Source organism: Paraburkholderia sp. TE9906 (assembly GCF_056279605.1).
In genome coordinates, this window is record NZ_JBWCCT010000016.1 from 1 (window position 1) to 56,412 (window position 56,412).

The window sequence follows — 56,412 nt, forward strand, 5'->3', positions numbered from 1 at the left end:
CGCGTTGAAATACCGCTCGCCACGAGCGTTTCGCCGCGCGATGGATTCAGCAACCTTAGTGTGACGCTGTGTCCGGAATTACAGGGTCAACTCCATGGACGATCATATGCCATACATACAAGACGACCCGAACTTCAAAAAGCAATTCTCGATCCGCCGTAGTAAGCTACTCGCAGGAATTAATCTAGGTACAACCACCGGTGTTGAGATCGGTGGCGCTCTGTCGGCCATTCGTACGGCGTGAAGATGGACCGATTATTTACGTAGACTACACCGACACTGATTCGTTAAGCCAACGTTACGCCAACGATCCAATGGTTGACATCACCAGAATCGTTGATGTTGATGCGATCTGGGGAGAAAACACGCTCATCGATGCCGTCAAGGGCCAATGTGTTGACTACGTTGTTGCGTCCCACGTTGTTGAGCATGTACCTGACCTGGTCGCCTGGTTACGCGAGATCGCGTCCATTCTCCACCCGACTGGCGAACTTCGCCTTATCGTCCCCGACAAACGATTCACGTTCGACTATTTCAGGCGCGAAAGCAGTCTTTCAGATGTCCTGCTTAGCCATGTCATCGGGGCGCGGATTCCACAGCCGCATTCGATTCTTGATTTCGCGTTAAATGCCGCAGATGTCGACACCGCAACGGCCTGGCGAAGGAAAATTCGCATCGGAGAGACGCGACGTGGGCATACCCTTGAAGGTGCACTGACACTAGCCAAGGATGCTATCGAGCGCGGCATTTATCATGATGTCCACTGTTGGACCTTTACGCCTGCGTCGTTTGCGTTGATCCTCAGGGATCTCGCGAGCGCCGGCCTTATAGATTTTGCATGTGAAGGCTTTTACGACACCGAATATAACGATTCCGAGTTCTTCGTGAGGCTACGCCGTTCCAATAACAAAGATTACATTCTCCAGAGCTGGACGAGAATGCATGACGTAGCCTGGAAGGCGAGGCCATTGTGGCGCCTGAAACGTAAGCTAATAGCCAGCCATAGGAAGCAACGACCTCCAGAGCTTTTTGCGATGCACGGTCCGCGCATTCCCAACGAAGCCAGCGAGCTTGATCCTGTTGTGCCTATTGCGTTGCCGCCAGACTTTCGCGCAGAACAATATCTCCAGGCAAATCCAGACGTTAGGGCCGCTGGGTCAGATCCCGCGCAGCACTATCTGATTTGCGGCTGGAAAGAAGGCAGGAAAATCAAGCTGCCGGATCAGGCAATTGAGATCGAGTGAATTCGGCAAGGGAACGGCAATAGCTTTTCCAGTGTGAATCATCCTCGATGTTTCCCAGGTTCGCGAATGCTGCTCGATCTTGGCGGAGCGCGCGACCGATGCAGACGTGGTTGAGCACGCCCGGGCACTTTTTGCACACGCGGATGACAAGGTCGCAGAGTGGACTACAGAAGAAAATTGGACCGCATGAAACCGTTGCGCTGACGATTCTATGGCACAGCGCAAACTTTAGTCGGGCGCAAAGGCTTATGGGAAGGGTGGCGGAGAGACGGGGATTCGAACCCCGGATAGGTTATTAACCTATACACGCTTTCCAGGCGTGCGACTTAAACCGCTCATCCATCTCTCCGGCGGGGAGCCGAATTATAGCAAACTTCGCGCCGTGTGCCACACCCATGCGAAAACCCGCTCAAGGATGCCGGATATAGTCCACCAGCGCGATCGTATAGGCATCCGGTTTGCGGTCGATCAGACTCACGCCGATCGCCACCAGGAACCCCGCCGGCACGCCGAACACGCCCGAGCTGATCGGCTCGATGCCGAACCAGCGCGCGCCCGTGAAGCCCGTCATCTGCGTGAAGAACGGATAGGTCGAGACGATGTAATAGATGCACACCACGAGCCCCGCCACCATGCCGGCCACCGCGCCGAGCCGCGTCGTGCGCTTCCAGAACACGCCGAGCACCAGCACCGGAAACAGACTCGACGCCGCCAGCGAAAACGCCGCGCCCACCAGAAACAGAATGTTCCCCGTGTTCAGCGACGCCACATACGACGCGAACAGCGCCACCCCCAGCAGCAGAATCTTCGAGATCGTCACACGCCGCTGGCTCGACGCACCCGGATCGACCATGTGGTAGTACACGTCATGCGACAACGCGTTGGCGATCGTCAGCAGCAAACCGTCCGCAGTCGACAGTGCCGCGGCCAGCGCGCCGGCCGCGATCAAACCCGACATCACATACGGTAGCCCCGCGATCTCCGGCGCGGCGAGCACCACCATATCCGGCTGCATCTGGATCTCGCTCCACCGCACGATGCCGTCGCCGTTCGTATCGGCGAGGCTGATCAGGCTCGGCTCAACCTTGCGCCATTGCATCAGCCATTGCGGCAGATCGGCAAAGTGATGGCCGACCAGGTTGCTCAGCATCTCGTACTTGATCAGCACCGCGAGGACCGGCACCGTCAGATAGAACAGCGCGACGAAAAACAGCGTCCAGCCGACCGAGCGCCGCGCGGACGCCACCGAAGTCGTCGTGTTATAGCGCGTCAGGATATGCGGCAGGCTCGCCGTGCCGAGCGACAGACACAGCAGCAGCGAAAGAAAATTGCGTTCGTGGATGCGCCGGTCCGCGTCGTTGACGGCGGGAAACGGCTCGTGCATCGGCACCGGCGCGGCCGCGCGCATCAGCAGTTCGTCGCGATGCCGGGTCCAGACGATCTGCGCGGCGGCGGCGTCGCGCGGGAACTGTTCGAGCGCCCTTTCGCGCTCCTTGATATCGCGCAGCGGCCCGTTGTGGCGGCGCAGGTCGGCGACTTCCTGCGTGAGCCGCTGCTTCTCGTCGACGAACGAGTGCGGCAACGCGTCGAGGCGTATCTGCATCAGCGTCGCGCGGCGTCGATAATCGTCTCGCACGGTCTGTTCGAGCGGCTCGTCGCGCACCTGCTGCTCGAGGCGCTCCATGCGCTCCATCAAACGGCCATAACTGACTTGCGGCACCCAGCCGAGGCCGTCCTTATGCGCGATCATCGACACGGGAATCAGGATCGCCGCGATCAGGATGATGTACTGCGCGACCTGCGTCCACGTGACGGCGCGCATGCCGCCAAGAAACGAACACACCAGGATGCCCGCGAGTCCGCAGAAAATGCCGATGGCGAAATCCACGCCGATAAAACGCGTCGCGATCAGTCCGACGCCCTGGATCTGCGCGACCAGATAGACGAACGAGCACAGGATCGCGGCCAGTGCGGCGAGCCCGCGCACCGCGTTGCTCGAAAAGCGCGTGCCGAGAAAATCGGGAATCGTGTAGCGCGCGAGCTTGCGCACGTAGGGCGCAAGGAGGAACGCGACAAGGCAATAGCCGCCGGTCCAGCCCATCAGATACGCGAGACCGTCGTATCCGGTTGCATAGATCGACCCCGCCAGACCGATGAACGACGCGGCCGACAACCAGTCGGCTGCGGTCGCCATGCCGTTGAACGCGGACGGCACGCGCCGCCCCGCCACGTAGTATTCGACCAGATCGGACGTACGCGAGAGCACGCCGATCACCGCGTACACCGCAATCGGCACGAACAGGAACACATAGCCGATCCATACACCCGGGCCGGTGTTGCGCTCGATGCGCCACATCACGTAGATAAACAGCAGGAACCCGAGCGTATACAGCGCGTAGGAGCGGATTAGCCGATGCGTGAGTTTCATCGGCTCAGCGTCCGCGCCCGGTTGACGCGTTGGCATCGGCATTCGTGCTTGCGCTGGCTGCGGCGCTTGCGCTTGCGCTTGCATTCGCATCCGCATCCGCATCCGCATCGAACGCACGTTGCAGGCGGCGGTCGGCACGCTGCATCAGCACGATATACACGACGATGAGCGCAAGGTAGACGAGGATCGCGCCCTGTGCGCCGAAATAGAACGGCAGACTGAAACCGCCGATGCGCACATGCGCCAACGCGGGTGCGATCAGCGGCAGCACGAACGACACGATGAAGCCGATGGTCATGAGCGTCGCGATCAGCGCGAGATTGAAGCGCCAGTACTTCTGATGCGCTCGCGCCATCGCCGCCGAAACCGCAGGCGGTTCGGGCGCGGGATGAAGCGTAGCGTGAGAGGAGTGGTGCGGCGCGGCCATGCGCCTATTTAACAAAAAGCCACCGGGCAGGCAATCGGGATTGTCCGCGCGGTGGCATCGACGGTGTGGCCCAAGTGGTCTAAGCAGACGACCAGTGATCGCCGTTTGCGTCAGATCAAGCGCGTATCGTTCGGCACGCGCTTGTCACGGGCACAGACTAACCGCCGCTCAGAGCGACTCCCCGAGCTGATCGAGAATCGCCGGGTTCTCCAGGGTGGACACGTCCTGAGTGATGGCCTCGCCCTTCGCGAGCGAGCGCAGCAGGCGGCGCATGATCTTGCCCGAACGCGTCTTCGGCAGGTTTTCGCCGAAGCGGATGTCCTTCGGCTTCGCAATCGGACCGATCTCCTTGCCGACCCAGTTGCGCAGTTCGTTGGCGAGCATCACGGCCGCCTCGCCTTGCGGACGTGCGCCCTTGAGCACGACGAACGCACACACGGCCTCGCCCGTGGTCGCATCGGGCCGGCCCACCACCGCGGCCTCGGCCACGAGCGGATTCGACACCAGCGCCGACTCGATCTCCATCGTCCCGAGCCGGTGACCCGACACGTTGAGCACGTCGTCGATGCGGCCCATGATCGTGAAGTAGCCGGTCTCCTTGTCGCGCACCGCGCCGTCGCCGGCGAGATACAGCGTGCCGCCGAGTTCTTCGGGGAAGTAGCTCTTCTTATAGCGGTCCGGGTCGCCCCAGACGTTGCGCAGCATCGACGGCCACGGACGCTTCACCACCAAAATGCCGCCCTGCCCGTTCGGCACGTCCTGCCCGGTTTCGTCGACGACCGCCGCCATGATGCCCGGCAGCGGCAGCGTGCACGAACCCGGCACGAGCGGCGTGGCGCCCGGCAGCGGCGTGATCATGTGGCCGCCGGTTTCGGTTTGCCACCACGTATCGACGATCGGGCAACGGCCGCCACCAACGTTCTCGTGATACCACACCCATGCTTCCGGATTGATCGGCTCGCCGACCGTGCCGATGATGCGCAGCGTCGACAGGTCGTAGCTCTTCGGATGCACTTTCGCGTCGGCTTCGGCGGCCTTGATCAGCGAGCGGATCGCGGTCGGCGCGGTGTAGAACAGCGTGACCTTGTGCTTCGCGATCATGTCCCAGAAGCGCCCGGCGTTCGGATAGGTCGGCACGCCTTCGAACACGACCTGGGTGCCGCCAAGCGTCAGCGGGCCATACGCAATGTAGCTATGGCCGGTGATCCAGCCGATGTCGGCGGTGCACCAGAACACGTCGGTGGGCTTCCAGTCGAAGGTCCACTTCAGGGTCTGCGCGGCCCACAGCAGATAGCCGCCGGTGCTGTGCTGCACGCCCTTCGGCTTGCCGGTCGAACCGGACGTGTAGAGGATGAAAAGCGGATGCTCGGCGCCGACCCACTCGGGCGCGCATTGATCCGACTCGGCTTGCGCGAGTTCATGCATCCACAGGTCGCGGCCTTCGTTCCACGCGACCTTACCGCCGGTGCGCCGATACACGATCACGCTCGTGACCGCTTCGCAGCCGCCCATCGCGAGGGCTTCGTCGGCGATGTTTTTCAGCGGCAAGGCCTTGCCGCCGCGCATCTGTTCGTCGGAAGTGATGAGCGCGACCGCACCCACGTCCACCAGCCGCTCGTTGAGCGACTTCGACGAGAAGCCGCCGAACACCACCGAATGCGTCGCACCGATGCGAGCGCAAGCCTGCATCGCGACGACACCTTCGATCGACATCGGCATGTAGATCACCACGCGGTCGCCCTTCTTCACGCCGCGCTTCTTCAGTGCGTTCGCAAAGCGCGACACGCGTTGCAGCAGATCCTGATAGGTGACGTTGGTGACGGTGCCGTCGTCGGCTTCGAAGACGATCGCAACGCGCCCGCCATGGCCGGCTTCGACATGACGGTCGAGGCTGTTATACGAGGCGTTCAGCTGACCGTCTTCGAACCACGTGTAGAACGGCGCCTTCGATTCGTCGAGCACCTTGGTGAAGGGGGTGTTCCAGCTCAGCGTCTCGCGAGCGAGGCGCCCCCAGAAGCCTTCGTAATCGCGTTCCGCTTCGGCGGCCAGCGCCCGGTACGCATCCATGCCGGAAATGGTCGCGCCTGCCGCTGCTTCAGCGGAGGGCGGGAAAACACGGCGTTCCTGAAGAACCGATTCAATCGCAGACATCGACAACCCCTTGGTGAAGATGAAACGTAAATCCTGTACCGGCGCGCCCGTGGCGCGCCATGTCCTGTCGGCGCCGACCTCGATGACCGACGCGCGCTGTCTCCAACCCTCGCGCAGCGAAACGCCGGGCGCCGCGCCGCGGCCTGTTCGCCTGCACAGTCTATCCATGCGGCGCTGCAGCATGGATACGTGCAGGAACTCGCCGCTCTCATGCCCAAAACATAAGCGTTGCAACTTACCAGCCACTTACGCGAGCCGCATCGGCTTGCCAGCGAAAACCCTTAGCCGCCGGGCAGACACGCGGCACGCCTGTGCAACGTGCCGCGTACGGCCTGAACCGTGACGCACACGACGTACAAGCGGCGCAGTCGACACTACGCAAGTCCAGGCGCGCATGCTACGCGTTACGCCACGTTTATGTATTCGAACTCGCATACGATGTGCACTTCGCACGCGTTGCGACGTCGGGCATCCGCCCTCATGTCTGCCCGTGTGCCTTTACGCTGATTCTCACGGCCTCTTACAATGCTAACTGAACTAGCCGCCCGGACTCCAGCTTGAATCGCTACGCCCTTCTTCTCATCACCTCGATGCTGCTGGTCGGCAGCAATGTCGGAATCGGTAAATCGATCGTCGAGTTCGTCCCCGTCCCGCTGTTCGCGCTGCTGCGCTTCGTGATCGCGATGGCGGTGCTCTGGCCGCTCCTGCGTGTGGCGAAACTGCGCCGCGTCAAACGCGACGAATGGGTCAACCTGTTTCTGCAGGCGCTGTTCGGCACCTTCGGATTTACGTTGCTGATGCTCAACGGCGTGCAGCGCACCAGCGCCGTGGCGGCCGGCGTCATCACCAGCACGATCCCCGCGGTCGTCGCGTTGCTGTCGTGGCTGATCCTCAAGGAGCGGCCGAACGGCCGGGCGCTGGCGTCGATCGCGTTGGCGATCGTCGGCGTCGTCGTGATTAATCTCGCGCACATTGGCCAGAACGCGGCCGGCGAGACCTCGTTCGTCGGCAATCTGATGGTGCTCGGCGCGGTGTGCTGCGAATCGCTCTACATCATCCTGTCGCGGCGTCTCACCCAAACGCTCGCGCCGATCGACATCTGCGCGTACACGCACCTGTTCGGCCTGCTGCTGATGCTGCCGCTCGGCGCCGGCGCGCTCGTGCACTTCGACTATCAGGCGGTGCCGCTCAGCATCTGGACGCTGGTGCTGTGGTACGGACTGTCAGCCAGCATCTTCTCGTTCTGGCTGTGGATGAAGGGCATCCGTCATGTGCCGGGCAGTCTCGCGGGCGTGTTCAGCGCGGTGCTGCCGGTGGCCGCGGCGATCTACGGCATCACGTTTCTCGGCGAACGGCCCACGCTCGCGCACGGCTTCGCGCTCGCCTGCGTGGTCGCGGGCATCGGACTCGCGAGCCTGAAAACGAGGCGGGTGCCGCCGGTGGCGTCCTGAGCACGCCGCCCGGCCAAGATGTGGCTCAGGCGGTTCACGGGGCCCGCCCTGCCCGCCGCGCCGCAGCAAATTCACCCGACGCTGTACAATAGCGCGCCTGACGCAAGCTTACCCGGCGCTCTCACGCCGTGCACCGAGCCGTCTGCGCATGGTTTGCGTGTCCGATCCGCGTGCGTCATTGCACACCGGTCCGCGCATGTGGTCCGTGTTCCGTCACCCGCGTTTCATCTGATTCTTGCCTATGTCTGCTCCGCGACCCGACTCCGCCCGTCAGCGCCGCCCGATGCGTCCGCTGCCCGTCATCATCTTCATGAGCCGCTGGCTGCAGGTGCCGCTCTACCTGGGCCTGATCATCGCGCAGGCTGTCTACGTCGTGCTGTTCCTCAAGGAAGTCTGGCATCTGGTCACGGCGTCGATGACGCTCGACGAAACCAACATCATGCTGGTCGTGCTCGGCCTGATCGACGTGGTGATGATCTCGAACCTGCTGATCATGGTGATCATCGGCGGGTATGAAACCTTCGTCTCGCGCCTCGGCGTAGAGGGTCATCCGGACGAACCGGAATGGCTCGACCACGTGAACGCCGGTGTGCTCAAAGTCAAATTGTCGATGGCGCTGATCAGCATCTCGTCGATCCATCTGCTGAAGACCTTCATCAGTCCCGACCAGAACACGACCCACACGATCATGTGGCAGGTCATCATCCACGTGGCGTTCCTCGTGTCCGCGCTGGTGATGGCGCTGGTCGACCGCCTCACCACGCATACGCATCCCAGGCATTTCGAAGAACCCGCGGCGCTGCATGCCGTGGCTTCCGCAAAAGGTTCCACTCCCCTGAAGGCGCACGACTGACCGCACAGTGCTGCGATCGGAAAACAAGCGCCGTTGTCCCCACTGAGCCAAGCCATGACCGTCATCAAACAGGAAGATCTGATTCAGAGCATTGCTGATTCGCTTCAGTACATCAGCTATTACCATCCGCTCGACTACATCCAGGCCTTGGGCCGCGCTTACGAGCTCGAACAGAGCCCGGCGGCGAAGGACGCCATCGCGCAGATTCTCACCAACAGCCGCATGTGCGCGGAAGGCAAGCGCCCGATCTGCCAGGACACCGGCATCGTCACGGTGTTCGTGAAGGTCGGCATGGACGTGCGTTGGGACGGCGCAACGATGGGCGTCACCGAGATGATCAACGAAGGCGTGCGCCGTGGTTATCTGAACCCGGACAACGTGCTGCGCGCGTCGATCGTGAGCCCGCCCGAAGGCGCGCGCAAGAACACGAAGGACAACACGCCGGCCGTGATCCATTACGAGATCGTGCCGGGCAACACCGTCGACGTGCAGGTCGCGGCCAAGGGCGGCGGCTCGGAAAACAAGTCGAAGTTCGCGATGCTCAATCCGTCGGATTCGATCGTCGACTGGATTCTCAAGACCGTGCCGACCATGGGCGCGGGCTGGTGTCCGCCGGGCATGCTCGGCATCGGCATCGGCGGCACCGCTGAAAAAGCGATGGTGATGGCCAAGGAATCGCTGATGGACCCGATCGACATTCAGGACGTGATCGCACGCGGCCCGAAGGACTGGATCGAGGAACTGCGCGTGGAACTCCATGAGAAGGTCAATGCGCTCGGTATCGGCGCGCAGGGTCTCGGCGGTCTCGCCACCGTGCTCGACGTGAAGATCATGGCCGCGCCGACGCACGCCGCGTCCAAGCCGATCGCGATCATCCCGAACTGCGCGGCCACGCGTCACGCACACTTCACGCTCGACGGCTCGGGCGTCGCGAAGCTCGAAGCGCCGTCGCTCGACGCATGGCCGAAAGTCCAGTGGGAACCGAACACGGAAACCAGTAAGCGTGTCGACCTGAACACACTGACACCGGAAGAAGTTGCCGCCTGGAAGCCGGGCCAGACGCTGCTGCTGTCGGGCAAGATGTTGACGGGGCGCGACGCCGCGCACAAGCGCATCGCCGACATGCTGGCGAAGGGCGAAAAGCTGCCGGTCGACTTCACGAACCGCGTAATCTACTACGTCGGCCCGGTCGATCCGGTGCGCGACGAAGCAGTCGGCCCGGCAGGCCCGACCACCGCCACGCGGATGGACAAGTTCACCGAAACGATGCTCTCGCAAACGGGCCTCATTTCGATGATCGGCAAGGCCGAGCGCGGACCGGTTGCGATCGAGGCGATCAAGAAGCACAAGGCCGCGTATCTGATGGCCGTGGGCGGCGCCGCGTATCTCGTGTCGAAAGCGATTCGCAGCGCGAAGGTGCTCGCGTTCGAAGACCTCGGCATGGAAGCGATCTACGAGTTCGACGTGCAGGACATGCCGGTGACGGTCGCCGTCGATTCGAACGGCACGTCGGTACATCAGACCGGGCCGAAGGAATGGCAGGCGAAGATCGGCAAGATTCCGGTTGCGACGGTTTGATCGATACCAGGATCTACTGAAGAAAACGGAAACCGGGGCCTTGCGCCCCGGTTTTTTTATAACGAAATGAGAACAATAAGCAACACGCGAAAACCTTCGAAATCAGGCGCAAAACTGCATTTTTACCTTGGCTTTTCGGGCGTCGGCGTTTATCGTTCTGGAAAATTGAACCCCCATTAAAGGACACATCATGCAAGGCGATAAGAAGGTCATCGAATATCTCAACGCTCAGTTGAAAAACGAGCTGACCGCCATTAATCAGTACTTCCTGCATGCACGCATGTATCGTCACTGGGGTCTGGAAAAACTCGGCAAGCACGAATACGACGAGTCGATCGGTGAGATGAAGCATGCCGACTGGCTTATCGAACGCATTTTCATGCTCGACGGTCTGCCCAATCTGCAAGACCTGCACAAACTGCTGATCGGCGAGGAAACCAAAGAGATCCTCGAATGCGATCTGAAGCTCGAACAGATTTCGCAGAGCACCTGCAAGGAAGCCATCGTGTATTGCGAATCGGTCCGCGATTTCATCTCGCGCGAAATCTTCACGAAGATTCTCGACGACACGGAAGAACATATCGACTGGCTCGAAACCCAAATCGATCTGATCGACAAGGTCGGCATCCAGAATTACCAGCAAAGCGCAATGGGCACGGTCGAGTCCTGATCGATCCACGCTGAAAACAGTCCGCGCGACGCATGGACCAGGTCACTCACGACGGCATTCGCCATGACCGGTTCCGCGCGGGCGATATACTTGCGCACCTTCCCGTTTTTCCGAGCATCCCTTGACCGCCGCGCCATGCGCGCGCTCTTCGCCTATGCCTGCACAATCGCCGTCCCCGACCGTCCGGACATTCGCCTCGGGCGCCGCTTCGAGCGCGCCGGTGGGCATTTTCGATTCGGGCCTGGGCGGTTTGTCGGTGTTCAGGGCGGTCCGGGCGCAACTGCCTGACGAAGCCATCCTGTATGTCGCCGATTCGCTCTACGCACCGTATGGCGAGCGCGACGACGACTTCATCGCCGACCGCACGCTTGCGATCGGCGAATGGCTGGTCAAGCAAGGTGCGAAAGCGCTGGTTGTCGCCTGCAACACGGCGACCGCGCAATCAATCGCCCTGGTCCGCGAAAAGCTGCCCATTCCGCTGGTGGGCGTCGAGCCCGGCATCAAGCCGGCTGCGCTGCAGTCCAAAACCCGCGTGGCCGGCGTGCTCGCCACCCAGGTGACCTTGCGCAGCGCCCGCTTTCAGGGACTGATCGAGCGCTATGCCGCCGATTGCCGCTTCCTCTGCCAACCCGGCCACGGGCTCGTGCAAGCCGTCGAACGCTGCGACGTCGGCTCGGCCGAGGTGCGCACGCTGCTGCGCGGCTACCTTCAACCGATGCTCGATGCCGGCGCCGACACGCTGGTGCTCGGCTGCACCCACTACCCGTTTCTGGACGAGGCGATTCGCGACATCGTCGGCGATCGGCTCACGCTGATCGACACGAGCGTCGCCATTGCGCGTCAGTTGGAACGCGTACTGGACCAGCACGGCCTGCGCGACGCCACGCAAAACGCGGACGCGGCTCTGCCCCGTTTTTACTCGACCGGCGACGGCACCCATCAGCAGCAACTCGCGGCCACCCTCCTGCATATCGACGCGGCCGTCGAACAGGTACAGATTCCTTCGCGCCGCACGGCAGCGCCGGACTCCCAAGCCGCATAAAACCGCACGTCCGGCACATTGTGGCGCCCTCCAAGGGCGTTTTTGCCCACGTTTCGGGCATTTTCTGCCGTATCAGCCGAGAGACGTCCAACACCACTCCTTAGACGAAACCCTTCTAAGAGTCTGGTTTTGTTACAAAAAACCACGCAGGGCTCTTGCCAAACGGCCCAAACAAAATGATAATAATTCGCATTAACGTTAGCTATGACGTCCTGCCATGATTGTCTGTGTCTGCAAGTCCGTTTCTGACCGCACGATCCGTTCCTCGATCGCGAATGGCGTCGACTCGTTCGACGAGCTTCAGTTCGAGTTGGGCGTCGCTTCCTGCTGCGGCAAGTGCGAAGAGTCCGTGCGCGATGTCATGCTGCAAAGCGGCGTGTGCGCCAGCCGCTGCGGCGTCGGCATCGAGCTTCATCCGCAAGCTGTCCCGCTGACATTCTACGAACGCAAAGCCGCCTGAAGGCTGCTTTTGGGCACGCCGCGAGCCCTGCCAAGGGGCGCCCGGCGTCCCGCTGTTTCAAGCGCCGTTTCAAGCGCTGCATTACGCGTTATCCCACTGCCGTCAGCAAGCCAGTATCCGTCTTCGTACCAGCCAGCTACCCGCTCACCCATCGAAAGGAGTTCGAGATGGAATTGCTGATTGGTTTCGTGACTACTTTATTTATTTCGCTGCTGATCTTCCGAACATGACGATGTCTTGTCTGACGCGTTGCTCCACCAGCGCGCTGCCACGCTAACATGCAGGCCTCGCCTACTGTCCCGGCTGGCGCGAAGCCGGCTTCGTCCGCTCGTATGAACTCCCGTGCGTTGACTGCGACCGCCGTAGTGGCGGTAATTCACATCAGTTTGCTAGCGGTGATCATGACGCTGCGTCACGAGCCCGTGCAGCCCACGCTCGAATCGCACGTGATGACCGCGCAGTTGTTGCCGCCGGCGCCGCTCGCCGCGCCGGTCGCGATGGAATCCATCGCGCCGCCGCCGCCGAAGCCGGCGCCACCGGTTCATACGAAGCCCAAGGTCCAGCCGAAGCCGACTCCGACGCCCAAACCGACGCCGACGCCGTTGCCTCAGGCAGCCGCACCGTCACCGACCCCTGTCGCGGCGCCCGATCCGACGCCGCCCGCGCCCGCCGCGCCAGCGACGCCTCCAGCTGAGGCCGCGCCGGCAATCGGCCGTCAGACGATGGAGATCAGCGCGCCGAAGAACGTCTCACATCTCGACTGCAACATCGCCAGGCCCGAATACCCGTCGCTCTCGAAGCGGCGCGGCGAAACCGGCACCGCGTATGTGAAGTTCGTGGTCGGCCTGACGGGCAGGCTCGAGAACATCGAGTTGAAAAAGAGCAGCGGCTTCAGCCGCCTCGACGATGCCGCGCTCGCCGCCGTGCGCGCGAGCGCCTGCAAACCCTATCTTGAGAACGGCCAGCCGATTCGGGCCGCGTACACCCAGCCTTACGACTTCAATCTGAGCGATTGAAGCAGATTTTAAAAAAGGACTTGCAATGCAAAACTACGGATTGGCGCACGTGTGGGCGCAAGGGGATTTCGTGACGCGCGGCATCGCGCTCGCGCTGTTGATCATGTCGGTGATGTCGTGGAGCGTGATCGTCGTCAAAGGCTGGAATGTGATGCGCCTGAACCGCCTCACGAAGAATGCCGAAAAAGCCTTCTGGCATTCGGACGATCTCGCCGACGGCGTGAAGAAACTCGGCGCCGGCTCCTCGACGCCGCAGGACAACCCGTTCCTCGCGCTGGCGCTGTCGGGCCAGGAAGCGGCCGATCACCATCATCAAACGCAGCCGCATCTGCACGATCGCATGGACGTGTCGGACTGGATCACGCGCTGCCTCAAGGACACCATGGATGAAAGCGTCGCGCGCATGCAGAGCGGTCTCGCGATTCTCGCGTCGATCGGCAGCACGGCGCCGTTCGTCGGTCTGTTCGGCACCGTGTGGGGCATCTACCACGCGCTGCTGGCAATCGGTGCGAGCGGCCAGTCGTCGATCGACCAGGTCGCAGGCCCGGTCGGCGAAGCGCTGATCATGACCGCGTTCGGCCTGTTCGTGGCGATTCCCGCCGTGCTCGGCTACAACGCACTGACGCGCGCCAACAAGGGCATTGTCGCCAAGCTGAGCCGCTTTGCGCATGGCTTGCACGCGTTCTTCGTGACGGGCGCACGCCTGTCGTCGTCCAGGCGCGGCGACGGCCTGCGTCTCGCGACCCGCGCGAACTGATCGACGAGGCACTCCGATGGCAATGAGCCCCTTCGCCGGCGACGATGACGACGGCCTGATGAACGAGATCAACATGACGCCGCTCGTCGACGTGATGTTGGTTCTCCTGATTGTCTTCATGGTGACGATTCCTGTGATTCGTCACGCGGTCAAAATCGATCTGCCGCATGCAAGCAGTCAGAAAGAAGATACCAAGCCCGCGCAGGTGACGGTCGCGATCGACGCGGACGGCAACGTCCTGTGGAACGACCAGAAGGTCGACGAAGCAACGTTGAGCGCGAAAATTGCAGAGGCCGCGCAAGCGAGCCCGCAACCGGAACTGCATCTGGACGCGGACCGCAAGGTCCCGTACGAGAAAGTGGCGCAGGTGATGTCGGCGGCTCAGTCCGGCGGCCTCACGAAGATTGGTTTCGTGACGCAGCCCAAAGCCAAATAAGCCTGGCAAGTAACGCTGCTCTGGAACCCCGGCGCGTTACCCGACACCTGCCAAAAAACGCGCAAAAGCCCTTGAAACAGGGGACAAAAAGTAAAAGGCCTTCATCGTCAGATGAAGGCCTTTTTTTGTGCGCACTCGGCGCCTTCGGGCGGCGGGCTCATTTGCCATCGGTCGCAGATTGACGGCTTCCTGGGTCACCGCATGCGACAGCCGTGATCGACACGGACAGCGCGCTCAGCCCTATCAGGCTCGCTATGATAGCGGCCATGAGTTTCCGCATAAGAGACTCCTTAGCGAAGGGATTTCACTATAGGCCCGCGAGCGCGCGCATTCAAGCAAACGGCCATTGAAAGTACTCATGACAGCCCACGCTTAAATGCTAAAAGCGATGTCGCCACGCGCAACGCCCTATGACACGACCGCGAGCGATGCCTGCGCCGTGGCCGTCTCTTCGCGTACTGGGCACTCGCCCATGATGTGTTTGCCGTCGTCCGGATCGAGCATTTCGACCAGATAATCGACGAATGCGCGCACGGCCGGCACCATCCCCTGGCGCGACACGAATACGGCGTACAACTGAGGTGTCGGAAAGGTCCAGCCCGGCATCACCGGCGACAACTGTCCCGTGCGCAACGCGGCGCCATACATCATCTCCGGCAGCGCGGCGATGCCGACGCCGGCGAGTACCGCTTCACGAATCGTCATCAGATCGGCAGTCACGAGGCGCGGCTCATGTTCGTGCGCGTGTCGCGTGCCGTCGGGCGAGATCAGGTTATAGACGTGGCGGCCGTCGCCCGTCGGCACGTCGAGCGTTTCGAAGCGGTTCAGATCGGCGGGCGTGAGCGGCGGCGCATTCTGCTGCAGCAGGCTCGGCGCACCGACCAGCATCTGCTGCGTGCGCCACAAGGGCCGCACCACGATGTTGGCGTTTTCCGGCGGATCGGAGCGCACGCGCAGCGCGACGTCGATCGAGTCCTCGAACAGGTCGACCACGCGGTTCGTCACCCGCATCACCACTTTGACTTCGGGATAGCGATGCATGAATTCGGGCAGGATCGTCGACAGGATGGTCTGCGAGACCGTGACCGGTACGCTGACGCGCACGGTGCCGCGCGGCGACGAGCGCAGTTGCTGTACGACGTTGACCGCCGCCTGCGCCTCACTCAGCATTGCCTGACAGTGCTGATAGAACAGTTGACCGGCCTCGGTCAGCGCCAGCTTGCGCGTGGAACGTTGCAGCAGACGCACACCCAGCGACGCTTCGAGCTCCGTCAAACGGCGCGACAGGCGCGACTTCGAGATGCCCAGCACCCGCTCGGCGGCGGAAAAACCGCCATGTTCGACGACCTGCGAGAAATACATCAGGTCATTCAGGTTGTGTGAATCGATCTTCATCTCATCGTTCCAGTAATAGAACAATCCATTGCGCGACGGCGGCTGGCACCTCTTAAAACGGTCCCTATAATAGCGCCATGTTTCAAAAATGATGCTATTCCCCATTTTTCGAGGTGATATTGATGAGCACGACACGCACGATCGAACGCACGTTTCCCGCCGTTCGCACGACCGAAGGCGGCGGCTTTATCGTCCACCGCCCGTTTCCCACTCGTCTTTTGATGGACTTCGATCCGTTCCTGCTGCTCGATGAAATGGGTCCGATCGATTACGCTCCGGGCGAGGCCAAAGGCGCGCCCGATCATCCGCATCGCGGCTTTGAAACGGTCACTTACGTGCTGGAGGGGCAGTTCGGCCATAAGGATTCGGCGGGCCATTCGGGCACGCTGCATGCCGGCGACGTGCAATGGATGACCGCCGGCGCGGGCGTCGTGCACAGCGAGATGCCGGACCCGTCGTTCGTGCGCACGGGCGGCCGCGTGCACGGCCTGCAATTGTGGGTGAATCTGCCGCGTCGCGACAAGATGATCGCGCCGCGCTACCAGGAAATACCGTCGTCGAGTATTCCGGTGGCGACGTCCGCGGACGGCAAGGTGCGCGTCAAGGTAATCGCCGGTGAAGCGCTCGGCGTGAAGGCCGCCATCGAAACGCGCACGCCGATCCTGTATCAGCATTTCTCGCTGCAACCCGGCGCAACGATCCGGCAACCGGTGCCGGCCGATTATCGTGTGTTCGCGTATGGCTTGTCCGGCAAGGGCTTCTATGGCGAAGGTGAAGCGCGCCAGCTGATCGACGCGCAACAGATGGTCGTGTTCCAGAACGATGGCGACACCGTCACGCTGAGCGCCGGCGAAGAACCGCTGGAAGTCCTGCTGCTGGGCGGCGTGCCGTTGAAGGAGCCGGTGGTGCGCTACGGCCCGTTCGTGATGAATACCGAGGATGAGATCCGCCAGGCGGTCATCGACTATCAGGCCGGACGCATGGGCGAGATCACGCACTAACTCAACGGCGTTGGCGGCCGCAGCGACCACGTGGTGGCCATAGCGTGCCGCCGCATTAGCGACGAGCGCCGCGCCTCCGGCAACACGAGCGCGGCGCGCAAAGCCTCCGGCACGCCCCGCGCCGGTTTCATTCGACCCGCACACACCTCCCCCCAAGGCGCCAAGCCCGGTAATTTCGGTCACAATAGCGTTTCATGCCGCGCGCCACGGCGTTTCATCACAATGAGGCTCGGCGCGCGGCAATTTTCCGTCCCGTTCAGGAGCCGCACGCATGGCAGAGCCTACCGTCACCGCCCATATCGGTTCGACGAATTTCCAGGTCATTTTCGACGACGGCAAGCACACGTGGCTCGCCGACGAACCCGAGTCGCTCGGCGGCGGCGATCGTGGGCCGACGCCCGTTTCACTGCTGCTATCGAGCCTCGGCGCCTGCACGTCGATCACGCTGAAGATGTACGCTCAGCGCAAGGAGTGGCCGCTGACGGATGTGCGCGTGACCCTGTCGATCGAAACCGGCGACGCGGGCACGACCATCGACCGCAAGATCGTGCTCGAAGGCGATCTGTCCGACGAGCAGCGGGAACGGCTTTTGCAAATTGCCAATGCGTGCCCGGTCCACAAGATCCTCACGCATTCGATCACGATCCGCTCGGGTCTCGCCGTCGCGTAACGCGGTGGTGGTCCGAAAGGCGCGCCCGCACTGACAGGCCGCATGCAATCTGACGCAACGCAACGCTTTCATAGGAAGCTGTCGACTTGAATTTCGAACACCTTATCCAGATCAACGATCCGTTGAATCCCTTTGTCGACTCGATGACCCGCGAGCAGTTGTGGGAGGGACTCGTGCTACGCGCCGAGCAGCCGCAACTCTTCGTGATGGGGCTCGACAGTTGCACGATTCTGTCGCGCGCAGGCAATGTCCTCGAACGGGAATTGCACTACGGCCAGGCCACCGTGCGCGATCGCGTCACTCTGGAGGAGAGCCAGAGCGTGCGCTACGACATCCTGCCGACTGAAGACTACGTAGGCGGCTCGCTCACGATGACCATCGAACAGCCGGACGAACTGCAACTGTTCCTGCGCTTCGAGTACGCGACCACGCTGCCCGTCTCCACCGACCAGGACGCCGTGCAAACGCAGGAAATCGTGAAGTCGGCGTATCGGGAAAACGACATCGATACCGTACGTCTGATCCGTCAGTACGTGCAGGCCAAACAGGAACCCGGCTCGCTGCATTGAATTGCGCGCGGGCGGCCCTGCCCGCGCCGCCGCGTTTGCCTTGCGAGCCGCCCGCTGAAGGCGGCCTCGCGTCATTTTTCTCGCTGGTCATTCACACAGCTATCAGAACGTCAATCCGATGAATTTCTCTTTCTTGTAAATGGGAATAGTTATCATTTAGAATAAATCCATCGAATCGACAAACAAGCCAAAACGAATGACCGATCTCAACCGCCCTTCCACGCTCAGCCTGCGCCGCCCGGCGGCCGCGCTGACCAGCCGCCCGAAATCGTCGACGGCGAGCACGTCGGCCGCCCAGCCTGCTGCGGAGCGTGCAAATGGTTCGGGCGAGACATCGGAACGGGTCGTCCGCAGCGATGCATTGCTGCAGGGACATAGCCATATCAGCATCGTCCATAACGGCGAAACCTACCAGCTGCGTGCCACGCGCTTAGGCAAGCTGATCCTGACGAAGTAGGAACGAACAGAGGTAAGTACCGCGTATTGTGGGGACCACCTCCTCGAGAGGTGTTGGGCATTAGCCAGCCACGACGGCTTGCACGTGAGAACTAGACCCCTTCGTGCAGACACCAAGCCAGCCGTCGCAGCCAGCCAGGCCGCTTTTTTTGGTTCTCACCCAACGGGGATGCACGCAAACGCCGTGTATCGCTTAGCAGAAAACAAAAAAGCCGTGGGATGACGTTCATCCCACGGCTTTTTGTTGGTGCGGCGCCGGCGGTGTTTCCGCAAACGCGCCAGCCTGGAACCCGACGTTCCGGCTTACTTCGAAGCCCAGCCCCAGAACATCAGCCACCACGCGCTATCGACCACGGCCAGCGCCGCGACGAACCACAGCATCGCGAGGCCGCGCTGCACGAAGCGCTCGCTATAGCGGCGTGTGACGAGCCAGGCCAGCCATGCGCTCCACAGATTGGCGATCGCCAGAATCGTGATGCGCAGATCCGACGCCCACCACAACGACACATGTTCCGCGCGCAGCAGCGACAGTGTCGTCGCGGACAGCCCAAGGAACACGCCCGCGCCGGCGATCGGAATCAGCGCCTGCGTCAGATGATGCAGACGCACGGCGCTGAAGCGTCCGAGCATGCGCGTCGCGCCCGTCAGCAACAGCAGCAGCGCAGTGCCGTACACCAGCGCCGTCGCGAGGATGTAACCGATCACCATCGTGCCGTCGAGCCACGAAAACACGTCGTTCTGCTCGGGGTAATGCGTGAACAGGAACCACGGCGCGTTGGTGTCGAGCGGCCAGGTGATGTCGTGATCGACCAGCCACGTCGCGAAGAACATCTTCAGGTCGATGAACCAGCGCGAAGCGGTCCAGTGGAATGCGCCGATCGCGATACCGAGCAGGCCGTACAGGATCAGCGCGGTGTCCCACGGGTTCGCCTGCTTGTCGCCGAGCTGCACGACTTCCGACGACGGCGCGCGCCATGTCAACGCAATCGCGTCGCGGTGTCCGCTGCACCGGCCGCACATATGGCAGTCCGACGCGCCCTTCATGTTGCGCAGCGGCACGAGCGGAGCGCAGTTGATCGGAATCACGCGATGCCCATGCTCGCCGTTCTTGTACGAACGGCGCCATGCGTCTTCATCGACCTTGTAGTGGAACGGTGCGAGGCGCGCTAGAAGCGAAAAAACCCCGTTGACGGGGCACAGGTACTTGCACCAGACGCGCTTCTCCCGCCCGTATAGCAAGCCGATGATGATCGCCGCGAAGGTCGAGCCGCCGAGCACCAGCAGCACGGCCTTCGGATACTGGTACACGCTCACCATCTGACCGTAGATGGTGGTAATGCCGAATGCGACGAACGGCCAGCCGCCCCAGCGCATCCAGCGCGGAATGGCCCAGCCGCGGCCGAACTTGCTGGCGAATTCGGCGAGCGCGCCCTCCGGACACAGCACGCCGCACCAGACCCGGCCGAGCATCACCATCGACAGCAACACGAATGGCCACCAGATGCCCCAGAACACAAACTGCGCGGCAAGCGTCAGGTTGTTCCACAGGTGCGCGGTGTCGTCCGGCAGCGGCATCACCGCCGGCACGATGATCAGGAACGCGTAGACCGCCACCACGACCCACTGAATGCCACGGATCACTGCGCCGTGACGCTGCATCCATTGTCCGGCCGCTGCGAGGCGCCCCGGGCGGGTCATGACGGTACTCATGCCGCGCGTCCCGCGGTCTGCTGCGCCGGCTTGCGACTCGCCCGGCGCACCAGCAGATAGACGACCGCCCAGTACGCCGCATACGCCAGCAGATTCATCAGCGCCGGATGAGCGCGGTAGCCGGTCAGCGTCGCGACCAGCGAACCGAAGGTGCTCGAGTCGTCGAGGATCGCCGACGAATTCCACATCTGGTCGACGAGGGTCGGCAGGATTTCCTTGTCGATCAGCTTGTCGACGCCGGTCTGGAACAGACCCGCACCAAGGAATAGCAGCATGATTTCGGTGACGCGGAAAAAGAGCCGCCACGAGAAAATCTTGCCGCCCAGTTGCAGCAGGTAGAACGTCAGGAACGCGAGACCGAGGCCGATCACGACCGCGAGCATCTGGCTGCCGTCCACGTGGCCCGACTGGCCGAAGCCGAGGCCGTACAGGAAGATCACCGTTTCGCTGCCTTCACGCGCGATCGCCAGTGCGACCAGCAACGCGACGCCCCACCAGTTCGAATCGCGCTGACTCTTTTGCAGCGACTGTTCCATGTCGCGCTTCAAGGTCCGGCCGTGCTGCTTCATCCACAGCACCATCTGCACGATCAGCACGCAGGCGACCAGCACCATCGCGGTCTGGAAATAATCTTGCGCATCACCGGAGAGCACTTCGGTGAACCCCACTAGCGCTGCGCCGAGCGCGACCGCCGCGATCACACCGGCCGCGACGCCGCCCCACAGGTACGGCAAGCCGCGGCGCGCATCGTCGTCGCCGTTTTTCAACCACGCGTACAGGATGCCGACGACCAGCAAGGCCTCGACGCTTTCCCGCCACACGATGAACAGAATCTGACCCATCCAAGCTCTCCCTTCGATCCTTCTGCTGCTCACTGCCTGAAATGAATGCGGCACGCCCGAGAGTCGCGCGCCCGCACGCCAGGCCATTACTTCGCGACGATCACGCCCTGCGCCTGCTGGTGGAAATCGTCGAAAAACTTGTATTCGCCCGGCTCCAGCGGAGCAATCACGACGAACGAATCCGCGCCCGGCGCCAACACCTTCTCTTTACGCAACTGCACGCTTTCGAATTCGGCCGCGCCTTTACCGGTGTTGCGCACTTCGATCTTGATGCGCTGCCCCGCCGGCACTTCGATGCGCGCCGGGGTCAGCTTGCCGTCGTTCATTTCCAGCTTGAAGGTCGGCAGGTCGGCTGCGTGGGCCGCGCTCGCGAGCAACGCCGTAGCGGCGAGCAGCGCGATCTTTCGGTCAATTCTCATTAGCCTTTCCGGAAAACGCGGGGCGCGGATGTCGATCGTCGGCGCCCCGCCTGCTGCATTCACTGATTCGCCCAATCGTCGCCGCCTGGCCAGGCGTTCGAGCGCGGCTTGACGGCGTGACCGGCGGGTAATCCACCGCGATCGGCAGATCAGTAGCCACCCTTCTTGCCGATGCCGGCGAAGGTGAAGTCATATTCGAGCGTGAACGGCTTGAACCACGGACCCACCCCGGTTTCCTTGTCGACGTGGCGGCCGAAAGCCATGTGGCCGGTCTGCATCGGCGGTTCGACGATCAGCTTGAGGTGATACTTGCCCGGGCCTTGCAGCTTGACGTTGTCGCCATAGTGCGGACCATCGTTGGCGACCATCGCCATCATGTCGCCCTTCTGCGTCTGATTCGAACCGGCTTTCGTCAGCTCGTAGCGAAGTTGCAGATACGGCATCCAGTCGCCTTCGGCGAAACCGGTCGGGTTGTTCTTGACCGCGTGGATGTCCGCTTCAAGGTGGATGTCCGAATCCGACGCCTTGCGCATCATGCCTTCCGGTTCCATGGTGATCGGCTGCAGGTAAACCGCGCCGATTTCCATGCCGCCCTGGATCTGTTGCTTGCCGATCGGGTATTCCGCTGCCGTCGCCGACAAAGCGGCCACTGCGGCCACCACGGCTGCGCCGCCGCGCGCAAATGAAGAAATCCGCATTAAAACTCCTTGTTTTTATCAGACTGGAATCGAATCCATTGGAACAGCGCGTCGGCGTGCCTGATGCGACGGTCCCCGCCTTTGGGCAGGCGATCGACCGGGTGCAACTCGCATACAAGAACCTTAAATGCGAACCATTCTCAATATTAGGGGAGTCTATCATTGATCTCGAGGGAGAACAAATATCGACGCTCGCAAATCCTTGTCGCAACAGGGGCTTAAGGCTGCTTTAAGAAAGCGCGTATGGAGGACGGCGAGACGAGCTGGGAGGGGTGTGTCGCTGCAACTTGACGGGCGCGGCACGTTGCCGCGCCCCGGGGTGGAAAGAGGCCTTATTCGACGCCGGAGACGTGATCGCCGACATTCGCGCCGAACACACGCTGGCGCAGGAGCGCCAGCTGATCGCGAGTCTGCGCGGCCTTCTCGAACTCGAGGTTCCTGGCATGCTCCATCATCTGCTTTTCGAGACGCTTCAGTTCCTTGGCGAGCTGCTTCTCGGACATGTCCTCGAATTTCGCGCGCGTTTGCTGCTCCTTCAGTTCGGCGCGTGCGTCGTCGACGTTGTACACGCCGTCGATGATGTCGCGAATGCGCTTGACCACCCCGCGCGGCGTAATGCCGTTCGCGAGGTTGAAGGCAATCTGCTTGGCGCGCCGCCGCTCGGTTTCGTCGATCGCGCGGCGCATCGAGTCCGTCACTTTGTCCGCATACAGGATCGCCTTGCCGTTCACGTTACGCGCCGCCCGGCCGATGGTCTGGATCAGCGAGCGCTCGGCGCGCAGAAAGCCTTCCTTGTCCGCGTCGAGAATCGCGACGAGCGACACCTCCGGAATATCCAGCCCTTCGCGCAGCAGATTGATCCCCACCAGCACGTCGAAGGTGCCCAGCCGCAGATCGCGAATGATCTCGACCCGCTCGACCGTGTCGATGTCGCTATGTAGATAGCGCACCTTGACGCCGTGGTCGGCCAGAAATTCGGTCAACTGCTCGGCCATCCGCTTGGTCAGCACCGTGACCAGCACGCGGTCGCCGACCTTGACGCGCTCGTTGATCTCGCCGAGCACGTCGTCGACCTGGCTGCGCGCCGGACGCACCTCGATTTCCGGATCGACGAGGCCGGTCGGACGCACCAGCTGCTCGGCGACCTGTCCGGCCGTTTTCTTCTCGTAATCCGCCGGCGTGGCCGACACGAACACGACCTGGCGCATCTTGCGCTCGAACTCGTTAAACTTGAGCGGCCGGTTATCCAGCGCCGACGGCAGGCGGAAACCATAGTCGACCAGATTTTCCTTGCGCGCCCGGTCGCCGTTGTACATGCCGTTCAACTGGCCGATCAGCACGTGTGACTCGTCGAGCATCATGATCGCGTCCGGCGGCAGGTAATCGACCAGGGTCGGCGGCGGCTCGCCCGGCGCGGCGCCGGAGAAGTGCCGCGAGTAGTTCTCGATGCCCTTGCAGAAACCCAGTTCCTGCAACATTTCCAGGTCGAAGCGGGTGCGTTGTTCGAGCCGCTGCGCTTCGACGAGCTTGCCGTCGCTATAGAAGAATTCCAGCCGCTCGCGCAACTCGCTCTTGATCGTTTCGACCGCACGCACGACAGTGTCGCGCGGTGTCACGTAGTGCGACGACGGATACACAGTGAAGCGCGGAATCTTCTGCCGCACGCGGCCGGTGAGCGGATCGAACAGTTGCAGTGTTTCGATTTCGTCGTCGAACAATTCGATACGCACCGCCATTTCGGCGTGTTCGGCGGGGAAGATATCGATCGTGTCGCCGCGCACGCGGAACGAGCCGCGCTGGAAGTCGGCTTCGTTGCGGTTGTACTGCATCGCGATCAGCCGCGCGATGATGTCGCGCTGGCCGAGCTTGTCGCCCGTGCGCAGCGTCAGAATCATCCTGTGATATTCCGATGGATTGCCGATACCGTAAATCGCCGACACCGTGCCGACGATCACCACGTCGCGCCGCTCCATCAGGCTCTTGGTGGCCGACAGCCGCATCTGCTCGATGTGCTCGTTGATCGACGAGTCTTTCTCGATGAACAGGTCGCGCTGCGGCACGTACGCTTCAGGCTGGTAGTAGTCGTAGTACGAGACGAAGTACTCGACCGCATTGCGCGGAAAGAACTCGCGGAACTCCGAGTAAAGCTGCGCGGCGAGCGTCTTGTTCGGTGCAAACACGATCGCCGGGCGGCCGAGCCGCGCGATCGTGTTGGCCATCGTGAAGGTTTTGCCGGAGCCGGTCACGCCGAGCAGCGTCTGGAACGCGAGGCCGTCCTCGACACCTTCAACGAGCGTGTCGATCGCCGTGGGCTGGTCGCCGGCAGGCGGGTACGGCTGGTAGAGCTGAAACGGCGAGCCTTCGAACGTGACGAATTTGGATTCGTCGAGCGTATCTTCGGCTTCAGTCAGATGTTGTTCGGACATGGGGACGGCACCGGGCCTTGGGCAAAAGACCATTCTAACGGGTTGCGGGAAACGCGGATCGAGCGGGTCTGCGTAGGGTTCGGAAAGCTGCGGGCGGGATTGCGAGTGCTCGGGCGAATCTTATGTGACGACCCTTCACCTGAACGATTCGTGGCCTTCCGGTCACATGCGGGCAGCGGTTATGAAGCGCGTTCGCGCCGTGGGCCGATGCCCGCCTGGCAGCCCTCGCCGGGCGGCGCTCCGGCAGATCCGCCGATGTCACATGACGCCGGAGTGCCTGTTTTTCAAGCAAATAATTCCCTCCAGCGAGCCTGGTCGCCCGAAAAACGCGCGCGGATTCGTTACAATGCGAAGTTGCGCTCGCTTGCCGCCGTCCGCCGCCTGTCCGCGTTGTCCATCAGACGCCTCGGGTCGGGCCGTTCGCGCTCGGAGCCGCCCTCTTTTCACTACTGCTGCCCACCCATCATGTCTCTGTTCTCCGCCGTCGAACTTGCTCCCCGCGACCCGATTCTGGGCCTGAACGAAGCCTTCAACGCCGATACGCGTGCCACCAAGGTCAACCTTGGCGTGGGCGTGTACTTCAACGAAGAAGGCAAGATTCCGCTGCTGCGCGCCGTGCGCGAAGCCGAAAAGGCCCGCGTCGACGCGGCGCTGCCGCGCGGCTATCTGCCGATCGAAGGCATTGCGGCTTACGATGCGGCCGTGCAGAAGCTGCTGCTCGGCGACGACTCGTCGCTGATCGCGGCGGGCCGCGTCGTCACGGCGCAGGCATTGGGCGGCACGGGCGCGCTGAAGATCGGCGCGGACTTCCTGAAGCGCGTGAACCCGGCGGCCAAGGTCGCAATCAGCGATCCGAGCTGGGAAAATCACCGTGCGCTGTTCGAAGGCGCTGGTTTCGAAGTGGTGTCGTATCCGTACTATGACGCGCACACGCATGGCGTGAACTTCGAAGGCATGCTGAGCGCGCTGAACAGCTATGCCGCGGGCACCATCGTCGTGCTGCACGCCTGCTGCCACAACCCGACCGGCGTCGACCTGAGCGTCGATCAATGGAAGCAGGTGGTCGAAGTCGTGAAGGCGCGCAATCTGGTGCCGTTCCTCGACATCGCCTACCAGGGCTTCGGCGACAACATCGAAGCGGACGCCGCAGCCGTGCGTCTGTTCGCGGCCTCGGAACTGAACGTGTTCGTGTCGTCGTCGTTCTCGAAGTCGTTCTCGCTGTACGGCGAGCGTATCGGCGCACTGTCGATCATCACGTCAAGCAAGGAAGAGGCAGCACGCGTGCTGTCGCAACTGAAGCGCGTGATCCGCACGAACTACTCCAACCCGCCGACGCACGGCGGCTCGGTGGTGGCGGCAGTGCTCGCCTCGCCCGAACTGCGCGCCACGTGGGAAACGGAACTGGCTGAAATGCGCGACCGTATTCGCGCGATGCGCAACGGTCTGGTCGAACGCCTGAAGGCAAGCGGCGTGGATCGTGACTTCAGCTTCGTGAACGCACAGCGCGGCATGTTCTCGTACTCGGGTCTGACGGCGCCGCAAGTGGACCGTCTACGCGAAGAGTTCGGCATCTACGCGGTGAGCACGGGCCGCATCTGCGTGGCTGCACTGAACACGCGCAACCTCGACGCGGTGGCTAACGCAATTGCTCACGTGTTGAAGTAAAGCAAGCCGGAGCGCGGATCCTGGTCGCGCGCTCTGCTGGAACCGCTGAGAGAAACGGCGCCCTTTCTGAAAGGGCGCCGTTTTTTATTGCCCGAACGTTTCGTTGTAGTCCTGTCAGCGCGAATCACGATGGATATCGTGCGTGACGAAACCAGCGTCGTTATCCGGCATGTCGAGCCAGTCGGGATGCTCGAGCGAATGGCGAATGTCGTCCAGACCGCTTTGCCAGTGCTCGCGCATGGTCGAGAGGCCAAACTGGAAGTCCTTGTAGTGCCCCTCGTATTCCTTGTGCCGGTAGATGAGATGGATCACGTTGTAGCGCTTCGAACACGCGAGGTCTTCGGCCAGCTTGCACCACGGGTCGTCACGCTGCTCGGGCGGCACGCGCTCCAGCACCTCGCGCAGCACATGCCGGAAACGCTGCGAGCGCTGCAGCATGTCGGTCACGAGACGGGTACGGCTCGAATACTGGATGTCTTTCATGCGTCCCTGAACATCCGTGATGTTATCCGGCACTGGTCCGATCGCGCTCCACAGATCGACCTGGAACGCGAGCGTGTCGCGACGCGGCGTGGTCTGGATCACTTCGTAGAGCGGCGTGTTCGACATCAGGCCGCCGTCCCAGTAAAACTGGCCGTCGATTTCAACCGCCGCGAAGCCCGGCGGCAACGCGCCTGACGCCATGAAATGCTCGGGCCGCAGCGTGGTGTGCGTGTTGTCGAAGTACGCGAAATTGCCCGTGCCGCAATTGACCGCGCCCACCGACACGCGCATTTCACGCGAATTGATCCGGTCGAAATCGCAGAGCGCCTCGAGTGTGGCCTTCAGCGGTGCGGTGTCGTAGTAGCTGGCCATTTGCGGCGGCCCGGACACCGTGGGCAACGGCGGCGGAAACCGCGGCACGAAAAAGCCCTTTTGCCCTTCGACGAGCGCGCCTAGCGCCTGGCTCGCCGTAAAGGCCTTGCGCACCGCGTCGCTGGAGTTGAAGAGTGCATGCTCGATGAAAGCCGGCAATGGCGGCCCGAACGCCGGTTGGCAGATCGTTTCCCAGAACTGCAACAGCCGCTCGACCCGCTTCTCCCGCGGATTGCCGGCAATGATGGCCGTATTCAAGGCGCCAATCGAAATGCCCGCCAGCCAGTTGGGTTCGATGCCGGCTTCGTCGAGCCCCTGAAAGACACCCGCCTGATACGCGCCCAACGCACCGCCGCCCTGCAGCATCAGCGCGACGGTTTCGTAGTTGGGCAAATGGATGCGCCGGCCGGGGTGGGCGGCGGCGGCCGAACCGGCGCCGTCGCCCTCCCCGTCGCCGGGCGCACCCACGCGCGCCCGCTTGAGATTGCGTTGCGCCATGGGCGCCTCCTTATTGCATATACCAGCCGTGGCTCACAATGAAAGACTGGCCGGTCAGTGCCGCCGTCGGGAAGGTGGACAGGAACAGCACCGTCTGCGCGACGTCTTCCACCGTGGTAAAGATGCCGTCGACCGTGCCGCCCAGCATCACGCGCTTGACGACTTCTTCCTCGCTGATGCCGAGTTCCTTGGACTGCTCGGGAATCTGCTTGTCGACGAGCGGCGTGCGCACGAAACCCGGACACACCACATGCGAGCGCACGTTATGCTTCGCGCCTTCCTTGGCCAGCACGCGCGCGAGCCCCAGCAGCGCATGCTTGGCCGTCACATAGGCGGACTTCAGCGGCGACGCTTCATGCGAATGGACCGAACCCATGTAGATTACGATGCCGCCGCGATCGTCCTTGTACATGTGCTTGAGCGCGGCCTTTGTCGTGAGGAAGGCGCCGTCCACATGGATCGCCTGCATCTTCTTCCAGTCCGAGAACGAATAGTTTTCGATCGGATTGACGATCTGAATGCCGGCGTTGGAAATGAGAATGTCGATCGAGCCGAGTTCGGCCGCGATTTTGTCGATGCCCTGATTGACGGCCTCCTCGCTCGTGACATCCATCGCCACGCCGATTGCCTTACCACCGCTTTTCGTGATTTCTTCCGCAACGGCGTTGGCGCCGTCCTGGTTCAAATCGGCGATCGCGACCGCCGCGCCCGCCGCGGAAAGAGTCAGCGCGATCTGCTTGCCGATGCCGCTTGCCGCGCCGGTAACCACGGCGACCTTGCCGTTCAGATTCGTGTTCAGAGACGACATCCAGAACCTCCATGCAGTTGATGAGCAATGAGACCACAAGCCGCAAGCGGCATGCAGTCAGCCAAACGACATAGGCCGTTCGGCCGAATGCTGCATTGCGGCCAACGCTGCTATTGTGCATGAACCCTGTGAACGCCATAGGTAAAACGCACATCGCGCTTTATCTCTTTAAACTGGATGTTTTCGGCGCAATGCCGGCAGCATCACCCACAAGGAGACATGCATGAATTATCGACGTCTGGGCCGCTCTGGCCTGCAAGTCAGCGAATTGTCCATCGGCTCATGGGTCACTTACGGCAACCAGGTGGATCATCGCGCGGCGCGCGAATCGCTGGCGGCCGCCCGCGACGCGGGAGTCAACTTCTTCGATAACGCCGAGGTCTACGCGGGCGGCCAATCCGAGGAAATCATGGGCCAGGCGCTGAAGGAACTAGCGTGGCCGCGCGTGAGCTACGTGGTGTCCACGAAATTCTTCTGGGGGCTCACGGAAGCGCCGAACCAGTACCACACGCTGAACCGCAAATATCTGCTGAACGCGGTCGACGCGTCGCTCAAGCGCCTGCAACTCGACTATGTGGACCTGGTGTTCTGCCATCGTCCCGATCCGAACACGCCCGTCGAGGAAACCGTCTGGGCGATGAGCGACATGATCACGCGCGGCAAGGCGCTGTACTGGGGCACCTCCGAATGGAGCGCCGACGAAATCCGCGCCGCTTACGAGATTGCGGAGCGGCACCACCTGCACAAGCCGGTCATGGAGCAGCCGCAGTACAACCTGTTCCACCGCAAACGCGTCGAGCAGGAGTACAAGCGGCTTTACGAGGATATCGGCCTCGGCCTGACCACCTGGAGCCCGCTCGCGTCCGGCCTGCTCACCGGCAAATACCGCGACGGCGTACCGGCGGACAGCCGCGCGCAGTTGCAAGGCTATGACTGGCTGCGCAAGCAGGTCACCGATGCGGGCAAGAACAGCGTGGTCGGCAAGCTCGGCGCGGTGGCCGACGAGTTGGACTGCACGATCGGGCAACTCGCGATTGCCTGGATTCTGAAGAATCCGAACGTCAGCACGGTGATCACGGGCGCGTCGCGGGTCGAACAGATCGGCGAGAACATGAGGTCCGCCGAGGTGGCCGCACGAATCACGCCGGAGATCAGGCAGCGCATCGAGGAAATCGTCGGCGACGCCTACGACTGAACGGATTTTCGCCGGAGCGCGTGACGTGGCCCGGGCGGCAGCGGGGCCATGTCACGCGGAACTTACCCAAACCGCAGCGCGGCGTCGCGTACAATACGCGGCCGCGCTGCACACCGGCGCCGTTTGCCCGCTGTGCCGCCGCATTGCACCGCGCACCGCCGAATCCGCCCTGGACCGGCATGCCCTCTTTCAGCGTTTCCTCATCATGCTCAGCTACCGCCACGCCTTTCATGCAGGCAATCACGCCGACGTTCTGAAACACGCCGTCGTGTTGCAGCTATTGCGTTACCTCGGCCAGAAGGACAAAGCCTACTGGTACATCGACACGCATGCGGGCGCCGGCGTCTATTCGCTGAAGGAAGGCTATGCGACCAAAACCGGCGAATTCCAGACCGGCATCGCCAGACTGTGGGAGCGCAACGATCTGCCGCCGCTCTTCGCCGACTACGTCGAGGAAGTCAGCGCGCTCAATCCGGATGGCCAGTTGCGCTTCTATCCGGGCTCGCCGTACATCGCGTGGCGGCAGTTGCGCGAGCAGGACCGCATGCGTCTGTTCGAACTGCACACCACCGAAATCGACGTTCTGCGCCACAATTTCCGCGACGCGGGCCGCCGGGCGATGCTCTACGCGGGCGACGGCTTCGACGGCATTCTCGCGTTGCTGCCGCCTGCGCCGCGCCGCGCGCTGGTGCTGCTCGATCCGTCGTACGAGGACAAGCGCGACTACACGCGCACGCTGCGCTGTGTCGAAGAGAGCCTGAAGCGCTTTCCGACCGGCACCTATGCGGTCTGGTATCCGCAGGTGAAACGCCCGGAATCGCAGCGCTTTCCTGATCAGTTGAAGAAGCTGCAGGAGCGCAACTGGCTCCACGTCAGCTTGACGGTCAGCAATCCGCCCGAGGACGGCTTTGGACTTTTCGGCAGCGGCATGTTCATTCTGAACCCGCCGTATACGCTGGCGAAAATGCTGAAGGACCAGATGCCCTGGCTCGTCAAGGCGCTCGGCGAGGACAAGGCTGCCGGGTTCAAGGTCGAGTATCGCGGCGACTAAGCTTTGCCGCGGATGGCGTCCGGGCCATCAACGCGCACAGCCGGATTCCCGCTCACTTCAATTGCGCCGCTGCCTTGCGCGCGAAATCGTTCGTATAGGTAGCGTTCAGATCGATCTTCTTCGGATCCAACCGGTCATCGAACGAGGCCAGCGCACGCAGCGAGGTCGCCGGGCCGTCGGCCGGCATCAAGCCATCCGGCGAATACGCGTCGCGCACGTTGTGAAAGGCTTCGACATACAGTGCCGAGTCGTTGAGCAGATAAGCCGGGGGCACCATCTTCAGCAGATCGGCATCGCTCGCGGTCTGCAACCAGTGGTTGGCGCGCACGATCGCATTGGTGAGCGCCTGAGTCGTCTTCGGATTCTTCTGAATGAAGCTCTCGGATGCATAGAGCGTGGCCGCGGGCATCGTCCCGCCGAACACCTCTTGCGTGCCTTTCACGGTGCGCGTATCGACCAGCACCTTGATCGCCCCGCTACGCGTCAGCTTGGTCATCATCGGATCGACGTTCGAGAGCGCGTCGATCTGGCCGCCGCTGACCGCCGCCAGCACCGTGGCGCCGCTGCCCACTCCGATCGCTGAAATGTCGCTGCGTTGCACGCCGGCTTTGCGCAACGCCACGGTCAGCACGAGATCCGTCGACGAACCCGGCGCGCTCACGCCGACTTTCGCGCCCTTGAAGTCCGCCAGCGACTTGAGTTGATCAGCCTTCGACTTCACCACCGCGACGACGATCTGCGGGGCGCGGCCCATCAACACGAACGCCCGGTAGTGCTGCCCCTTTGCCTGCATGAACAGCGTGTGCTCGAACGCCCCCGCGCCCACGTCGGCGCTGCCGCCCACCACCGCCTCCAGGGCTTTCGATCCACCCGCGAAATTCTCGAGCGCGACGTCGAGCCCTTCGTCCTTGAAGTACCCCAATTGATGGGCGGCAAGTACCGGCAAATAGTAAAGGCCGGGCAAACCGCCGACGGCCATCGTCAGCGAGGGCATTTCAGGCGCGTCTTTGGCGAGCGCGACGCCCGGCGGCACGGCAAGTGCGAAGAGCGTTACGCAGGCGCTCGCGGCACGGCGGAGCCAGTGAGTGATCATTTGATGTCTCCTCGTTCTATTGCGTCCAAAGCATTGAAGCTGCGCGATACACATCGCCCGAGCCGCTAGCGAGACACTGCGAAACGATTGTCGTCGGAGCGTTTAGCGCACGCCATGCGCCCAAACCCCAATGCCGCGCCGCGCGCCATTCGCCGCGCATGCGCACGCCGGCGAGTTTGGCAAACGCGTGGATGCGCGAGAGCCCGGCAAAGCGTTTGCCGGGCGTGGAAACATCAACGGGATGGGACGCAAGCGCGGGAAGAAAACGCGCCGAAGACGCTTATTGCGGACGAGGCACCGGACGGGGCGGCGGCCGCGAGCCACCGCCCACAGGCAATTGAATATACGGTGCGACGATGATCGGTGTCGACGAATCCGGCGGCGCCAATTCGGCCGGCGTGGCGATTGGCTGCGCGCCAACGATCGGCTGCCACGACGTCGGTCCGGTGCGCATGACCGTGCCGCTCTGCCCGTCGTTGATGCCGCCCTGCGAGTCGAGGATGACTGGCCTGCGCGCGCTGTCCGGCGTGGCCACTGCGTTCGACACGGCGCAAACCGTCGTCAGCAAAGTCGCGGCGGCTACGGACAGGATGGACTGAAGCGAGCGGATAGAAGACATGGGCGGAGCGGTTTGGTTTGAGAATGCCGGATTGCGCTGAGCACGCTTTACCTTACCTCGGTGCCAGCCGCGAAGCTAGTCGTTATTCGCCACGCATAGTGCGCAAGCGCCTACCGCGAGAAAATTCTCGGGTCCAAATGTGACAAAGCCCCGAATCGACGGGGCTCAATGCTGTGCTGCGATCGCCGCGCAATAGGCGCCGGCGGGTCCAACTCGAAGCGGATGAAACTTACAGCGAATAGCCGCTGGTTTCGAGCGAACGGATACGCTGTTCGAGCTGAACGATATCCGACGACGATGCCAGGTAGGCTTCGCGGCGGTTGCGTTCGGCGGTTTCAAACCAGGTGCTCAGCTTTTCAAGAATGTATGCAAACATGATGTTCTCCAAGGATCAGATCGAATCCCCGGTGAAGTTGGACATCAGGGATTTCCCGTAAAAGGGTTAACCCGCATTATAGCCCTATGGTGCAACCGCGCTAGTGAAATGCCCGCATGATGTGCATTCCGTTTTGGAATGGTGCACGCTTGCGGTGCATCTAAACTCTTGATTTAGTTCGGTTCAGAGCGAATTTCAAGTCAGATAGAATGCCGCTCCACATTTTCAAGCACTTAATTGGTGCAAATTGCCGCCGGTTGCGATAAATTTGCATCTCGGGTTGCACCTGCCTCCGTCCACCGCGTTAGATCGGGTGACAGCCCTTCCCCGACACCAGGTCGGTATCGGCAAGGCGTTCGATGATGGGGCAGTCGGGCCGGTCGTCGCCGTGGCAATGGTCGGCGAGATGCGCGAGGGTATCTCGCATATCGGTGAGCTCGGCGATCCGGCGGTCGAGTTCCGCGACGTGCTCCAGCGCGATCTGCTTCACTTCGGCACTGGCGCGCGAGCGATCGTGCCACAGCGCCAGCAGCCGGCGAATGTCTTCAACCAGAAACCCCAGGCGACGCGCCTGGCGGATGAAGCGCAGCGAATGAACCTCCTGCGGACCGTATACGCGATAACCGGCGCTCGTGCGCGACTTCGCCGTCAGCAAACCCACGCTTTCGTAATAGCGAATCATCTTCGCCGTGACGCCCGACGTGCGGGCCGCTTCACCGATATTCATGACCGTTTTCTCCAGGGTATGAGTCGATCGTACACCTTCCCATGACAGGAAGGTCCAGCCGCTCGAGTACGGATTGGCAGGCATAATCCAACTACTTCCATTCTGATTTTTCCCGAGGCAATCCCGATGACAATCGAATTCAAGGTAGAGGGCATGAGCTGCCAGCACTGTGTCGCGGCGGTCACGAACGCCATTCGTGAACACGATGCAGCCGCGCAGGTTCAGGTGGATCTGGCGTCCGGCCGTGTGGTGGTCGACTCGGCGCAAACGGTCGACGCGCTGAAAGCCGCCATCGACGAAGCCGGCTACACGGTCACCGCCGTCTCGAACGGGACGGCAACCGGCGGCGCAAACCGCTAGGCGGACGCACATCATGTTTAAAGTTGCTGTTATTGGCGCCTCCGGGCTGGTCGGCCGCGCGCTCGTCGACGAACTGGCGCAGCAAGCCGGCTGGGAGGTCGTTGCCACGGCGTTCAGCCGGCCGGCTCCCCATACCGTCGCACTGGATATTCGCGACGCGCAGGCGGTCGAGCAGTTCGTCGAGCGCGAAGCCCCGGACGCGCTCGTGATAGCCGCGGCCGAGCGCCGGCCGGACGTGTGCGAGCACAATCCGGCGCTCGCGCGCGCGCTGAATGTCGATGCGGTGCGCACACTGGCTGCGGCGGCGCACCGGCGCGGCGCGTGGACGCTGTCGATCTCCACCGACTACGTGTTCGACGGCAGCCATCCGCCCTATCGGCACGACTGCGCGCCCGCGCCGCTCAACGGGTATGGGTGGAGCAAGCTCGAAGGCGAGCGCGCGCTGACCGAGACCACCGACCTCGGCTGCGTGCTGCGTTTGCCGCTGCTGTACGGCCCGATCGTCAGTTGGGCGGAATCGGCGGTGACGAGTCTCGTGCCGGCGATTGCCGCATCGGCGGCATCGGACGGCAAGCCCGCCATGATGGACGCGTGGGCGATCCGCTATCCCACCTTCACGCCGGATGTCGCGTACGTGATCCGGCAAATGCTCGAACGGCATGCACACGGCGCAGCGGTCCGCGGCATCGTGCAATGGTCGGGCGACGAACCGATGACCAAGTATGAGATCGCCTTGCGCCTCGCCGAAGCCTTGCGGCTCGATGCGCACCTGACGCCGCAATCCACCCCAACCGATGCGACGCCTCGTCCGCATAATTGCCACCTGGCGTCGGAGCGCCTCGAGGCGCTCGGAATCGGCCGCCGCACCCCGTTCGACACGGCGATTCGGCGCGTGCTGGCCGCGTTTCCCTGGCGCGGCGAGACACCCGTCTGATATCGGATCAACACGCGGATCAACACGCGGATCAACACGCGAGTCAGGATGCGGGGAATCTGCCCGCCCTGGCCGCGACCCTCAATGAAAATCGCGGCTCGTCGTGGCCAGCTCGCCAAGCCACTCGCTGTAATCCTCCAGACGATGGGCGACGAGATGGACCACCTCTCCGCGGTTTTTCTTTTTCGCCTGTCCGGTACGGTTGGCGCTCATCACCTTGCCCTCACCGCCCTCGTTGACGGCATGGGCGCCGCCCGTGGCGACGCCGTCGTCGCGTTGCAAGACGCCGTAGACCGCCAGCAGCGATGAACCCAGCAACGCCTTGCGCTGCTTTTCCACCAGCGACGGCCAGACGATCACGTTGATCGAACCGGTCTCGTCTTCGATAGAAACGAACACCGTGCCGTTTGCCGTGCCCGGCCGCTGCCGCACGGTGACGATGCCGCATGCCCGCGCCAGCGTGCCGTGCCGGCACGCGGCAAGTTCGGCCGCCGTGCGAAAGCGCTGCTGCGCGAGGCGCGCACGCAGCAGCGCGAGCGGATGACGATTGAGCGTGAGTCCGAGGCTCCTGTAATCGTCGACGATCTCGCGGCTTTCCGTTGCGCGCGGCAACGCCAACGGCGCTTCGGCGATCGGTGCATCGCGCAGCAGCTTCGGCACCGTGTGCTGCGCGGTCACGGCCCACCACGCTTCACGCCGATGGCCCGCGATACTGGCAAGCGCATTGGCCGCCGCCAGCGCTTCGAGATCGCGCCGCGTCAAGGCCGCGCGCCGCGCCAGATCGTCGACGTCGGCAAACGGCGCGTCGTGGCGGGCGGCCATGATGCGCTCGGCGGCCCCTTGCGCGAGTCCCTTGATCAGATGCATGCCGATGCGCACCGCCGGACCACGCGCGCCATAGGTGTTCGACGGTTGAAATACGCGCGCGGTCAAACGCTTTGCCGCGCGCCGGATCGTGCGGCTCACCGTCAGGCGCCGCAGAGACAGATCGCGCAACTGCTGCCCGGACAGTACGGCGTACTGACGATGCAAACAGGTCTCGTCCGGGGAAATCCGCCGCCCTTCCTCATCGCGCCGCTCGAACGTCGACTCCCAATCGCTCAGCGTCACGTCGGGAGGTAATACCTTGACGCCATGGCGCTTCGCATCCTGCACGAGTTGCGACGGCGAATAAAATCCCAACGGCTGACTGTTCAGCAAACCGGCCAGGAAAGCAGCCGGCTCATAGCGCTTCAACCACGCGCTGAGATAGACGAGCAACGCGAAGCTCGCCGCATGACTCTCCGGAAAACCATACTCGCCGAAACCTTCGATCTGGTTGCAGATGCGGTCGATAAATTCCTGCTCGTAGCCGCGCTTGAGCATTCGGTCGCTCAAATCCTTCTGATACTTCGCGAGGTTGCCGCTGCGCCGCCACGCGGCCATCGCGCGCCGCAACTGATCGGCCTGCTCGCCGGTATATTTCGCCGCAACCATCGCCAGGTGCATGACCTGTTCCTGGAAAATCGGCACGCCGAGCGTGCGTTCGAGCACGGGCCGCAACTCGTCCTTCGCGTAGTCGATCGGTTCGAGGCCCTGCTTGCGGCGCAGATAAGGATGCACCATGCCGCCCTGAATCGGCCCCGGCCGCACGATCGCCACTTCGATCACGAGATCGTAGTACTTGCTCGGCTTCAGGCGCGGCAGCATGCTTTGCTGCGCACGCGATTCGATCTGGAACACGCCGATCGTGTCGGCATGGCCGCACATCTCGTAGACGGCGCGATCCTCGCGCGGAATGTCCTGCACCCTGAATGTCGGAAAGCCGCGTCTCAACGCGACGAATTCCAGCGCGCGCCGAATCGCCGACAACATGCCGAGCGCGAGCACATCGACTTTCAGCAGCTTGAGCGCATCGATATCGTCCTTGTCCCATTCGATCACGCTGCGGTCTTTCATCGTCGCGTTTTCGATCGGCACGAGCCGCGACAGCTTGTCTTTCGCGATCACGAAGCCGCCGACATGTTGCGACAGGTGACGCGGAAAACCGCGCAACTCCTGAGTCAGTTGAATCAGACGCTGTGTGATGTGCGAGTGGGCATCGAAGCCCGCTTCGGCCAGATATCGGGCGACCGCATCCGGGCCGTCCCACCATTGCTGCGACTTGCTGATCCGCTCGATCAACGACACCTCGAGACCCAGCGCCTTGCCGACGTCCTTCAACGCGCTGCGCGCGTGATACGTGATCAGCGATGCCGTCAGCGCGGCCCGATGACGGCCGTACTTCGTGTAGATATATTGAATCACCTCTTCGCGGCGCTGATGCTCGAAGTCGACATCGATATCGGGCGGCTCCTTGCGGGCGCGCGAGATGAATCGCTCGATCAGCATGTTCATCCGCACCGGATCGATCTCGGTCACATGCAGGCAGTAGCAGACGATCGAGTTCGCCGCCGACCCTCGCCCCTGGCACAGGATGTGTCGGGAGCGGGCAAAGCTCACGATATCGTGCACCGTCAGAAAATACTTCTCGTATTTCAGATCGGCGATCAATGCCAGCTCGGTCTCGATCTGCTGGATGCGCTTCAGGTCCATGCCGCCCGGCCAGCGCTCCGTTGCACCGGCCATTACCAGCTTGCGCAGATGGCTCGCCGGCGACTCGCCGGCGGGCACCAGTTCCTGAGGGTATTCGTAGGCGAGATCGTCGAGCGAAAAATGGCATAGCGCGGCGATACGCAGCGTTTCTTCGAGGGTATCGCGCGGATACAGTTTGCCGAGCCGCTGGCGCGTGCGCATGTGCCGCTCCGCATTCGCCTCGAGCGCGTGGCCGCAGGCCGAGAGCGGCTTGACGAGGCCGATGGCGGTCATCGTGTCCTGGAGCGGCTTGCGCGAGCGCGTGTGCATCAGCACGCCACCTGCCGCGACCAGTGGCAAGCCGCTCGCATCTGAAATCATCCGCAACGCGTCGATCTGAAGATCGTCGCTGCCGGTTTGCCACAGTTCGAGTGCGATCCACGCGCGATCAGCCGCGAACGATGCGAGCCAGTGCGCGCAACGCAGTGTGTGCGACAGCGTCGCCGTCCGCTGCGGCACGAGTATCAGCACGCAATCGGGCAGGCCTTGCAGATGCGTCAGATGAGGCAACGAATCGGTGAAGTCGGAAGGACCGAGGCGGTAGCTGCCTTTGTCCGCGCGCGAGCGCGCCAGCGTGATCAGTTCGGACAGGTTGCCGTAACCGTTGCGGTCGATGGCTAGCGCCACCAGCGTGCAGAAAGGCTCGCCGGTATCGTCGGTCAGATTGAGTTCGCTGCCGATGATCAGGTGGGGAATGGGTTTTAATGGCCCGTTTTCTGGGGGTTTTTCTGGCAAGGCCGTTGCCGTTGCCGCGTCGTCTGAAGGTGCTTGCGCTTGCGCCGCCCGGACCTTCTCCTCGCGCTCCTTCTGCTGGCGCTCCCGTTCCTGTCTGATCTCCCTCAGCCTCGTGTGGGCACGCACGACGCCCGCGAGCGAGCACTCGTCGGTGATAGCGAGTGCGCTATAGCCGCGCGACATCGCCTGCTCGACGAGCTCCTGCGGATGCGAGGCGCCACGCAGGAAAGAGAAATTGGTCAGGCAATGCAGCTCTGCATACGCCGGCAAGTGGGCCGCGGATGCCTGCTGCGGAAGGCAGGATGGCTGAAGCTCAGAAGTGGTCATGATGCTCAGCCGAACAAACCCTGCAAATACCACTCGCCCTTGATCCGCTCGCGATACACCCAGAACATGTGGCCACGATCGTCGGCCGCGACGTAGTAATCACGCTCGACGATATTGCCGTCCCACCACCCCGCTTCAATCCGCTCGGTACGTGTGAGCATCGTCAGCGGCCGGCGATAGATCGGCCGCTGGTCGCGCATCATCAGGCGTAGCGGCTTATCGAGCATCCAGAGCGGACGAGGCTGCGCAGGTAACGCGCTGTCGGGCAGATCGAGCAATGACTGCGCGTCGCCTGGTTGGCCCATGGATGAAAGCGCGATTTCAGGATCGTTCGATTCGGATGTGCATGGGGTTGCCTCAGTTGCTTGCCCCTGCGCTTCGCCGTCCACGCTCCCCGCTCCGGCAGCGTGCCGCAACTCATCGGTTAGCCAGGTCTTATCCGCTTTGACTTTTGTCCGTCCCTTCACCGGCGAGCGCTTCTTGCGTGCAAACGCCTGCGCCTCGTAGGCATCGACGCGCATTGCCCGCTCAGGGCGATGGTCGTCCTGCACCGACATCTGCAACACGTTCTCCGGTCCCAACCTCGCGCTCAAGCGCTCGAGCAGACGCGCAATCGAATCGCCATCCGATTCGGGCATGGGGAATAACGTGTCCGACTTCCCGGCATATTCGCCGATCTGGTCGGCAACCAGTTTCAACTCGATGACGGGCGCCGCCAGAACGGTCTGATTCAATTTTTCCCGCAACAGCCAGATCAGATGTTCGGCATCGCGCGACGGAATCGCCCACGCGATCTTCAGACTCGATGTCTTCGGAGCATGACGGGAGGCCAATTCATGCTCCAGCAGCAACGTATAACCGCTGAGCGCCGCATGATGCGCGCTCAACCAGCCGGCCAATTGCACGATCAGCCGACGCGCGGCGAACAGTAATGCATCGGCGTGATCGACTCGCGACGGCAACTCCAGTTGCGCATGAAACGACGCCGGCGCACGAAACGCTTCGCGCGGATCGGCGCGCGTGCCGTACGCCTGCGCGAGCAGGTCCAGAATCGCGCTGCCGAAACGCCGCACGACGCCCGAGCGCGGCAAACGACGCAAATCGGCCAGCGTCGCGCAGCCGACGTGCGCGAACGCATCGCGATGCGCCGGCGCCACCGGCAGCAGCGACACGGACAGACCATCGAGCACATGCGCGAGCGACGTCTCCTTGATCACATGCCAGCGACGCCCCTGCCGGGCGCAACGTGCCTGCGCCAATAGCCACGCGCCCCAGGCTGTCGGCGCACAGGCGATGCGCGCCGTATAGCCGAACTCCTTCACCGTGGCCTGCACACGCGACAACAACATGCGCAAGCCGCCGAACAGCCTCAAGCCGGAGCCGACTTCCAGCAACAGCGTGTGCGCGTCGGCGAGCGATACTTTCGGCGTGTAGGTCAGCAACGCAAGCGCTATTGATTCGAATGCCTGAGTTTCGCGGGTAGCGTCGGCGGCGAGCAGCGTGAGTCCCGGCGCCAGCGCCAATGCATACGAGCGCGAATGGCCCGCGTGCACCCCGGCACGCAAGGCGTCCAGGTCCGGCATCAAAATGTGCGCGTGATCGGCCAATGCATAACAGCGCCGCTCGACGATGCCTGCCGCGGCTGGCGGCTGGCTTGCCTCGCGGTCGCACGGTTCACACCGATTCGGTTTCGCGGGCAAACCATCCGGAAGCGACGCGAGAGGCTTCACCGCTTCCAGCGACAAGAGTGGCAATGTGACTGCGATCCACAACATGTTTGACCTCTGGTCCTTGATGGCGGCCGATTCCTTTTTCCGGCAACAAGGCGCTTTGTAAAGGCAGAACGAGACGAAGAGGTTCGGCTAGCGCAGGCCCGCGACGCTTGAAGATATCGATCGACAGGCCAATCTCCTGCAGCCATTGGCGACGGTTGATCGTCTGCGCATCGGCCGGCAAGAGCGGCTCGCAGATCATTCGCAATGGCGCGGGTGAAGATTGCGCGGCCGCCTCGACAGGCCGGATCAAAAATGCCAGCGAGGTGGACTCCTGAGCCGCCACTTGCAGGCGCCGAACCTTATCGGCACGCGCATGCGGCAGCCACACCAGCACCGCGCCGATGCCGTCCTGCTTCAATGCCTGAGTGGCGGCCCACAGTGCCTGATCTTCATTTGAGCGTACCCATAAGACGCGCCCGACATCGATGCCCCAAGCCCTCAATGCCCCGGCACACGGCTGATAAGGAGGCGACACGAACAGGACATGCCGTTCGGTCTGCGTCGTCAACTGGCGAAGTGAATGGGCCAGCAAGCGTATTTCGCCTACACCACCATGCTCGATCAGTAATTCCGTCAGGCCGCCTGCCGACCAGCCTTGTCCCGGCAACACACGATCCAGGGCGGCGTAGCCGCTGGAAATCACGCGCGAGCCCGATTCGGCAAGCTCGTTGCCCTGCCACACCTGACGCCGCAATTGCGACGACAGCGTGGTCGTCGCAAGCTGGATCGCTGCTGCCATAGACACGCTCTTTGAATAGGGAATGCTCCGCCCTGCCCGGCCTTGAGCTACGCATAAGGCGGTCGACGGTACTGTATATTTATACAGTATTTTGAGATGGATGTTAAGGCACGCAGTAGAAGTGGATGTCGGCAGAAGCTGCTCTACGACGCGAGAGGAGCAAGCAGTCGATCATTCCACATTGTGGGATTATCGGTCGAACTGTACGCCGGGCTTAGGGTAGAGCGGCGCATCACGTGGCAAATGAGGAATAAGAACTGCGAAGCACTGATTCAGTTGCCGGTGGGCAACCATGACGTCGGGCATCAGATTCGTATCCGGATCGACACTCAATGACTCTCTGGATGCCTGTTCCACCGAGCGGTGAGCGACCTCGCCCGAAAGCTCGCCACGTCGTCGCCGCGTCCGGATTGCGCTTTGGTGTCGAGTGCTGCTTGCGCTCCTGCCTTACCCACAGGACGTTTTCTGTCTTCCGGTATCCGCGCCTGAATTCAACCGCCGGCTTCCACCTCAAACGGTCTTCAGAATTCTCGGCCGTGCCTCATTCACCACGGCCGGCAAGCCAGGCGGCGTGTCGCCAGTACTCGCCCCCTTCTCTGTGCGCATCGACAGATAGCGCAGACAGCACACCCGCAAAAACGACGCAAAATTGGTGGGCATCTCGCCACGCAACGCGATCAGTTCGTCATACAGCTTCACGGCGAACTGACTGGTCGTCAGGTTTTCGCGCGCGGCGATTTCGCACAGCACGTCCCAGAACAGATTCTCGAGCCGCACCGTCGTGATCACGCCGTGAATCCGCAGCGAACGGGTGCGCGATTCATAGAGGATCGGATCGGCGTTGATGTAAATCCCACACATGGCCTGCACTCCCGGTTTGGCGGCGAACATGCCGTGGCGTGTTTCACTGCTTCACTGCGCCACGGCATGCGGCCCGACTGCGTCAACTTACGCCGGCATCCGTCGCCCGACAATCTGGTCGAACCCGCATGCGGCCCCACGGTTTGCACGCTCACACCGCGCGCTTGCCCATCTGCGACGCGATGTGATCGGCCTGGCGGATCGCCAGCGTAACGATCGTCATCGTCGGGTTTTCGGCCGCGCCGGTGGTGAACTGGCTGCCGTCCGCGATGAACAGGTTCGACACCTCGTGCGTCTGGCCGAAGCGATTGCACACGCCGTCTTCGGCTCGCGCGCTCATGCGCGCTGTGCCGAGGTTATGCGTGGACGGATACGGCGGCACGCGATACACCGTCTTCGCGCCGGCGGCCTCGTATACCGCCGTGCCCTGTTTGAACGCATGCTCGCGCATCGCTTCGTCGTTCGGGTGATCGTCGAAATGCACGTTGGGAACCGGCAGTCCGTACTGGTCCTTCACGTCCGCATTCAAGGTCACGCGATTGGTCTCGCGCGGCATGTCCTCGCCGACGATCCACATACCCGCCGTGTACGCGTACTGGTCCATCGCCTGGGCGAACTTCGGCCCCCACGCGCCGGGGTCGAGAAAGGCCGCGTAAAACGGCAGTCCGAGCGAGATGGTCTCCATGTGATAGCCCCCCGCGAAACCGCGCTGCGGGTTGAACACCGCTTCGTCCTCGATGATGCCGGCCATCGTGGTGCCCTTGAACATGTCCACCTGATCGTTGAACACCGCATACACCGAACCCGTGGTGTGGCGCATGTAATTGCGGCCCACCTGCCCCGAGCCGTTCGCGAGACCTTGCGGAAATTTGCTCGAATGCGAGTTCAGCAGTAGACGCGGCGTCTCGATCGCATTACCGGCCACCGCGACGATGCGCGCCTTTTGCCGCTGCAATTTGCCGTTGGCGTCGTAGTAGAGCACCTCTTTCGCCTTACCGCGCGCGTCGGTTTCGATTCGCACGACATGCGCCTGGGTGCGCAACTCCATATGCTTCGTGGCCTGCGCGCGCGGCAACTCGGTATAGAGCGTCGACCACTTCGCACCGGTGCGGCAGCCCTGAAAACAGAAGCCGCGCTGGAAGCAATGCGCGCGATCGTCACGCACTACGCTATTGATCGCCATGTGCCCGGTATTGCATTCCTTGTAGCCGACTTTCATCGCGCCGGCCGACATCACCCTGAAGTTGTTGTTGCCCGGCAAGCCCGGCAGACCCTCAGTGCGCGTCACGCCCATCTTCTTCTCCGCGCGATCGTAGTACGGATCGAGTTCTTCGCGCGTGAGCGGCCAGTCGAGCAGGCTGGCGTCCTTGATGTCGCCGTAGGTGGTCCTCGCCTTGAATTCGTACGGTTTGATGCGCAAGCTCGCACCGGCCCAGTGCGTGGTGGTGCCGCCGACGGTCTTGCAGATCCATGCGGGTAGATTCGGAAAATCCTTGGCGACTCGCCAGGTGCCCGACGTGGTGCGTTTGTCGAGCCACGACAGCATCTGGAACGAGCCCCATTCGTCGGTCGTGAAATCGGCCTGCGTATGCAGCTTGCCCGCTTCCAGCACCACGACGTCAATACCCTTCTGCGCGAGTTCGTTGGCGAGCGTGCCGCCGCCCGCCCCCGAACCGATGATCACGACGACCTTGTCGTCGTTGTGCGAAAAACGCACCTTGTTGTTGTCCTGATCCATATTCTGTCTCCGCTGTCGGCAGCAGCAAGTGCTTCAGCACTTGCTCCGGGCCCATGCAAGATGGTTGCTGTCGTGATTGATTAGCTATCCGTAGGGATCGGCCCACTCGCGCCCGGCGGCGGATCGGGCAACCACGAGAGGCTGTTGAAACCCTTGTTCAGATAACCGCCGTCGCCCGCCGATGCGCCGTAGCCGAAATGGGCGTACGCCATCGTGTTGCTGTACAGCGAGACCACCGCCGTGCTGCGCACCGTGTTGAAAAACGGCGAACCCGCGAGCGCCGCGACATCCTCCGCCTGCGCGGCGGGCTTGCGCGTGAGCCAGTTCGAACCGGCCTGCGCGTCGAGCTGTTTGACGCCGTCGGCAAGTTGCTGGCGCACCGCCGGATCGGCCTTGGCTTTCGCGTCGAGGTCCTTGACCACCAGCGCGTAGACCGCGTTGTCGAGCGTCGCGTGCGGATAGAGTTGGCGCGTGAACGCGAGGATCACTTCGCCCTGGTGCGTGTCGAGCCCCTGCAGTTCGAGCGCCCACGCACGGCTCGGCGCGAGCGTCGACAGAACCGACGAGAACGCGAGCGTGCCCATCAGCACGCCGGTGCCTTTGAGCAGTTCGCGCCGCGTGAGCGGAATGCGCAGTGCCGCGGCGCCAGCCTGCGCCGCGCGTTGCTCGTGATCGTGATCGTGTTCATGGGGATGCTCGTGCCGATGGCGATGCGCGGGACGCGCGTGATCGGACGCGACGATCGGGATGACCGTTGACTTCATGTTTGTCTCCTGTCGACCCGAGTTGGCCCTTTAGCGCCTCACTCGGGTCCCATGCAAATGGTTGTTGTGGGGTACACCAACTGCGCGCGGCGGCCGCCTCGCTGACTTTTACTATTGATAGTGGCCGTAGCGTTCAAGCACTTCGATCTTGTAACCGTCCGGATCCTGAATGAAAAAAAAGCGCGCCAGCAACTCGCCATTGTCGTGATGAAATTCGCGCAGATCGTTGGGCGTCATGCCCAGATCGATCAACCGCTGACGCTCGCTTTTCGCATCGTCGACACAGACCGCGACGTGACCATAGCCGTCACCATGCGAATACGGTTCGGCGCGGCCTTTATTCCAGGTCAGCTCGATCTCGGCGTCGGCTTCGTCGTTGCGCAAATAAACGAGCGTGAATTCCGGAAAGTCGAGCCGGTGTGACACGTCGAAATTGAAAGCCGTTTGATAGAACTGTAGCGAACGCGTCAGGTCCTGCACGCGGATCATCGTGTGGATGAGTTTGGCCATCGCTGTCCCCTCCTGTGTGAATCCAGTTTAGGAGGCCGCGCACGCGAGTGGTAATGCACGGCTAAATCGGGCCAGGGACTTGCCCTATGTTGCAAGCGCGTCGACTGCACGGACTTCGTTCGCAAGCGAGCGGCGCAACTGGCGATGCACGCGCTGCCGGCGGCAGGTTGCGTTGCAGCACCCGACCTGGATCAAGCCGGCTTGTGCCGAACCCTATCAGGCAAAACCCGACATCGGCGCCGCGCTAACGCGAGTTCGTCGAAGCCTATTCGTTTTTGCCGCGCGCCCATCCCCACGCGCGGCGATTTTCCATAAGATTCGACTGTGGAGTCTCTCTTGAACATGGAGCGTAGTGCGTAATGGAATTCGATACGAAAGTCGCGATCGTCGTGCTGGACGATCTCGCCGTGTGGCAAAAACTCAATGTCACCGCCTTTCTCGCCACCGGCATCGCCGGCGCCGCGCCCGAGGCGCTCGGCCAGCCGTACGAGGACGCGGCCGGGCGCCGGCATGCGCGGCTGCTCGGCCAGCCGATGATGGTGTATCAGGCGGACAACGCGGGTTTGCTGCGCGCGTTTCGCCAGGGCATCGAGCGCGAACTGACGCGCGCCGTGTACGTGCGAGCGATGTTCTCCACCGGACACGACGAAGCGAACCGCGAGGCGTTTCGAGCCGAGCCCGCCGACGCGCCTGATCTCGTCGGACTCGCGGTGCGGGGGCCGAAGAAAGCGGTCGACAAGGCCGTCAAGGGTCTTACGCTGCATGCGTGAGCCATGCCTGAGCTGCAGGCTTCAGTCACCGCGCTACAGGTCCGGGCTCGGGCCGCGCTCCAGATACGTGGTCAGCGCGATATAGCTGCGCGTGCCGGTGAAGCCTTCTATCGCGTGAATGCGCGCGAGCAGTTGTTCGAGCGATTGAGTGTCACGCGTGCGCACTTTCAGCAGCATCGCGCTCTCGCCCGTCACCGTATGAATCTCCTCGACGTCCGATAACTCTTCTAGCGCGAGCAGTTGCCGCGTGACGGCCCAACTCGTCGTATCGACGTGCACGAACGCAAGCAGCGGCCGGTTCAGTTTGGCGGCGTCGAGTGCGGCGACGGTGCCCTTGATCACGCCTTCCCGCTTCAGACGCCGGGCGCGTTCGTGAACCGCGGGGGCAGACAAAAACAGCAGCTTGCCGAGTTCCGCGTACGTGCGCGTGGCGTCTTCGGCGAGCAGCGCGAGCAGCTTGCGGTCGGTATCGTCGAGTGCGGCGGCGGACGGTTGCAGGGCGGACGTCCTCGATGTTCTGGCGGTTCGGGTGGAGGGTCGGCGAGCGTTCGTGGTCATCGGGGTTTCAGGTTTTTGCAGCAGGGTCGTCCGCTTGCGGCGCGAGTCCTGCACGCAGCGCCTTGCGGATGACCTTGCCGGTGGCGGTCAACGGCAGGCTGTCGACGAAGCGGATTTCGCGTGGATATTCATGCGCGGCGAGGCGCGTCTTGACGTGCTGCTGAATCTCACGCACGAGCGCGGCGTCGCCGACGAAACCCGGCTTCAACACCACGAACGCCATCACGATTTCGGTACGATCGCGATCCGGTGCGCCGATCACGGCCGCCATCGACACCGCGGGATGACGCAGCAGCGAATCTTCGATCGACGCCGGGCCGATCCGATAACCGGCGCTCGTAATCACGTCGTCGTCACGGCCCACGAAACGGATGAAGCCGTCCGCGTCGCGCGTGCCGAGGTCGCCGGTCAGCAGAAACTTGCCGCGGAATTTCTCGCGCGTCGCCGCTTCGTTGCGCCAGTAGCCAAGAAACATCACCGGATCGGGCGCGGCCACCGCGATATCGCCGATTGCGCCCGGCGGCAATTCGTCGCCGTTCGCATCGACGATCGCGACGTGATGCCCCGGCACCGCCCGGCCGATCGCGCCGAAGCGCGGCTCGAACAGTGCCGCGCACGACGACACCACGACGTTGCATTCGGTCTGCCCATAAAACTCGTTGATCGTCACGCCAAGCGCCGCGCGGCCCCAGCCGATCAACTCCTCGCCGAGCGATTCGCCGCCGCTCGCCACCGAGCGCAACGCGAGATGCCAGCGCTCCGGATGGTCGACGCCGCGCATCATTTTCAGCGCGGTCGGCGGCAGGAAAGTATGCGAGACCGCGTGGCGCGCCATCAGATCGAACGCGGCCTCGCCGTCGAATTTTGCAAAGCGGCGCGCGAGCACCGCGACGCCGTGATGCCACGACGGCAGCAGCACGTCGAACAGCCCGCCGATCCATGCCCAGTCCGCCGGCGTCCACATCAGCGTGGCGTGCGCGGGAAAGCCCTGTTGCGACATCTCGACGCCGGGCAGATGCCCCAGCAACACGCGATGCCCATGCAACGCGCCCTTCGGTTTGCCGGTCGTACCCGACGTGTAGATGATGACCGCGGGATCGTCCGCGCCGGTGTCGACCGGCGTGAAGTCGGGGGACGCATGCTTCAGCGCCTGCCAGAACGAACGCACGGGCGCGGACGGGTCCGCGTGATCCTGCTCGATATCGACGCTGAAGACGTTGCGTAACTCGGGCAGCGCAGCGCGAATCTCGTCGACTTTCTGCACGCCCGCGTGATCGGTGATCAACGCCACCGCGCCGCTGTCGCCGAGACGATGTTCGATCGCGTCGACGCCGAAGAGCGCGAACAGCGGCACGGCCACCATGCCCGCCTTGTATGCGGCGAGGTGCGCGATGGCCGTCTCGATCGATTGCGACAGGAAGATGCCGATCCGGTCGCCGCGTTGCGCGCCGCTTGCCTGCAATGCGTTCGCGAAGCGGTCGGACAAGGTCTTCAATTCGTCGAACGTGTAGCGCGTGGCGCGGCCGTCGGCGTCTTCGACGATCAGCGCAAGACGGTCCGAGCCGTCGGCCCATTTATCGCAGACGTCGACGCCGATGTTGTAGCGCGGCGCAATACGCCACGCGAAATTCGCCGTCAGCGAGTCGTAGGTCTGGCCTTCGAGGTTCATCGTGTCTCCTTCGTGTCGCCGTCGGTTGGCGCTCGGCTGGCGTGGCGCCTATGCGTGCGGCTCGACCGGGTCCTGCAAACCCGTCGGCGGTTCATAGCGCGGAAAACCGTTGTATTCGATCGTACGTTCCGCTCGCGCCAATGGCCACGAATGCCGCGCGTTCGGCACGCCGCCGTCGACGCGAATCACCGTACCGTTGATGAACGCCGACGCTTCCGAGAGCAGAAACACAGCTGCGCTGGCGAGTTCGGATTCGGTGCCGAAGCGTTGTAGCGGCACCTTGTGTTTCAGCGTGCGCAGCAGCGCCTGGTAATCCTCATGGTAGCTGTCCATACCGCCCGATGCGATCCAGCCAGGCGCGACGGCATTGACCCGCACGCCCGCATGGCCCCACTCGCAGGCGGCAGTTTCCGTGAAATTCCATACACCCGCGCGCGCCGCGCCCGAGTGGCCCATGCCGGGCATGCCGCCCCAGATGTCGGCGAGCATGTTCACGATCGCGCCACCGTGATGCTGCATCCATTGGGTATAGCACTCGCGCGACATCAGAAAGGTGCCGTGCAGGTTGTTGCGCACGACCGCGTCCCATCCATTCAACGAAATCTTTTCCAGCGGCGCCGGAAACTGGCCGCCGGCGCAATTGAACAGACCGTCGATGCGCCCCGATTCCGCGATGACCGAGGCGATCGTTTCGCGGACCTGCGCTTCGTTACGGATGTCGCACGGATAGATTCCGTGACCGCCGGCGACGGCTGGATGGTCCGCCGCCAATTCGGCTTGCACCGCTTTCAGTTTGTCTTCGCTGCGGCCGATCAACGCCAGCCTCGCTCCCAACGACGCGAGTTCGTGCGCGGTGCAACGACCTAGTCCGCTGCCCGCGCCGGTGACGACGATCACCTGGCCGCCGAACAGGCCCTCCCGAAAGACGGAACGGTAGCCATTCAATGAAGATGGCGGCGATGAGGTGCGCTGCGAAGCTGTCGGCATGCGAGCTGTCTCCTTCATGTGCTGCTTTGGAATTTTTTGAGTTTAGCTCAAGTTATTAAGACGTGCAGTTCACCGCATTTGTTTTTTAGAACTTTTTCGCAGCCACTTTTCCGATTAAACACATTGAGCTAGACTCAACTAAACTTCCGCTCCACCCGTGATGACATCATTGCCTCGATGAACACGTCCGCCGTTTCCCGTCGCGTGCCAGTGCAGGCGCGCTCCGAGCAGCGCCTCAAGGCGATTCTCGAGGCAGCCCGGCTCGTGTTCTCCGAAGTCGGCTATGCGGGCGCCACCATGACGGAAATCGCGCGGCGCGTGGGGGTATCCGAGGCGACGATCTTCACTTACTTCGCGAGCAAGCGCGATCTGTGCGTTCGCGTACTCGGCAACTGGTACGACGAGATCATCGCGCAGGTGGAAAATGAACTGCCCTTGATTGCCGGTACGCGCAGCAAGTTCGCGTACCTCGTGCGCACACACCTCTACCGCCTGACCGTCGACGGAACCGGACTGTGCGCGTTGATTCTTTCTGAAGGGCGCGAGAAAGACGACAAGTTCGGCGACGTGATCGTCGAATTGCAGCGCCGCTATACCGCGCCGATGATGAGCGTGCTCGCCGAAGGCGTGGCGAATGGCGACGTCCGCGCCGACATGCCGCTCGGGCTCCTGCGCTCCGCCATCTACGGTCCGATGGAGCACGTGCTTTGGGATGCCGTACGCAAAGAAAAAGCCGTCAATATCGAAACGACCGCTGCTTCTCTTGCCGAACTGCTGTGGCAGGGACTCGTGCCGCCGGATGCACGGCGCGGCGCGCTGCAGCAACTGCGCAGCGATATCGTCGGAGCGGTGAAGCGATTCGAAGCGGCGGTGTCTAAGTAGCGCTGCGGCGCGTCCGTGCATCGTTCATCACATCGGGTGAATGAGGCGCCGTGGGCATGCCCGCTTCGCGCAATGCCGCGCAGGCACGCCAACCTCGACGTTTCGCGCCAACTCGTGTGCGATTACGGCCTTTTGTGCGTGGCGGCCACCGGGTTGGCCTAATATCCGTGGATGTAGCTGTGCCAGGCTCCATACGCTCGCTCGAAACGTATGACGCCTGGCCCCTCACACCGCGCGGTCTTCCCGGATACCTTATGAGCAGAGCACGGTTTGCATCGTTTTGGCACGGTCCCGAACTATCGCCGTATGAAGTAGCGTGTCTGAACTCGTTCACGGCCTATGGCGCCGAGGTCGCGCTATACAGTTACGAGGACATCGCCAATCTGCCCGTCGGCGTAATCGCCAAAGATGCCGGCACGATTCTGCCGCCCGACGCGCTGAATGATTTTCCCATTCACGGCGTGCCCTCGATGGCGCATTTCACGGACTACTTCCGCTTCGTGATGTTCACGAAGACCGACGAAATCTGGATCGACACCGACATGGCGCTGCTGCGCGATTTCGATCTCGACATACCGGGCAATCTGATCGGCAGGGAGACGTCCACCAGCATCTGCACGGCGCTGCTGCGCCTCGATCCCAACGACGCCCGTCTGCACGACCTGATCACACGGGTCGAAGCAATGAAGAGGACCAACCTCAGCTGGGGCGACACGGGGCCGCGTCTGTTGACCGCCGTCTATGGCGTGAAGGCCGGTTTGCCGGAAAGCCTTTTCTACCCCGTGCATTTCGACGACTACTACAAGGTGTTTCTGCCCCAGTACCTCGAAGAATGCTCGACGCTGTGCACCGACGCTTACACGCTGCACCTCTGGAACAATCGTGTCGTCAAGATGGGGCTGTTCAAGCGGATTGGACCACCCGTCGGCTCGTTCCTGCATCAGGTGTTCGCCAGAACCGGCGCGAACAGCTTGTTCCGCGAGTTCTATCCGGCCAACGTGATGCAAACGATGATCGACAACACGGTGCAGAAAGTCGGACGCGACGAAGGCGTACGCAAGCTTCTGCAGATCGGCGTCCCGTTGGTGAAGACGGCGATCGGGCGCAGACTCGGGGTGTGAGCGCTAGCGCGTGCGCGCAGCGCTTTTCTGCTTGTCTGGCAGGCCGGCGTGACGCGTGTCAGCGCAGGCCAAAGGCACACCCCGGTCCAGTGCGCGGCCTGGCGCACGCTGCGCAAGAATTCCCCACCCCCGAATTCCCACCACGGCACCCCGACAACACGCGGGTGATCACGCCACCACGCCACGCCCCGTGCCACGCGCCTGCTGCAAGACGAACTCGATAAAAGTCGCGGCTGCGCGCGTGTGATGCCGGTTCGGCATGTAAAGCATGTACATGTGCGTGCCGAAGATGCTCAGGCGCCACTCGTCGAGCGCGGTCACTACGTCGCCGCGTTTCAGATCGTCCTGCACGACGTAGTCGGGCACGAGTCCCACGCCCAAACCGGCGAGCACCGCCTGACGCAGAAACAGAAAGTTCTCGGAGATGATCGCCGGCTCCAGCAGCACCTCGTGCCGCTCGTCGCGCAGATAAGCGGCGACGCGCAATTGTCTGCCGACCACGGCCGCCGTGATAAGCGGCGCGGTGCGCAGATCGTCCAGTTTCGCGGGCATGCCGTGCGCTTGCGCGAACGCCGGCGAGGCGCACGCGACGTAGCTCACCGGCCCCATGTCGCGCGCGACCAGATTTTGCGGCGGCTCCGACATGACCCGCACGGCGATATCGACTTCGTCGCGCATCAGGTCCTCGACGCGGTTCTCGAACATCACGTCCAGCACGATGCCGGGATAAAGCCGCTTGAACGCGATCAGCCAGTCGGACATCACGAGCTGGCCGTAGCCGCTCGGCACGCTGAGCCGCACACGCCCCTGCAGGCTCTGCCCGAGCGTCGCGACCGACTCGCGCGCGGCGAGCAGCGCGTTCTGGATCGTGCGGCCATGTTCGTATAGCTGCAACCCGATTTCGGTCGGCTCGACCCGGCGCGTGGTGCGTCTGACCAGTTGCAGCCCGATCGAGCGCTCCAGTTGATTCAGGTGATAACTCACGTTCGCGCGGCTCATTTTCAGCCGGCGCGCGGCTTCGCTCAGGTTGCCGGCGTCGAGAATGTCCACCAGCAAGGTCAGGGAGTTGACGTCCATCACGGCGCCTTTGTCAAAATAATTTTGACAGTCTGTCAATCGTCCATGCGATTGTCAATGAACCTTGACCACTCCACAATCGGGACAATTCGCCAGACCCGGCATGCCCCCAAATGCCCCCAATGCCCCGATAACAGTCAGGAGACGACACCATGACCCTCAACCCTTCGGCCGACGCCAACCTCGTCATGCGCGAATTGCGCGGCAAGGTGCTGCTCGTGACCATCGACCATGCACCGGTCAACGCGCTGTCCGCCGACGTGCGGCGCGGCCTGCTCACCGCAATCGAAGCGGCGGATGCCGACAAGTCCATTGAAGCCGTGCTGATAGTCGGCGCGGGGCGTAATTTCATCGCCGGTGCGGATATTCGCGAGTTCGGCAAGCCGCCGGTGCCGCCGTCGCTGCCCGACGTGTGCAACCGAATCGAAGCGTGCACGAAGCCGGTCGTCGCCGCGATTCATGGCGCGGCGCTCGGCGGCGGCCTCGAAGTGGCGCTCGCCGCGCACTACCGGATCGCGGTGGACGGCGCGAAGCTCGGCCTGCCCGAAGTGCAGCTCGGTCTGCTGCCGGGCGCGGGCGGAACGCAACGCACACCGCGCCTGATCGGCGCGGCCGCCGCGCTCGATCTGATCCTCAGCGGCCGGCATGCGGGCGCGAAGGAAGCGCTCGCAATGGGTCTCGTCGACCGGGTCGGCAGCAGCGGCGACATCCTCGCCGAAGGGCTCGCGTACACGCACGAACTGCTGGCCGCGCACGCGCCGGTACGCCGCACGCGCGACGCCAGGGCACTCGCCGATCGCGCCGCGAGCCTCGCAGCCGTCGCGACGGCGCGCGCGGACACCGCGAAGAAGTCGCGCGGCCTGTTCTCACCGCTGAAAATCGTCGAGGCAGTCGAGGCGGCAATCGACCAGCCCTTCGACGACGGCCTGCGACTCGAACGCAAACTGTTCCTGCAATGTATCGACAGCCCGCAGCGCGCCGGCCTGATTCACGCGTTCTTTGCCGAGCGCGAAGTGCTGAAGGCGCCCGAGACGCGCGACGCGAAACCGCGCGCGCTCGATGCGATCGGCGTGGTGGGCGGCGGCACGATGGGCGCGGGCATCGCGGTCGCGGTGCTTGACGCGGGTCTGCCGGTGACGATGATCGAACGTGACGATGCGTCGCTCGCGCGCGGTCGCGCACACATCGAAAAAGTCTACGACGGCCTGATCGCCAAGGGCCGTCTGAGCGCGGAGCAGAAGGCGCAGATCATGACGCGCTGGAGCGGCAGCACGTCATACGATGCGCTCGCCGGCGCCGACCTCGTGATCGAAGCCGTGTTCGAAGACCTCGCGGTGAAACAGGCCGTGTTCGCCGAACTCGATCGCGTGTGCAAAGCGGGCGCGGTGCTCGCGACCAACACGTCCTATCTCGATATCGACGCGCTCGCGGCCAGCATCTCGCGTCCCGCCGACGTCATCGGCCTGCACTTCTTCTCGCCTGCCAACATCATGAAGCTGCTGGAGGTGGTGGTGCCGAAGCAGGTCAGCGCCGACGTGGTCGCCACCGCGTTCGAGCTTGCGAAGAAGCTGCGCAAGACGCCGGTGCGCGCGGGCGTGTGCGACGGCTTCATCGGCAACCGCGTGCTCGCCGTATACCGCAGCGCCGCCGACGCGATGATGGAAGACGGCGCGTCGCCGTATCAGATCGACGCCGCGGTGCGTGCGTTCGGCTTTCCGATGGGCCCGTTCCAGGTGGTCGACCTCGCGGGCGGCGACATCGGCTGGGCCACGCGCAAGCGGCGCGCGGCCACCCGCAACCCCGCCGCGCGCTACGTGCAGATCGCCGACCGCCTGTGCGAGCGGGGCTGGTTCGGTCAAAAGACTGGCCGTGGCTTTTATCTGTACCCCGAAGGATCGCGCAGCGGCACGCCCGATCCGGAAGTCGAAGCGATCATCGACGCTGAGCGCGTGCGCGCCGGCATCACGCCGCGCACCTTCACCGACGAGGAGATCGTGCGCCGCTACATGGCCGCGATGATCAACGAAGGCGCCAACGTCGTGCACGAAGGCATCGCGCTGCGGCCTTTGGATATCGACGTGACCTTCCTGTACGGCTACGGTTTTCCACGCTATCGCGGCGGTCCGATGAAATACGCGGACATGGTCGGTCTGCCGAAGATTCTTGCCGACATCCGCGAGTTCGCTAAAGAAGACCCGCTGTTCTGGCGAGCGTCGCCGCTTCTGATCGACCTCGTGGAACGCGGCGCCGATTTCGCGAGCCTGAATCAGTCGGCTTGAGCCGGCCTGTCATTCGACGCAGGCGGGCCGGTGCCATACTCGCCGCACCGGCTCGCTCAATCTCTACGGAACAACCCGCCATGGACCTGAACTTCACCCCTGAAGAAGAAGCCTTCCGCGCCGACGTGCAGGCCTTCCTGCGCGACCGCCTTCCGCAACGCCTCGCCGACAAGGTGCACGGCGGGCGCCGCCTCACGCGCGACGACATGGCCGAATGGCACGCGATTCTGAATGCGCAAGGCTGGCTCGCCAATCACTGGCCGAAGGCACACGGCGGCCCCGGCTGGAACGCGGTGCAGAAGTTCATCTTCGAAAACGAATGCGCGCTGGCCGGCGCGCCGCGCGTGGTGCCATTCGGCGTCAACATGCTCGGACCGGTGCTGATCAGATACGGCAGCGAAGCGCAGAAGCAATACTGGCTGCCGCGTATTCTCGATGGCTCCGACTGGTGGTGCCAGGGCTACTCGGAGCCGGGCGCGGGCTCGGATCTCGCGTCGGTGAAGACCACGGCGGTACGCGGCTCGGATGCGCAAGGTGAGCACTACATCGTCAACGGCCAGAAGACGTGGACCACGCTCGGCCATTACGCGAACATGATCTTCTGCCTCGTGCGCACCGCGACCGATGTGCGCAAACAGGAAGGCATCAGTTTCCTGCTGATCGACATGAACACGCCGGGCGTCGAAGTGCGTCCGATCATCACGCTCGACGGCGAGCACGAAGTCAACGAAGTGTTTTTCACCGACGTGCGCGTGCCGGCTGCGAACCTCGTCGGCGAAGAGAACAAGGGCTGGACCTATGCGAAATATCTGCTCACCTATGAGCGCACGAATATCGCGGGCGTCGGCTTCTCGGTGGCCGCGTTCAACCGGCTGCGCAAGATCGCCGCGAAGCAGCTGCGCAACGGCAAGCCTCTCGCGCAAGATCCCGCGTTCGCGGCGCGCATGGCGCGCGTCGAGATCGATCTGGAGAACATGAAGACCACCAACCTGCGCGTCATCGCGGCAGTGGCGGGCGGCGGCGTGCCCGGCGCGGAAAGTTCGATGCTGAAGATTCGCGGCACCGAGATCCGTCAGGAAATCTCGTCGCTCACGCGTCGTGCGATGGGCGCGTACGCGCAGCCGTTCGTCGAGGAAGCGCTGCACGATGGGTTCGACGGCGTGCCGGTCGGCCCCGACGAAGCCGCGAGTGCTGCTTCGCTTTACTTCAACAATCGCAAGCTGTCGATCTTCGGCGGTTCGAATGAAATCCAGAAGAACATCATTTCCAAAATGATCCTGGGACTGTAAGAGGCACACGTCATGAACTTCCAGCACACCGAAGACCGCCGCATGCTGGCGGATACGTTGAACCGTTTCGTCAGCGAACAATATGGCTTCGAGACGCGCGACCGGATCGCGTGCTCGGCGCAAGGTTTCAGTACGGAACTGTGGGGCCGTTTTGCGGAACTCGGCATGATCGGCGCGCTGTTCGATGAAGTGAACGGCGGTTACGGCGGCGGCGGCTTCGACATCGCCGTCGTGTTCGAGAGCCTCGGCCGGGGCCTCGTGGTCGAGCCGTTTCTCGATACGCTGATCGTCGGCCGGGCCGTCGCGAAAAGCGGCAACGATGCGCAGCAAGCCATGCTCGGCGAGTTGATCGACGGCTCGCGGATCGTCGCGCTGGCGCACGGCGAACCGGATTCTCACTACGAGCTGGCCCGCGTGACGACGCGCGCGCAGCGCGGCGGCGATGGCCACGGCGCGTGGCAAGTGAATGGTGCGAAAGCGGTGGTGCAGCACGGCGAACACGCTTCTGTGTTTCTCGTATCGGCACGCACGAGCGGCGCCGACGATGCGGAAGATGGCATTTCGCTCTTTCTGGTGCCTCGCGACGCGGCGGGCGTCAGCGTGCGCGGCTATCGCAAGATCGATGGCGGGCGCGCAGCCGAAGTCACGTTCGACAACGTCACGCTCGGCGACGATGCGGTGCTCGGCGTGGCAGGTGAAGGCTTCGAGATACTCGAATACGCGATTGGTTGCGGCGTACTCGCGTTGTGCTCGGAAGCAGTCGGCGCGATGGATGTCGCGAAGGACCACACGCTCGACTATCTGCGCACGCGCAAGCAGTTCGGCGTGCCGATCGGCA

Annotated in this window: 51 protein-coding genes and 1 tRNA gene (1 of these 52 only partly in view); 26 read left to right on the plus strand and 26 right to left on the minus strand. The window is 62.9% G+C overall.

Annotation, left to right across the window (positions count from 1 at the left end; translation table 11 throughout):
- The first annotated feature begins 314 nt into the window (after positions 1–314).
- Positions 315–1,244, plus strand: coding sequence for a methyltransferase domain-containing protein (locus ACZ9H4_RS30590; RefSeq protein ID WP_476122382.1), 930 nt, complete (start codon positions 315–317; stop codon positions 1,242–1,244).
- 258 nt (positions 1,245–1,502) lie between these two features.
- Here the strand turns inward: ACZ9H4_RS30590 and ACZ9H4_RS30595 are convergent.
- The 4 genes from ACZ9H4_RS30595 to acs all read right to left on the minus strand — a co-directional run bounded on the left by ACZ9H4_RS30595 (position 1,503) and on the right by acs (position 6,250).
- Positions 1,503–1,593 (minus strand) — tRNA-Ser (locus ACZ9H4_RS30595).
- Between the two features lie 60 nt (positions 1,594–1,653).
- Entirely contained in the window at positions 1,654–3,672 is a 2,019-nt protein-coding gene (locus ACZ9H4_RS30600; RefSeq protein ID WP_408145281.1) for a sodium:solute symporter family protein, read from the minus strand.
- Between the two features lie 4 nt (positions 3,673–3,676).
- Positions 3,677–4,099, minus strand: a complete 423-nt coding sequence (locus ACZ9H4_RS30605) for a DUF4212 domain-containing protein (RefSeq protein WP_476122383.1) — start codon at positions 4,097–4,099, stop codon at positions 3,677–3,679.
- A gap of 168 nt (positions 4,100–4,267) precedes the next feature.
- A complete protein-coding gene (gene acs / locus ACZ9H4_RS30610; protein WP_476122444.1) occupies positions 4,268–6,250 on the minus strand; it encodes an acetate--CoA ligase in 1,983 nt (660 codons plus the stop codon).
- A 557-nt stretch (positions 6,251–6,807) separates the two neighbouring features.
- Between acs and ACZ9H4_RS30615 the strand changes: the two genes are divergently transcribed.
- The 9 genes from ACZ9H4_RS30615 (at position 6,808) to ACZ9H4_RS30655 (ending at position 14,513) form a co-directional block, all read left to right on the plus strand.
- Entirely contained in the window at positions 6,808–7,701 is an 894-nt protein-coding gene (locus ACZ9H4_RS30615; protein WP_408145175.1) for a DMT family transporter, read from the plus strand.
- Positions 7,702–7,984: 283 nt separating this feature from the next.
- Complete coding sequence (locus tag ACZ9H4_RS30620; RefSeq protein ID WP_408156720.1) at positions 7,985–8,554, plus strand: TIGR00645 family protein; 570 nt, start codon at positions 7,985–7,987, stop codon at positions 8,552–8,554.
- Between the two features lie 54 nt (positions 8,555–8,608).
- Complete coding sequence (locus ACZ9H4_RS30625) at positions 8,609–10,132, plus strand: fumarate hydratase (RefSeq protein WP_408326387.1); 1,524 nt, start codon at positions 8,609–8,611, stop codon at positions 10,130–10,132.
- 190 nt (positions 10,133–10,322) lie between these two features.
- Entirely contained in the window at positions 10,323–10,802 is a 480-nt protein-coding gene (gene bfr, locus ACZ9H4_RS30630; protein WP_408145171.1) for a bacterioferritin, read from the plus strand.
- A 154-nt stretch (positions 10,803–10,956) separates the two neighbouring features.
- A complete protein-coding gene (gene murI / locus ACZ9H4_RS30635) occupies positions 10,957–11,844 on the plus strand; it encodes a glutamate racemase (RefSeq protein WP_408145169.1) in 888 nt (295 codons plus the stop codon).
- Between the two features lie 217 nt (positions 11,845–12,061).
- Entirely contained in the window at positions 12,062–12,304 is a 243-nt protein-coding gene (locus ACZ9H4_RS30640; RefSeq protein WP_408145167.1) for a (2Fe-2S)-binding protein, read from the plus strand.
- A gap of 278 nt (positions 12,305–12,582) precedes the next feature.
- A complete protein-coding gene (locus tag ACZ9H4_RS30645; RefSeq protein WP_408145165.1) occupies positions 12,583–13,320 on the plus strand; it encodes an energy transducer TonB in 738 nt (245 codons plus the stop codon).
- Positions 13,321–13,345: 25 nt separating this feature from the next.
- Positions 13,346–14,077: a MotA/TolQ/ExbB proton channel family protein gene (locus tag ACZ9H4_RS30650; protein WP_408145163.1), complete on the plus strand. Its 732-nt coding sequence runs from the start codon at positions 13,346–13,348 to the stop codon at positions 14,075–14,077.
- 16 nt (positions 14,078–14,093) lie between these two features.
- The gene (locus ACZ9H4_RS30655; protein ID WP_408145161.1) at positions 14,094–14,513 is read left to right on the plus strand and encodes an ExbD/TolR family protein; all 420 of its coding nucleotides are present in this window, start codon (positions 14,094–14,096) and stop codon (positions 14,511–14,513) included.
- A 408-nt stretch (positions 14,514–14,921) separates the two neighbouring features.
- Here ACZ9H4_RS30655 and ACZ9H4_RS30660 read toward each other — a convergent pair whose 3' ends face one another.
- Positions 14,922–15,908, minus strand: a complete 987-nt coding sequence (locus tag ACZ9H4_RS30660; RefSeq protein ID WP_408145159.1) for a LysR family transcriptional regulator — start codon at positions 15,906–15,908, stop codon at positions 14,922–14,924.
- Between the two features lie 122 nt (positions 15,909–16,030).
- On the opposite strand from ACZ9H4_RS30660, the gene ACZ9H4_RS30665 reads away from it, so the two are divergent.
- The 4 genes from ACZ9H4_RS30665 to hemP all read left to right on the plus strand — a co-directional run bounded on the left by ACZ9H4_RS30665 (position 16,031) and on the right by hemP (position 18,605).
- Positions 16,031–16,909, plus strand: coding sequence for a pirin family protein (locus ACZ9H4_RS30665; protein WP_408145157.1), 879 nt, complete (start codon positions 16,031–16,033; stop codon positions 16,907–16,909).
- Between the two features lie 271 nt (positions 16,910–17,180).
- On the plus strand, positions 17,181–17,579 hold the full coding sequence (locus ACZ9H4_RS30670; protein WP_408145155.1) for an OsmC family protein: 399 nt from the start codon (positions 17,181–17,183) through the stop codon (positions 17,577–17,579).
- A gap of 86 nt (positions 17,580–17,665) precedes the next feature.
- Positions 17,666–18,148: an SRPBCC family protein gene (locus ACZ9H4_RS30675; protein WP_408145153.1), complete on the plus strand. Its 483-nt coding sequence runs from the start codon at positions 17,666–17,668 to the stop codon at positions 18,146–18,148.
- A gap of 196 nt (positions 18,149–18,344) precedes the next feature.
- Positions 18,345–18,605, plus strand: coding sequence for a hemin uptake protein HemP (gene hemP, locus ACZ9H4_RS30680; RefSeq protein WP_476122384.1), 261 nt, complete (start codon positions 18,345–18,347; stop codon positions 18,603–18,605).
- 302 nt (positions 18,606–18,907) lie between these two features.
- Here the strand turns inward: hemP and ACZ9H4_RS30685 are convergent, their stop codons facing one another.
- From ACZ9H4_RS30685 to uvrB, 5 genes are all read right to left on the minus strand, one after another.
- The gene (locus ACZ9H4_RS30685; protein WP_408145149.1) at positions 18,908–20,314 is read right to left on the minus strand and encodes a 4Fe-4S binding protein; all 1,407 of its coding nucleotides are present in this window, start codon (positions 20,312–20,314) and stop codon (positions 18,908–18,910) included.
- Positions 20,311–21,156 carry an FTR1 family iron permease gene (locus tag ACZ9H4_RS30690; RefSeq protein ID WP_408145147.1) on the minus strand — a complete coding sequence of 282 codons (846 nt, stop codon included), beginning with the start codon at positions 21,154–21,156 and terminating at the stop codon, positions 20,311–20,313. The genes ACZ9H4_RS30685 and ACZ9H4_RS30690 overlap by 4 nt, the downstream gene beginning before the upstream one ends.
- 86 nt (positions 21,157–21,242) lie before the next feature.
- Positions 21,243–21,575 (minus strand): cupredoxin domain-containing protein, encoded by a 333-nt coding sequence (locus ACZ9H4_RS30695; protein WP_408145145.1) that lies wholly within the window; start codon positions 21,573–21,575, stop codon positions 21,243–21,245.
- Between the two features lie 149 nt (positions 21,576–21,724).
- The gene (locus ACZ9H4_RS30700) at positions 21,725–22,273 is read right to left on the minus strand and encodes an iron transporter (protein WP_476122385.1); all 549 of its coding nucleotides are present in this window, start codon (positions 22,271–22,273) and stop codon (positions 21,725–21,727) included.
- A gap of 332 nt (positions 22,274–22,605) precedes the next feature.
- The gene (gene uvrB / locus ACZ9H4_RS30705) at positions 22,606–24,699 is read right to left on the minus strand and encodes an excinuclease ABC subunit UvrB (RefSeq protein ID WP_476122386.1); all 2,094 of its coding nucleotides are present in this window, start codon (positions 24,697–24,699) and stop codon (positions 22,606–22,608) included.
- 465 nt (positions 24,700–25,164) lie between these two features.
- On the opposite strand from uvrB, the gene ACZ9H4_RS30710 reads away from it, so the two are divergent.
- Positions 25,165–26,364, plus strand: a complete 1,200-nt coding sequence (locus ACZ9H4_RS30710) for an amino acid aminotransferase (protein WP_476122387.1) — start codon at positions 25,165–25,167, stop codon at positions 26,362–26,364.
- Between the two features lie 114 nt (positions 26,365–26,478).
- Here the strand turns inward: ACZ9H4_RS30710 and ACZ9H4_RS30715 are convergent, their stop codons facing one another.
- Entirely contained in the window at positions 26,479–27,717 is a 1,239-nt protein-coding gene (locus ACZ9H4_RS30715; RefSeq protein ID WP_408145138.1) for a DUF3734 domain-containing protein, read from the minus strand.
- Between the two features lie 10 nt (positions 27,718–27,727).
- Positions 27,728–28,525, minus strand: coding sequence for a 3-hydroxybutyrate dehydrogenase (locus ACZ9H4_RS30720; protein WP_476122388.1), 798 nt, complete (start codon positions 28,523–28,525; stop codon positions 27,728–27,730).
- Between the two features lie 223 nt (positions 28,526–28,748).
- On the opposite strand from ACZ9H4_RS30720, the gene ACZ9H4_RS30725 reads away from it, so the two are divergent.
- Both ACZ9H4_RS30725 and ACZ9H4_RS30730 read left to right on the plus strand, forming a co-directional pair.
- Entirely contained in the window at positions 28,749–29,720 is a 972-nt protein-coding gene (locus ACZ9H4_RS30725; RefSeq protein WP_408145134.1) for a potassium channel beta subunit family protein, read from the plus strand.
- A gap of 205 nt (positions 29,721–29,925) precedes the next feature.
- Positions 29,926–30,771 (plus strand): 23S rRNA (adenine(2030)-N(6))-methyltransferase RlmJ, encoded by an 846-nt coding sequence (locus tag ACZ9H4_RS30730; protein ID WP_408145273.1) that lies wholly within the window; start codon positions 29,926–29,928, stop codon positions 30,769–30,771.
- A 52-nt stretch (positions 30,772–30,823) separates the two neighbouring features.
- Here the strand turns inward: ACZ9H4_RS30730 and ACZ9H4_RS30735 are convergent, their stop codons facing one another.
- The gene (locus ACZ9H4_RS30735; protein ID WP_408145132.1) at positions 30,824–31,864 is read right to left on the minus strand and encodes an ABC transporter substrate-binding protein; all 1,041 of its coding nucleotides are present in this window, start codon (positions 31,862–31,864) and stop codon (positions 30,824–30,826) included.
- A 356-nt stretch (positions 31,865–32,220) separates the two neighbouring features.
- Here ACZ9H4_RS30735 and ACZ9H4_RS30740 point away from each other — a divergent pair, with 356 nt between their 5' ends.
- Complete coding sequence (locus ACZ9H4_RS30740; protein WP_408326367.1) at positions 32,221–32,463, plus strand: hypothetical protein; 243 nt, start codon at positions 32,221–32,223, stop codon at positions 32,461–32,463.
- 249 nt (positions 32,464–32,712) lie between these two features.
- Here the strand turns inward: ACZ9H4_RS30740 and ACZ9H4_RS30745 are convergent, their stop codons facing one another.
- Together ACZ9H4_RS30745 and cueR are read right to left on the minus strand one after the other, a co-directional pair.
- The gene (locus tag ACZ9H4_RS30745; protein ID WP_121315127.1) at positions 32,713–32,859 is read right to left on the minus strand and encodes a DUF3563 family protein; all 147 of its coding nucleotides are present in this window, start codon (positions 32,857–32,859) and stop codon (positions 32,713–32,715) included.
- Between the two features lie 304 nt (positions 32,860–33,163).
- Positions 33,164–33,586: a Cu(I)-responsive transcriptional regulator gene (gene cueR / locus ACZ9H4_RS30750; protein ID WP_408145128.1), complete on the minus strand. Its 423-nt coding sequence runs from the start codon at positions 33,584–33,586 to the stop codon at positions 33,164–33,166.
- Between the two features lie 126 nt (positions 33,587–33,712).
- On the opposite strand from cueR, the gene ACZ9H4_RS30755 reads away from it, so the two are divergent.
- Both ACZ9H4_RS30755 and ACZ9H4_RS30760 read left to right on the plus strand, forming a co-directional pair.
- Positions 33,713–33,946: a heavy-metal-associated domain-containing protein gene (locus ACZ9H4_RS30755; protein ID WP_476122389.1), complete on the plus strand. Its 234-nt coding sequence runs from the start codon at positions 33,713–33,715 to the stop codon at positions 33,944–33,946.
- A gap of 13 nt (positions 33,947–33,959) precedes the next feature.
- Positions 33,960–34,880, plus strand: coding sequence for a dTDP-4-dehydrorhamnose reductase family protein (locus tag ACZ9H4_RS30760; protein WP_476122390.1), 921 nt, complete (start codon positions 33,960–33,962; stop codon positions 34,878–34,880).
- Positions 34,881–34,961: 81 nt separating this feature from the next.
- Here ACZ9H4_RS30760 and ACZ9H4_RS30765 read toward each other — a convergent pair whose 3' ends face one another.
- The 7 genes from ACZ9H4_RS30765 to ACZ9H4_RS30795 all read right to left on the minus strand — a co-directional run bounded on the left by ACZ9H4_RS30765 (position 34,962) and on the right by ACZ9H4_RS30795 (position 44,942).
- Entirely contained in the window at positions 34,962–38,555 is a 3,594-nt protein-coding gene (locus ACZ9H4_RS30765) for an error-prone DNA polymerase (RefSeq protein ID WP_476122391.1), read from the minus strand.
- A gap of 5 nt (positions 38,556–38,560) precedes the next feature.
- Positions 38,561–40,330, minus strand: coding sequence for a Y-family DNA polymerase (locus tag ACZ9H4_RS30770; RefSeq protein WP_476122392.1), 1,770 nt, complete (start codon positions 40,328–40,330; stop codon positions 38,561–38,563).
- Positions 40,230–41,069 carry a translesion DNA synthesis-associated protein ImuA gene (gene imuA, locus ACZ9H4_RS30775; protein WP_476122393.1) on the minus strand — a complete coding sequence of 280 codons (840 nt, stop codon included), beginning with the start codon at positions 41,067–41,069 and terminating at the stop codon, positions 40,230–40,232. The genes ACZ9H4_RS30770 and imuA overlap by 101 nt, the downstream gene beginning before the upstream one ends.
- Before the next feature lie 510 nt (positions 41,070–41,579).
- On the minus strand, positions 41,580–41,930 hold the full coding sequence (locus ACZ9H4_RS30780) for a ribbon-helix-helix domain-containing protein (RefSeq protein WP_408326355.1): 351 nt from the start codon (positions 41,928–41,930) through the stop codon (positions 41,580–41,582).
- Between the two features lie 151 nt (positions 41,931–42,081).
- Entirely contained in the window at positions 42,082–43,668 is a 1,587-nt protein-coding gene (locus ACZ9H4_RS30785) for a GMC family oxidoreductase (RefSeq protein WP_408157556.1), read from the minus strand.
- Positions 43,669–43,748: 80 nt separating this feature from the next.
- Positions 43,749–44,432: a twin-arginine translocation signal domain-containing protein gene (locus ACZ9H4_RS30790; protein WP_476122394.1), complete on the minus strand. Its 684-nt coding sequence runs from the start codon at positions 44,430–44,432 to the stop codon at positions 43,749–43,751.
- A 111-nt stretch (positions 44,433–44,543) separates the two neighbouring features.
- Positions 44,544–44,942 carry a VOC family protein gene (locus tag ACZ9H4_RS30795; protein ID WP_476122395.1) on the minus strand — a complete coding sequence of 133 codons (399 nt, stop codon included), beginning with the start codon at positions 44,940–44,942 and terminating at the stop codon, positions 44,544–44,546.
- A gap of 359 nt (positions 44,943–45,301) precedes the next feature.
- On the opposite strand from ACZ9H4_RS30795, the gene ACZ9H4_RS30800 reads away from it, so the two are divergent.
- Complete coding sequence (locus tag ACZ9H4_RS30800) at positions 45,302–45,712, plus strand: DUF2000 family protein (RefSeq protein ID WP_476122396.1); 411 nt, start codon at positions 45,302–45,304, stop codon at positions 45,710–45,712.
- A gap of 33 nt (positions 45,713–45,745) precedes the next feature.
- Here ACZ9H4_RS30800 and ACZ9H4_RS30805 read toward each other — a convergent pair whose 3' ends face one another.
- From ACZ9H4_RS30805 to ACZ9H4_RS30815, 3 genes are read right to left on the minus strand one after another with little or no spacing between them, the layout of a single operon-like run.
- Positions 45,746–46,270, minus strand: coding sequence for an Lrp/AsnC family transcriptional regulator (locus ACZ9H4_RS30805; RefSeq protein ID WP_408157550.1), 525 nt, complete (start codon positions 46,268–46,270; stop codon positions 45,746–45,748).
- 7 nt (positions 46,271–46,277) lie between these two features.
- Positions 46,278–47,939: an acyl-CoA synthetase gene (locus tag ACZ9H4_RS30810; RefSeq protein ID WP_476122397.1), complete on the minus strand. Its 1,662-nt coding sequence runs from the start codon at positions 47,937–47,939 to the stop codon at positions 46,278–46,280.
- A gap of 48 nt (positions 47,940–47,987) precedes the next feature.
- Positions 47,988–48,926 carry an SDR family oxidoreductase gene (locus tag ACZ9H4_RS30815; protein ID WP_476122398.1) on the minus strand — a complete coding sequence of 313 codons (939 nt, stop codon included), beginning with the start codon at positions 48,924–48,926 and terminating at the stop codon, positions 47,988–47,990.
- Positions 48,927–49,103: 177 nt separating this feature from the next.
- Between ACZ9H4_RS30815 and ACZ9H4_RS30820 the strand changes: the two genes are divergently transcribed.
- Both ACZ9H4_RS30820 and ACZ9H4_RS30825 read left to right on the plus strand, forming a co-directional pair.
- Positions 49,104–49,808 (plus strand): TetR/AcrR family transcriptional regulator, encoded by a 705-nt coding sequence (locus ACZ9H4_RS30820; protein WP_476122399.1) that lies wholly within the window; start codon positions 49,104–49,106, stop codon positions 49,806–49,808.
- A 254-nt stretch (positions 49,809–50,062) separates the two neighbouring features.
- Positions 50,063–50,929 carry a hypothetical protein gene (locus tag ACZ9H4_RS30825; RefSeq protein WP_476122400.1) on the plus strand — a complete coding sequence of 289 codons (867 nt, stop codon included), beginning with the start codon at positions 50,063–50,065 and terminating at the stop codon, positions 50,927–50,929.
- 168 nt (positions 50,930–51,097) lie between these two features.
- On the opposite strand, the gene ACZ9H4_RS30830 is transcribed toward ACZ9H4_RS30825, so the two are convergent.
- Complete coding sequence (locus tag ACZ9H4_RS30830) at positions 51,098–52,006, minus strand: LysR family transcriptional regulator (protein ID WP_408326341.1); 909 nt, start codon at positions 52,004–52,006, stop codon at positions 51,098–51,100.
- Between the two features lie 152 nt (positions 52,007–52,158).
- On the opposite strand from ACZ9H4_RS30830, the gene ACZ9H4_RS30835 reads away from it, so the two are divergent.
- From ACZ9H4_RS30835 to ACZ9H4_RS30845, 3 genes are all read left to right on the plus strand, one after another.
- Positions 52,159–54,285 carry a 3-hydroxyacyl-CoA dehydrogenase NAD-binding domain-containing protein gene (locus tag ACZ9H4_RS30835; RefSeq protein WP_476122401.1) on the plus strand — a complete coding sequence of 709 codons (2,127 nt, stop codon included), beginning with the start codon at positions 52,159–52,161 and terminating at the stop codon, positions 54,283–54,285.
- Between the two features lie 80 nt (positions 54,286–54,365).
- Positions 54,366–55,574: an acyl-CoA dehydrogenase family protein gene (locus ACZ9H4_RS30840; protein WP_408157538.1), complete on the plus strand. Its 1,209-nt coding sequence runs from the start codon at positions 54,366–54,368 to the stop codon at positions 55,572–55,574.
- A 12-nt stretch (positions 55,575–55,586) separates the two neighbouring features.
- On the plus strand, positions 55,587–56,412 hold the 5' portion of the coding sequence (locus ACZ9H4_RS30845) for an acyl-CoA dehydrogenase family protein (protein WP_476122402.1). 314 nt of this gene lie beyond the right edge of the window; 826 of the gene's 1,140 nt are visible here — the first part of the coding sequence; the start codon lies at positions 55,587–55,589; its stop codon lies off the right edge, out of view.

Excerpts from the sequence above, each read along its gene's own strand:
- ACZ9H4_RS30770 (WP_476122392.1), bottom strand. The coding sequence starts at position 40,330 with ATGTTGTGGATCGCAGTCACATTGCCACTCTTGTCGCTGGAAGCGGTG.
- ACZ9H4_RS30640 (WP_408145167.1), top strand. The coding sequence starts at position 12,062 with ATGATTGTCTGTGTCTGCAAGTCCGTTTCTGACCGCACGATCCGTTCC.
- ACZ9H4_RS30670 (WP_408145155.1), top strand. The coding sequence starts at position 17,181 with ATGGCAGAGCCTACCGTCACCGCCCATATCGGTTCGACGAATTTCCAG.
- ACZ9H4_RS30795 (WP_476122395.1), bottom strand. The coding sequence starts at position 44,942 with ATGGCCAAACTCATCCACACGATGATCCGCGTGCAGGACCTGACGCGT.
- ACZ9H4_RS30700 (WP_476122385.1), bottom strand. The coding sequence starts at position 22,273 with ATGCGGATTTCTTCATTTGCGCGCGGCGGCGCAGCCGTGGTGGCCGCA.
- ACZ9H4_RS30835 (WP_476122401.1), top strand. The coding sequence starts at position 52,159 with ATGACCCTCAACCCTTCGGCCGACGCCAACCTCGTCATGCGCGAATTG.
- ACZ9H4_RS30725 (WP_408145134.1), top strand. The coding sequence starts at position 28,749 with ATGAATTATCGACGTCTGGGCCGCTCTGGCCTGCAAGTCAGCGAATTG.
- ACZ9H4_RS30645 (WP_408145165.1), top strand. The coding sequence starts at position 12,583 with ATGCAGGCCTCGCCTACTGTCCCGGCTGGCGCGAAGCCGGCTTCGTCC.
- ACZ9H4_RS30590 (WP_476122382.1), top strand. The coding sequence starts at position 315 with ATGGTTGACATCACCAGAATCGTTGATGTTGATGCGATCTGGGGAGAA.
- ACZ9H4_RS30620 (WP_408156720.1), top strand. The coding sequence starts at position 7,985 with ATGCGTCCGCTGCCCGTCATCATCTTCATGAGCCGCTGGCTGCAGGTG.
- ACZ9H4_RS30780 (WP_408326355.1), bottom strand. The coding sequence starts at position 41,930 with ATGTGTGGGATTTACATCAACGCCGATCCGATCCTCTATGAATCGCGC.
- ACZ9H4_RS30720 (WP_476122388.1), bottom strand. The coding sequence starts at position 28,525 with ATGTCGTCTCTGAACACGAATCTGAACGGCAAGGTCGCCGTGGTTACC.
- ACZ9H4_RS30695 (WP_408145145.1), bottom strand. The coding sequence starts at position 21,575 with ATGAGAATTGACCGAAAGATCGCGCTGCTCGCCGCTACGGCGTTGCTC.
- ACZ9H4_RS30840 (WP_408157538.1), top strand. The coding sequence starts at position 54,366 with ATGGACCTGAACTTCACCCCTGAAGAAGAAGCCTTCCGCGCCGACGTG.
- uvrB (WP_476122386.1), bottom strand. The coding sequence starts at position 24,699 with ATGTCCGAACAACATCTGACTGAAGCCGAAGATACGCTCGACGAATCC.
- ACZ9H4_RS30625 (WP_408326387.1), top strand. The coding sequence starts at position 8,609 with ATGACCGTCATCAAACAGGAAGATCTGATTCAGAGCATTGCTGATTCG.
- ACZ9H4_RS30765 (WP_476122391.1), bottom strand. The coding sequence starts at position 38,555 with ATGACCACTTCTGAGCTTCAGCCATCCTGCCTTCCGCAGCAGGCATCC.
- ACZ9H4_RS30685 (WP_408145149.1), bottom strand. The coding sequence starts at position 20,314 with ATGAGTACCGTCATGACCCGCCCGGGGCGCCTCGCAGCGGCCGGACAA.
- ACZ9H4_RS30735 (WP_408145132.1), bottom strand. The coding sequence starts at position 31,864 with ATGATCACTCACTGGCTCCGCCGTGCCGCGAGCGCCTGCGTAACGCTC.
- ACZ9H4_RS30760 (WP_476122390.1), top strand. The coding sequence starts at position 33,960 with ATGTTTAAAGTTGCTGTTATTGGCGCCTCCGGGCTGGTCGGCCGCGCG.
- ACZ9H4_RS30805 (WP_408157550.1), bottom strand. The coding sequence starts at position 46,270 with ATGACCACGAACGCTCGCCGACCCTCCACCCGAACCGCCAGAACATCG.
- hemP (WP_476122384.1), top strand. The coding sequence starts at position 18,345 with ATGACCGATCTCAACCGCCCTTCCACGCTCAGCCTGCGCCGCCCGGCG.
- ACZ9H4_RS30745 (WP_121315127.1), bottom strand. The coding sequence starts at position 32,859 with ATGTTTGCATACATTCTTGAAAAGCTGAGCACCTGGTTTGAAACCGCC.
- ACZ9H4_RS30710 (WP_476122387.1), top strand. The coding sequence starts at position 25,165 with ATGTCTCTGTTCTCCGCCGTCGAACTTGCTCCCCGCGACCCGATTCTG.
- ACZ9H4_RS30655 (WP_408145161.1), top strand. The coding sequence starts at position 14,094 with ATGGCAATGAGCCCCTTCGCCGGCGACGATGACGACGGCCTGATGAAC.
- murI (WP_408145169.1), top strand. The coding sequence starts at position 10,957 with ATGCCTGCACAATCGCCGTCCCCGACCGTCCGGACATTCGCCTCGGGC.
- ACZ9H4_RS30755 (WP_476122389.1), top strand. The coding sequence starts at position 33,713 with ATGACAATCGAATTCAAGGTAGAGGGCATGAGCTGCCAGCACTGTGTC.
- ACZ9H4_RS30665 (WP_408145157.1), top strand. The coding sequence starts at position 16,031 with ATGAGCACGACACGCACGATCGAACGCACGTTTCCCGCCGTTCGCACG.
- ACZ9H4_RS30650 (WP_408145163.1), top strand. The coding sequence starts at position 13,346 with ATGCAAAACTACGGATTGGCGCACGTGTGGGCGCAAGGGGATTTCGTG.
- ACZ9H4_RS30600 (WP_408145281.1), bottom strand. The coding sequence starts at position 3,672 with ATGAAACTCACGCATCGGCTAATCCGCTCCTACGCGCTGTATACGCTC.
- ACZ9H4_RS30730 (WP_408145273.1), top strand. The coding sequence starts at position 29,926 with ATGCTCAGCTACCGCCACGCCTTTCATGCAGGCAATCACGCCGACGTT.
- ACZ9H4_RS30810 (WP_476122397.1), bottom strand. The coding sequence starts at position 47,939 with ATGAACCTCGAAGGCCAGACCTACGACTCGCTGACGGCGAATTTCGCG.
- ACZ9H4_RS30800 (WP_476122396.1), top strand. The coding sequence starts at position 45,302 with ATGGAATTCGATACGAAAGTCGCGATCGTCGTGCTGGACGATCTCGCC.
- ACZ9H4_RS30815 (WP_476122398.1), bottom strand. The coding sequence starts at position 48,926 with ATGCCGACAGCTTCGCAGCGCACCTCATCGCCGCCATCTTCATTGAAT.
- ACZ9H4_RS30715 (WP_408145138.1), bottom strand. The coding sequence starts at position 27,717 with ATGGCGCAACGCAATCTCAAGCGGGCGCGCGTGGGTGCGCCCGGCGAC.
- imuA (WP_476122393.1), bottom strand. The coding sequence starts at position 41,069 with ATGGCAGCAGCGATCCAGCTTGCGACGACCACGCTGTCGTCGCAATTG.
- ACZ9H4_RS30820 (WP_476122399.1), top strand. The coding sequence starts at position 49,104 with ATGAACACGTCCGCCGTTTCCCGTCGCGTGCCAGTGCAGGCGCGCTCC.
- ACZ9H4_RS30660 (WP_408145159.1), bottom strand. The coding sequence starts at position 15,908 with ATGAAGATCGATTCACACAACCTGAATGACCTGATGTATTTCTCGCAG.
- acs (WP_476122444.1), bottom strand. The coding sequence starts at position 6,250 with ATGTCTGCGATTGAATCGGTTCTTCAGGAACGCCGTGTTTTCCCGCCC.
- ACZ9H4_RS30785 (WP_408157556.1), bottom strand. The coding sequence starts at position 43,668 with ATGGATCAGGACAACAACAAGGTGCGTTTTTCGCACAACGACGACAAG.
- ACZ9H4_RS30690 (WP_408145147.1), bottom strand. The coding sequence starts at position 21,156 with ATGGGTCAGATTCTGTTCATCGTGTGGCGGGAAAGCGTCGAGGCCTTG.
- ACZ9H4_RS30740 (WP_408326367.1), top strand. The coding sequence starts at position 32,221 with ATGATCGGTGTCGACGAATCCGGCGGCGCCAATTCGGCCGGCGTGGCG.
- ACZ9H4_RS30790 (WP_476122394.1), bottom strand. The coding sequence starts at position 44,432 with ATGAAGTCAACGGTCATCCCGATCGTCGCGTCCGATCACGCGCGTCCC.
- ACZ9H4_RS30605 (WP_476122383.1), bottom strand. The coding sequence starts at position 4,099 with ATGGCCGCGCCGCACCACTCCTCTCACGCTACGCTTCATCCCGCGCCC.
- cueR (WP_408145128.1), bottom strand. The coding sequence starts at position 33,586 with ATGAATATCGGTGAAGCGGCCCGCACGTCGGGCGTCACGGCGAAGATG.
- bfr (WP_408145171.1), top strand. The coding sequence starts at position 10,323 with ATGCAAGGCGATAAGAAGGTCATCGAATATCTCAACGCTCAGTTGAAA.
- ACZ9H4_RS30825 (WP_476122400.1), top strand. The coding sequence starts at position 50,063 with ATGAGCAGAGCACGGTTTGCATCGTTTTGGCACGGTCCCGAACTATCG.
- ACZ9H4_RS30830 (WP_408326341.1), bottom strand. The coding sequence starts at position 52,006 with ATGGACGTCAACTCCCTGACCTTGCTGGTGGACATTCTCGACGCCGGC.